We start from the raw sequence: 54,178 nt of genomic DNA on the forward strand, positions 1-54,178 counted from the left end.
ATGGACAAGCAGGGCACGCCCGGCGTGAAGTTCGACGTCGAAGGCTCCGGCTACGGCTTCCGCGTCGTGAAGACCATTCCCGCCAGCCGCGCCGAAATGCCCAGCAGTTGCCAGATGCAGCGCCCCTGAACCCCAAGGAAAAAGTCCGATGCGTGAAGCCATCCACAACCTCGAAGCCTCCAAGATCCGAGAAGTCGCCAACGCCGGCCTGGGCCGAAGCGACGTTCTCGCCTTCTGGTTCGGCGAGAGCGACGAAGTCACCCCCGAAGTCATCCGCCATGCAGCCATCGAATCGTTGCAGCGCGGCGAAACCTTCTATGCGCACAACCTGGGCCTGCCCGAACTGCGCGAGGCCGTCGCTGCCTACATGAGCGGCCTGCACCCGAAGATCGAGTCGTCGCGGATCGCCATCACCTCCGGCGGTGTCAGTGCGCTGATGCTGGCCGTGCAGGCGCTCGTCGATGCGGGAGACGAGGTCGTGGCCATCACCCCGGTGTGGCCCAACCTCACCGCTCAGCCGGCAATCCTCGGCGCAAAAGTGCGCTGTGTGCCCCTGGTGCCCAAGGCAGGGCAGTGGACGCTCGACCTTGCAGCGCTGCGCGCCGCAGTCACGCCATCGACCAAGCTGCTCATCGTCAACGCGCCGAACAACCCGACGGGCTGGACGATGACACGGGCCGAGCAGCAAGCGATCCTCGACCATTGCCGCGCCACCGGCACCTGGATCCTTGCCGACGAGGTCTACGAGCGCCTGTACTTCGAGCCGACCCCCAACCGCTGCGCGCCCAGCTTCCTCGACGTCGCGGCGCCCGAGGATCGCCTGGTGGTCGCCCACAGCTTCTCCAAGAGCTTCCTGATGACCGGCTGGCGCCTGGGCTGGCTGGTGGTGCCTCCAGCGCTGATGGACGGCATGGGCAAGCTGATCGAGTTCAACACCTCGTGCGCCAGCGTCTTCACCCAGCGTGCCGGCGTCGCCGCACTGGCCCACACCGAGGAAATCACCCCCAAGATCGTCGCGCACCTGAAGTCCTGCCGCGACACCCTGGTTCCCTTGCTGGCCGACATCCCCGGCGTCGAGGTTGCCCCCGCCCGCGGCGGCATGTACGCCTTCTTCAAGCTGGACGGCTTCGATGATGCCCTCGACGTCGCCAAGCGCCTGGTGGCCGAAGCCGGCCTCGGCCTGGCCCCTGGCAACGCCTTCGCGCCAGAGGCGCAGGGCTGGCTCCGCTGGTGCTTCGCATCCAAGGACAAACAGCGCCTGGTGGACGGCGTCGACCGCCTGAAGCGCTGGCTGGCCGCGCAGCAGAAGTCGTGAAACACCGCTGATCCGGCTCCGCCGGTCCGGCGTTGTTGCCCCCGGCAGGAGTGGTGCGAAGCGACACGAAGTGCGCGCAGGCTGGGCGCGAGCTATAATCCCAAGGCTTTGCATGCCGCAAGGCGCACGGTGCGCGCAGTTCCAGCACACACCGCAAGTCAAACATCCCGGAACAAGGAAAATCAAATGATCGCAGCCTCCATCAAGGCCGAAGTTGTCAAGGACAACGCCCGTGCCGCCAACGATACCGGTAGTCCCGAAGTGCAAGTCGCACTGCTGACCGCCCGCATCAACGAACTCACCCCGCACTTCAAGACGCACGCCAAGGACCATCATGGTCGTCGCGGCCTGCTGCGCATGGTGAGCCGCCGCCGCAAGCTGCTGGACTACCTCAAGTCCAAGGACGCCGACCGCTACACCGCGCTGATCGCCAAGCTGGGTCTGCGCAAGTAAGCCGAATCGCATGCAAGAACGCCTGGGTTAGTCCGCTAGCTCAGGCGTTTTTTACTTCGGAGCCGCCAAACAGAGCGAAGCTGTGTCATTCCAACGAGGTTCCCTTCGAGCTTCTCTGGAATGGCATCGTGTTCTGAAAAGCGCTCCGGCCCCGCGGGGCCTGTGACACCACAGGTCGAGCCGCTATCAAAAAACAGGAGCTGAACATGAGCCTCTTCAACAAAGTCACGAAGTCCTTCCAGTGGGGCGACAAGACCGTCGTCCTGGAAACCGGCGAAATCGCGCGCCAGGCGACCGGCGCCGTCAAGGTGGACATCGAGGGCACCGTGGTGCTGGCGACCGTCGTCGCTTCCAAGTCCGCCAAGCCTGGACAGGATTTCTTCCCCCTGACCGTCGACTACATCGAGAAGACCTACGCCGCGGGCAAGATCCCTGGCAGTTTCTTCAAGCGTGAAGCCAAGCCCAGCGAGCACGAAACGCTGACCAGCCGCCTGATCGACCGTCCGATCCGCCCGCTGTTCCCCGAAGGCTTCCTGAATGAAGTGCACGTGGTCATCCACACGCTGTCGCTCAACCCCGAAGTCGACGCCGACATCGCCGCGATGATCGGCACGAGCGCTGCCCTGTCGATCTCCGGCATTCCGTTCAGCGGTCCGATCGGTGCCGCTCGCGTCGGCTACATCAATGGCCAGTACGTGCTGAACCCAGGCCAGACGGCACGCAAGGATTCGCAGATGGATCTGGTCGTGGCCGGCACCGAAGCCGCCGTGCTGATGGTCGAATCCGAAGCCCTGCAACTGAGCGAAGAAATCATGCTCGGCGGCGTGGTGTTCGGCCATGAGCAAGCCAACATCGCGATCAACGCGATCCACGAACTCGTGCGCGACGCCGGCAAGCCGGTGTGGGACTGGCAGCCGCCCGCCGAAGACGAAGCCTTCGTCGCCAAGGTCAAGGGCCTGGCCGAGGAAAAATTGCGCGCGGTCTACCAGATCCGCAGCAAGCAGGCGCGCACGCAAGCCCTGCGCGAAGCCAATGCCAGCGTGATGGAAGCGCTGAAGGAAAGCGGCGAGCCCTTCGATGCCGGCAAGGTCAACGACCTGCTGTTCTCGATCGAATCGAAGATTGTCCGCGGCCAGATCCTGTCGGGCGAGCCCCGTATCGACGGCCGCGACACGCGAACCGTGCGCCCGATCGAGATCCGCAACAGCGTTCTGCCGCGCACCCACGGCTCGGCCCTGTTCACGCGCGGTGAAACCCAGGCGCTGGTCGTGACCACGCTGGGCACCGAACGCGATGCGCAGCGCATCGACGCACTGGCCGGCGAATACGAAGATCGCTTCCTGTTCCACTACAACATGCCTCCCTTCGCCACCGGCGAAGTCGGCCGCATGGGTTCCACCAAGCGTCGTGAAGTCGGCCATGGCCGCCTCGCCAAGCGCGCGCTGGTCGCTTGCCTGCCGAGCAAGGAAGAGTTCCCGTACACGATTCGCGTCGTGTCGGAAATCACCGAGTCGAACGGCTCCTCGTCGATGGCTTCGGTCTGCGGCGGCTGCCTCTCGATGATGGACGCCGGCGTGCCGATGAAGGCCCATGTGGCCGGCATCGCCATGGGCCTGATCAAGGAAGACAACCGCTTCGCGGTGCTGACCGACATCCTGGGCGACGAAGATCACCTCGGCGACATGGACTTCAAGGTGGCTGGCACGACCAACGGCATCACAGCGCTGCAGATGGACATCAAGATCCAGGGCATCACCAAGGAAATCATGCAAGTCGCCCTGGCGCAAGCCAAGGAAGCCCGCATGCACATCCTCGGCAAGATGCAGGAAGCAATGGGCGAGGCCAAGGCCGAAGTCTCCAGCTTCGCACCGCGCCTTTTCACGATGAAGATCAACCCCGAGAAGATCCGCGACGTGATCGGCAAGGGTGGGTCGGTGATCCGCGCGCTGACCGAAGAAACCGGCACGCAGATCAACATCGACGAAGACGGCACCATCACCATCGCATCGACCGATCCGGCCAAGGCCGAAGAGGCCAAGAAGCGCATCGAGCAGATCACCGCTGAAGTGGAGATCGGCAAGGTCTACGAAGGCCCCGTCACCAAGATCCTCGATTTCGGCGCCCTGATCAACCTGCTGCCCGGCAAGGACGGCCTGCTGCACATCAGCCAGATCGCGCACGAGCGCGTCGAGAAAGTCACCGACTACCTGAGCGAAGGCCAGATCGTGAAGGTCAAGGTGCTCGAGACCGACGAGAAGGGCCGCGTCAAGCTGTCCATGAAGGCCCTGGCCGAGCGTCCGGCCGGCATGGAGTTCAACGAGCGTCCTCCGCGTGAGGACCGTGGCGATCGTGGCGACCGCCGTGAACGCTCTGACCGCGGTGACCGTGGCGATCGTCCGCCGCGCCCTGAACGTGCACCGCGCTTCGAGAACAACGAGCGTGGCGGCGAGCAGGCCGAGCAACTGGCCGAGCAATTGCCGCTGCAAGAGTCGAACCGCGGCGACCATCAGGCCTGAAGACGAGCGGCGGCGGAGACGCTGCCGCACTTGTGGATCGAGCAATGCCCGCCTGACCGCGGGCATTGCAGCCTAGAGAAGAGCATGAAAGCCATTGAGATCACATCGTTCGGTGCCCCCGAGGTGCTGCGCATGGTGGAGCGTTCCGCCCCTGTGGCGGGCGAGGGTGAACTGCTGATTCGCGTGGCCGCCAGCGGTGTGAATCGGCCGGACGTGCTTCAGCGGATGGGCCACTATCCGGTGCCACCGGGCGCGTCGGATTTGCCTGGCCTCGAAGTGGCGGGCGAGATAGTGTCAGGCGACGCGAAGGCGCTGGCCGACGCCGGTTTCAAGATCGGCGATCACGTCTGCGCGCTGGTTGCGGGTGGCGGCTATGCCGAGCTGTGCGTGGCGCCTGTCGCGCAATGCCTGCCGGTTCCCAAGGGGTGGAGCGACGTCGAGGCGGCCACGCTGCCCGAGACCTTCTTCACCGTGTGGAGCAATGTGTTCGAGCGGGGCCGCCTGCAGAAGGGTGAAACCTTGCTGATCCAGGGCGGTTCGAGCGGCATCGGCGTCACGGCCATCCAGCTCGGCAAGGCGCTCGGTGCCACCGTGATCGTGACGGCGGGCAGCGACGACAAGTGCGAAGCGTGCCTGAAGCTCGGTGCCGACCACGCGATCAACTACAAGACCGCCGATTTCGTCGAAGAGGCCAAGCGCCTCACCGGCGGAAAGGGCGTCGACGTGGTGCTCGACATGGTGGCCGGCGCCTATGTGGCGCGGGAGGTCGAATGCCTGGCCGAAGACGGCCGGCTCGTGATCATCGCGGTGCAGGGCGGCGTCAAGAGCGAGATCAATGCGGGACTGGTGCTGCGCAGGCGGCTCACCATCACCGGATCGACCTTGCGTCCGCGGCCGATCGCCTTCAAGGGCGCGATTGCGAACGCACTGCGCGAGAAGGTTTGGCCGCTGCTGGAGAGCGGTGCGGTCAAGCCGGTCATTCACAGCAGCTTCGCTGCAGGGGGTGATCCGAGCGGTGCGACCCAGGCGCACGTCCTGATGGAATCGAATCAGCACATCGGCAAGATCGTGCTGACCTGGTGAACGAGACAGACATGACGAAGAAAATGCTGATCGCAGGCAACTGGAAGATGAACGGCAGCCTCGCTGCCAACGAGGCGCTGGTGAAGGCCTTGGTGGCGGGGGCGGCCGCGCCGGCTTGCGAAATCGCCGTGTGCGTGCCGGCGCCTTATTTGGCGCAGGTGCAATCGCTGGTTGCCGGGTCGCCGATCGCATTGGGTGCGCAGGATGTATCGACGCAGGCGCAAGGCGCTTTCACGGGCGAGCAATCGGCGGTGATGCTGAGGGAATTCGGCGTGCGCTACGCCATCGTGGGGCACTCGGAACGGCGTCAGTACCACGGCGAGACCGACGAGGTCGTGGCCGCGAAGACAGCGGCTGCGCTCGCCAATGGCATCACGCCGATCGTCTGCGTCGGCGAAACGCTGGCGCAGCGCGAAGCAGGGGCGACCGAGGAAGTCGTCAAGCGCCAACTCGCAGCAGTCATCCACGTCAATGGCCACTGCATCAGCGAGATCGTCGTGGCCTACGAGCCCGTCTGGGCCATCGGCACCGGCAAGACCGCAACGCCCGAGCAGGCGCAGGCCGTGCATGCGGTGCTTCGCGCGCAACTGCATCACGCCGCGAGCGACCATGCCGCGGGCATCCGGATTCTTTACGGCGGCAGCATGAACGCTGCGAACGCGGCAGAACTGCTCGCGCAAGCCGATATCGACGGCGGGTTGATCGGCGGCGCGTCCCTCAAGGCGGCCGACTTCCTGCAAATCATCGCCGCGGCCCGCTGAGACAGCGCGGCTGCCAACAATTTAGGAGTTAGAACGAATGAACGTGGTCCTCAATATCCTCGTGGGCGTGCAGATGCTCACCGCACTCGCGATGATCGGTCTCATCCTGGTCCAGCACGGGAAGGGTGCCGACATGGGCGCCGCCTTCGGCAGCGGCAGCGCCGGCAGCCTGTTCGGTGCCAGCGGCAGTGCGAACTTCCTTTCGCGCACGACGGCGGTTCTTGCCGCAGTTTTCTTCGCCTGCACGCTGCTGCTGGCCTACTTCGGCCACTCGCGGCCCGCGGGCGGCGGGAGCCTGCTCGAACGAGCCGCGGTCGGCACGCCTGCGCCGGCACCGGCGCCTGCCACTTCGGGGTCCGCAGCGGAGATTCCGTCGGGTCCGGCCCCCGCTGCCCCTGCGCCGAATGCACCGGCTTCCGCCCCGGCCGCACCCGCTTCGGGCGCCGCGCAGATCCCGGCCAAGTAATCGTGTCATCTTCTCTACAGTCGTCAATGAAAACGGCTGTTTTTCAGGGTAAACTCTAAAGCTGTTCCGGAAAGCCAAAACCTCTCGTAGGTTCCTCATGCCATCCGGGCAGCAAAAACCGCGGTCGTGGTGAAATTGGTAGACACGCTATCTTGAGGGGGTAGTGGCGAAAGCTGTGCGAGTTCGAGTCTCGCCGACCGCACCAAATCTCACCGGCAGGAATCAATGCTTCCTGCCGGTGGCAAGCGGTGATAGAACCCCCTGATGAACCTCGATTCCTACCTCCCCGTCCTGTTGTTCATCCTGGTCGGTGTCGGAGTCGGCGTCGCACCCCAGGTTCTGGGTTACATCCTCGGTCCCAACCGGCCCGACGCTCAAAAGAATTCCCCTTACGAATGCGGCTTCGAGGCCTTCGAAGACGCGCGCATGAAGTTCGACGTCCGGTACTACCTCGTCGCGATTCTCTTCATCCTGTTCGATCTCGAAATTGCTTTTCTCTTTCCGTGGGCCATCGCGCTCAAGGAAATCGGCCCTGTCGGCTTCTGGGCAATGATGATTTTTCTCGCCATCCTCGTCGTGGGCTTCGTCTACGAGTGGAAAAAGGGCGCCCTCGACTGGGAATGACAAGGAATCCGAAAAATGGCCATTGAAGGCGTCATGAAGGAAGGCTTCGTCACCACGACCTACGATTCGGTGGTGAACTGGGCCAAGACCGGATCACTGTGGCCCATGACCTTTGGTCTGGCCTGCTGTGCGGTGGAGATGATGCATGCGGGTGCCGCACGCTACGACATCGACCGCTTCGGCATGTTGTTCCGACCCAGCCCGCGCCAGTCCGACCTGATGATCGTTGCCGGTACGCTGTGCAACAAGATGGCGCCGGCGCTGCGCAAGGTCTACGACCAGATGCCCGAGCCTCGCTGGGTGCTCTCGATGGGCTCCTGCGCCAATGGCGGTGGCTACTACCACTACAGCTATTCGGTCGTGCGCGGATGCGATCGCATCGTGCCGGTCGACGTCTACGTGCCGGGCTGCCCGCCGACCGCCGAGGCGCTTTTGTACGGGGTGATCCAGCTCCAGCAGAAGATTCGCCGTACCAACACGATTGCGCGCGCCTGACGAGCACGAGACGATGACCGACTTTGCCATTTCTCCCGAGGCGCTGAAGACCCAGATCACCGAAACGCTTGGCACCAAGGCGAAGAGCGTCACGCTCGCGTTGGGCGAGGTGACGGTGGTGGTGAGTGCTGCCGACTATCTGGCGGCTGCGACCTTGTTGCGCGATGCGCCGGGCTGCCGCTTCGAGCAGCTCATCGATCTGTGCGGCATGGACTATTCCGGCTACCGCGAAGGCGAGTGGGAGGGCGAGCGTTTCTGCGTCGTGTCCCATCTGCTTTCCGTGAGCCTCAATCAGCGTGTCCGCCTCAAGGTGTTCGTGCCGAACGAAGACCTCCCGGTTGTCGATTCGCTGACCGGCGTCTGGAATGCCGCGGGGTGGTTCGAGCGCGAAGCCTTCGACCTTTACGGCATCGTGTTCGAAGGTCATGACGACCTGCGTCGCATCCTGACGGACTACGGCTTCATCGGGCATCCTTTCCGCAAGGACTTCCCTGTGTCCGGTCACGTCGAGATGCGCTATGACCCGGACCAGAAGCGTGTGATCTATCAGCCGGTCTCGATCGAGCCGCGCGAGATCACGCCACGCGTGATCCGCGAAGACAACTACGGCGGGCTCCACTGATCATGTGCCCCCACGTTCATCACTTTGTGTATTCACTGCCCCCCATGGGGGCGCAGCCCTCCCTTGGGATGGCCCGGCGGGAGGTCTGATGGCCGAAATCAAGAACTACACGCTGAATTTCGGGCCTCAGCACCCGGCAGCGCACGGTGTGCTGCGCCTCGTGCTTGAGTTGGACGGCGAGGTCATCCAGCGCGCCGACCCGCATATCGGCCTGCTGCACCGCGCAACCGAAAAGCTCGCCGAGTCGCGCACCTATATCCAATCGCTGCCGTACATGGACCGTCTCGACTACGTGTCGATGATGAGCAACGAGCACGCCTACTGCCTCGCGATCGAGCGGCTCATGGGCCTCGACGTGCCGATCCGTGCGCAATACATCCGGGTGATGTTCGCCGAGATCACGCGTCTGCTGAACCACCTGCTGTGGCTTGGCGCGCACGGCCTCGACTGCGGCGCGATGAACATGCTCATCTACTGCTTCCGCGAACGTGAAGACCTGTTCGACATGTACGAAGCGGTTTCCGGTGCGCGCATGCACGCGGCTTATTTCCGTCCGGGCGGCGTCTACCGCGACCTGCCCGACGCGATGCCGCAGTACAAGGCCAGCAAGATCAAGAACGCCAAGGCGATCGAGCGGCTCAACGAAAACCGCCAGGGTTCGCTGCTCGATTTCGTCGACGATTTCTGCAAGCGCTTTCCGAAGATGGTCGACGAGTACGAAACGCTGCTCACTGACAACCGGATCTGGAAGCAGCGCACCGTCGGCATCGGTGTGGTGACGCCCGAGCGCGCCCTCAACCTCGGCTTCACCGGCCCGATGCTGCGTGGCTCCGGCGTCGAATGGGATCTGCGCAAGAAGCAGCCCTACGACGTCTACGACCGCATGGACTTCGACGTGCCCGTCGGGAAGACCGGCGACTGCTACGACCGCTATCTGGTCCGTGTCGAGGAAATGCGCCAGGCCAATCGAATCATCCAGCAATGCTCCGCATGGTTGCGTGCGAATCCGGGTCCGGTCATCACCGACAACCACAAGGTGGCTGCCCCTGCGCGCGAGTCGATGAAGGCGAACATGGAGGAGTTGATCCACCATTTCAAGCTCTTCACCGAAGGTTTTCACGTGCCCGAAGGCGAGGCGTATGCCGCCGTCGAGCACCCGAAGGGCGAATTCGGTATCTATCTGGTGAGCGACGGTGCCAACAAGCCCTATCGTCTGAAGATCCGCGCACCCGGCTTCCCGCATCTGGCTGCGCTCGACGAAATGGCCCGCGGACACATGATTGCCGATGCGGTGGCCGTGATCGGCACGATGGACATCGTGTTCGGCGAGATTGACAGGTAAGAGAGCCCCATGAATTCCGAGACCACCCACAGCCCTCAGGCGTCGCTGTCGGCCGCGACGCTCGAGCGCTTTGCGCGAGAGGTTGCCAAGTACCCGCCGGCAGGAAAGCAGTCCGCCGTGATGGCCTGCCTCGCGATCGTGCAACAGGATGAAGGCTTCGTCAGCGAGCAACGCGAGCGCGAGATCGCCGCCTACCTGGGCATGGCGCCAATCGCGGTGCATGAGGTCACGACCTTCTACAACATGTACAACCAGCGGCCGGTGGGCAAGTTCAAGCTCAATGTCTGCACCAATCTGCCGTGCCAGTTGCGCGACGGTGCCGTGGCGCTGAAGCATCTCGAGAAGAAGCTGGGCATCACGATGGGCGAGACCACGCCGGACGGCATGTTCACGCTGCAGCAGAGCGAATGCCTGGGTGCCTGCGCCGATTCGCCTGTGATGCTGGTCAACGACCGCACGATGTGCAGCTTCATGAGCAACGAGAAGCTCGATCAGTTGATCGACGGCTTGAAGGGAGCGCAATGATGTCGCCCGAGCAAGTGCTTTCGCAGTTCCAGGCGACCGGTGTCCAGACCTGCTTTCACGACCGCCACATCGAGCCGCAGATCTACGCCGGCCTGAACGGCACAAACTGGCGGCTGGCCGACTACGAGGCGCGTGGTGGATACAAGGCCCTGCGCAAGATCCTGAGCGAAGGGCTGACGCCCGACCAGGTGATCGCCGAAGTCAAGTCGTCCGGCCTGAGGGGCCGCGGCGGCGCGGGCTTCCCGACGGGTCTCAAGTGGAGCTTCATGCCCCGCCAGTTCCCGGGCCAGAAGTACCTCGTTTGCAATTCGGACGAGGGCGAGCCGGGCACTTGCAAGGACCGGGACATCCTGCACTACAACCCGCACATCGTGATCGAGGGCATGGCCATCGCGGCCTACGCGATGGGCATCAGCGTGGGCTACAACTACATCCACGGCGAGATATTCCAGACCTACGATCGCTTCGAGGAAGCGTTGGAAGAGGCGCGCGCCGCAGGCTACCTGGGCGACGCCATCATGGGCAGCGGCTACAACTTCCAGTTGCACGCGGCCCATGGTTTCGGCGCCTACATCTGCGGCGAGGAAACAGCGCTGCTCGAATCACTTGAAGGCAAGAAGGGCCAGCCGCGCTTCAAACCGCCGTTCCCGGCCAGCTTCGGCCTCTACGGCAAGCCGACCACGATCAACAACACCGAGACCTTTGCCGCGGTGCCGTGGATCATCAACAACGGCGGAGTGGCCTACCTCGAGTGCGGCAAGCCGAACAATGGCGGCACCAAGATCTACTCGGTCAGCGGTGACGTCGAACTGCCGGGCAACTACGAAGTCCCGATGGGCACGCCGTTCTCCAAGCTGCTCGAACTCGCAGGCGGCGTGCGCAAGGGCCGCCAGTTGAAAGCGGTGATCCCCGGCGGCTCGTCGGCTCCAGTGTTGCCGGCGTCCATCATGATGGAATGCACGATGGATTACGACTCCATCGCCAAGGCGGGATCGATGCTGGGCTCCGGCGCCGTGATCGTCATGGACGACAGCCGTTCGATGGTCGAATCGCTCAAGCGCCTCTCGTACTTCTACATGCACGAATCGTGCGGCCAGTGCACGCCGTGCCGCGAAGGCACGGGCTGGCTGTGGCGCGTCGTGGATCGCATCCACAACGGCCACGGCAAGGCCACCGACATGGATCTGCTGAACTCTGTCGCCGACAACATCCAGGGTCGCACGATCTGTGCGCTCGGCGATGCGGCGGCGATGCCGGTGCGGGCCATGATCAAGCACTTCCGCCACGAGTTCGAGGCACTGATTCCGGGCTACGTCCCGAAGACGCCCGCCAAGGCCTGAGCGCAAGAAGAACACATATGGTTGAAATCGAACTCGACGGCAAGAAGGTCGACATCGTCGAAGGCAGCATGATCATGCATGCTGCCGACAAGGCGGGTACCTACATTCCGCACTTCTGCTATCACAAGAAGCTCAGCATCGCGGCCAACTGCCGCATGTGCCTGGTCGACGTGGAAAAGGCGCCCAAGCCGATGCCGGCCTGCGCCACGCCCGTGACGCAAGGCATGATCGTCCGCACCAAGAGCGACAAGGCCATCAAGGCGCAGCAGTCGGTGATGGAGTTCCTGCTGATCAACCATCCGCTCGACTGCCCGATCTGCGACCAGGGCGGCGAGTGCCAGTTGCAGGATCTGGCCGTGGGCTACGGCGGCTCGTCTTCGCGCTACGAAGAAGAGAAGCGTGTCGTGTTCCACAAGGACGTCGGGCCGCTCATCAGCATGGAAGAGATGAGCCGCTGCATCCATTGCACGCGCTGCGTCCGTTTCGGCCAGGAAGTGGCCGGCGTGATGGAACTCGGCATGTCGAACCGCGGCGAACACTCCGAGATCGAGACCTTCCTCGGCGATTCCGTCGATTCGGAGTTGTCGGGCAACATGATCGACATCTGCCCGGTGGGCGCGCTCACGAGCAAGCCGTTCCGCTATAGCGCTCGCACCTGGGAACTGTCGCGCCGCAAGTCGGTGAGCCCGCATGACTCGACCGGTGCCAATCTGATCGTCCAGGTCAAGAACAACCGCGTGATGCGCGTGGTGCCGCTCGAGAACGAAGAGGTCAACGAGTGCTGGATCGCCGACCGCGACCGCTTCTCGTACGAGGCACTGAACGGCCCCGAGCGCCTGACCCAGCCGATGCTGAAGCAGGGCGGTCAGTGGCAGCAGGTCGACTGGCAAACCGCACTGGAGTACGTTGCCAACGGCCTGAAGCAGATCAAGGCGGACCATGGCGCGCAAAGCATCGGCACGCTCGTCAGCCCGCACAGCACGCTCGAGGAACTGCATCTTGCCAAGTTGCTGACGCACGGCCTGGGCAGCAACAACATCGATTTCCGCCTGCGCAACGCCGAGTTCGCCGCGGTCGAAGGCGTCCGTTGGCTCGGTACGTCGGTCGCATCGCTGTCGCAACTGCAACGCACGTTCGTGATTGGCTCCAACCTGCGCAAGGACCATCCGCTGTTTGCGCAGCGCATTCGTCAATCGATACGCAAGGGTGGCGTGCTCAGCGCGCTGACTTCGCCGGAACTGCTGGCCGATGCCGACGCGTGGGCCATGCCTGTGGCGAACGCCGTCCGCGTTCCCGCTCAACAGTGGGTCGACTCGTTGGCCGATCTTGCTGCCGCAATCGCCGAAAGCAATGGCGCGACGGCCCCCATGAACAGGGATTCCGCCGCGAGCGACGCCGCGAAGGCCATAGCCGCATCGCTGCTCGGAGGCGAACGCAAGGCCATCCTGCTCGGCAATGCGGCGGCGCATCATGCAGAGGCCAGCACCTTGCTGGCACTGGCCAATTGGATCGGTGCACAAACCGGTGCCAGCGTCGGCTATCTGACCGAGGCAGCCAACACCGTCGGCGCTCAAGTCGTCGGCGCACTGCCGAAGGCCGGCGGTCTGAATGCGGGCCAGATGCTCGGCGGCGGGCTCAAGGCTGCATTGCTGCTCAACACCGAACCCGTGTTCGACTCGGCAGCCGGTGCTGCTGCCGTGGAAGGGCTCGCGCACGCACAAATGGTCGTGACGCTGAGCCCGTTCAAGTCCAATCTCGAATTCAGCGACGTGCTGCTGCCTATCGCGCCCTTCACCGAGACTCCCGGTACTTTCGTCAACGCGGAAGGTCGCGCGCAAAGTTTCCACGCCGTCGTGAAGCCGCTGGGCGAAACGCGGCCGGCCTGGAAGGTCCTGCGCGTGCTTGCCAATCTGCTTGGCCTCTCGGGTTTCGCGTTCGAATCGACGGCTGACGTGTTGGCTGACATCGGCTCGGCCGGAGAAGTGCTGGCCGACCGGCTGAGCAACGCCACGACTGCCGCGATCCAGCCGAGCAACGGCTCGAATGCGTCCCCGGTGGTCGCGAGCATCTACCAGCTCGACTCCATCGTTCGTCGTGCACCTTCCCTGCAACTCACCGCCGACGCCCGCCTGGCGCAGGCCTCCGTCGCTCAGGAGGCGTTCGCATGATCGACACGCTGCACGGTTTCGGCATGGGCCTGATCTCCGCGGGCTGGTGGACCGGCGTTGCCTGGCCGGTCATCTGGACGCTGATCAAGATCATCGTGGTGGTGCTGCCGCTGATGGGCGCCGTCGCCTACCTCACGCTATGGGAACGCAAGGCCATCGGCTTCACGCAGATTCGCATCGGCCCCAATCGCATCGGGCCGCTGGGCTTGCTGCAACCAATTGCCGACGCGCTCAAGCTGTTGACCAAGGAAATCATCCTGCCGACGGTCGCCAACAAGGGCTTGTTCCTTCTGGGGCCGATCATGACCATCATGCCGGCGCTGGCCGCCTGGGCGGTCATCCCCTTCGGACCCGAGGTCGCGCTGGCCAACATCAATGCCGGCCTGCTGTTCGTGATGGCCATCACCTCGCTCGAGGTGTACGGCGTGATCATTGCGGGCTGGGCGTCGAACTCCAAGTACGCCTTCCTCGGCGCATTGCGCGCTTCGGCGCAGATGGTCAGCTACGAAATCGCGATGGGCTTCTGCTTCGTCGTGGTGCTGATGGTGTCCGCCAGCCTGAACATGACCGACATCGTGATGGGGCAGGGCAAGGGCCACTTCGCGTCGATGGGCATCGGCTTCCTGTCATGGAACTGGCTGTCGCTGCTGCCGATCTTCGTCGTCTACTTCATCTCGGGCCTGGCCGAGACCAACCGCCATCCGTTCGACGTCGTCGAAGGCGAATCGGAAATCGTCGCCGGCCACATGATCGAGTACTCGGGCATGAGCTTCGCGATGTTCTTCCTGGCCGAGTACGCCAACATGTGGCTTGTCTCGATCCTGTGCGCGGTTCTGTTCCTCGGCGGCTGGCTGCCCCCGTTCGACTTCCTTGCATTCATTCCGGGCTGGATCTGGCTGGGCATCAAGACCTTCGTGGTCGTCACGATGTTCCTGTGGGTTCGTTCGACCTTCCCGCGCTTCCGCTATGACCAGATCATGCGGCTCGGCTGGAAGATCTTCATTCCGGTCACGCTGGTGTGGCTGGTGGTGGTCGGCGCCTGGATGCAGACCCCGTTCAACATCTGGAAATAACTGGAACCGCCATGTCTGCGTACTCCGCAACAGCGTCCGCGCCTTTCTCGCTCAAGGACTTCTTGCGCAGCTTCATGCTGTTCGAGTTGTTCAAGGGTCTGGCCATCACCGGCAAATACGCGTTCAGCCGGAAAATCACCATTCAGTTCCCCGAGGAAAAGACGCCGCTGTCGCCGCGCTTCCGTGGGCTGCATGCGCTGCGCCGCTATGAGAACGGTGAAGAGCGTTGCATTGCCTGCAAGCTCTGCGAGGCCGTCTGCCCGGCACTCGCCATCACCATCGAATCCGACGTGCGCGACGACGGCTCCCGCCGCACCACGCGCTACGACATCGACCTGACCAAGTGCATCTTCTGTGGGTTCTGCGAAGAGAGCTGTCCGGTCGATTCGATCGTCGAGACGCATATCTTCGAGTACCACGGTGAAAAGCGCGGCGACCTGTACTTCACGAAGGACATGCTGCTCGCCGTCGGCGACCGCTACGAAAAAGAAATTGCCGCCAACAAGGCGGCCGACGCCAAGTACCGCTGAGCGGGAAGAAAACAAACTCGATCCATGGACGTCAAGACCGGTCTGTTCTATCTGTTTGCCGCGGTGCTGCTGTTCGCAGCCTTCCGCGTCATCACCGCGCGCAACCCCGTGTATGCCGCGCTCTACCTGGTGCTGGCGTTCTTCCAGGCATCGGCCATCTGGCTGCTTCTGCGCGCCGAATTTCTCGCGATCGCGCTAGTCCTCGTTTACGTCGGGGCCGTGATGGTGCTCTTCCTCTTCGTGGTGATGATGCTGGACATCGACGTCGAAGGGCTTCGCGAAGGCTTCTGGAAGCACTTCCCGCTCGCTGCCGGCGTCGGTGCGCTGATCGCGCTCGAGATGGCCGCTGTGCTGATGGGCGGTTTCCGCCTGAGCGCGCCGAAGAGCCCGCTCGCATCCGGTCCTGACACGTCCAACACGCTGGAACTCGGCAAGCTGCTCTACACCGACTATCTCTATCCGCTCGAGATCGCCGCCGTGATCCTGCTGGTCGCCATGTTTGCCGCCATCGCCCTCACGCTGCGGGCCCGCAAGGACAGCAAGTACGTGAACCCGGCTGACCAGGTCCGCGTGAAGGCGCGGGACCGCGTGCGCATCGTGCAGATGCCTGTGACGCGCGCGGCCGAACCTGCGGCTGAACAACCCTCGGCAGCAGCGGAGAACAAGGCATGACGCTCACGCTCGGACACTTTCTTTCGCTCGGCGCGATGCTCTTTGCGCTCTCGGTCATCGGCATCTTCCTCAACCGGAAGAACCTGATCGTGCTGTTGATGTGCATCGAACTGATGCTGCTGGCCGTCAACATGAACTTCGTCGCCTTCTCGTACTTCCTCGGCGACATGCATGGGCAGATCTTCGTGTTCTTCATCCTGACGGTCGCGGCCGCCGAGTCGGCGATCGGGCTTGCGCTGCTGGTCCTCTTGTTCCGCAACAAGTCGAACATCAACGTCGACGAACTCAACGCGCTCAAGGGCTGAAGGTTTTCTCATGAGCGCAACACTTTCCGCATCCACACTCCTGGCCGTACCGCTGGCCCCTCTGGTCGGCGCTGTCGTGGCGGGCCTGTTCGGCACCAAACTGGGGGGCAACCTCATCGGTCGCCGCGCCACGCATTCGCTGACGATCCTCGGCGTGCTGATTTCCTTCATCATTTCGGCGATGACGCTGAACAGCGTGGTGTCCGATGGCGCCCGCTTCAATGCGACGGTCTACGAATGGATGACGGTCGGCGGCCTGAAGATGGAAATCGGCTTCCTGGTCGACGGCCTCACGGCCATGATGATGTGCGTCGTGACCTTCGTGTCGTTGATGGTGCACATCTACACCATCGGCTACATGGAAGAGGACGAGGGCTACAACCGCTTCTTCGCGTACATCTCGCTGTTCACCTTCTCGATGCTGATGCTCGTGATGAGCAACAACATGCTCCAGTTGTTCTTCGGCTGGGAAGCGGTGGGCGTGGTGTCCTATCTGCTGATCGGCTTCTGGTACAACCGGCCGACTGCGATCTTCGCCAACCTGAAGGCCTTCCTGGTGAACCGCGTGGGCGACTTCGGCTTCATCCTGGGTATCGGCCTGGTCGCGGCCTATGCCGGCACGCTGAACTACGGCGAAACATTTGCCAAGGCCAATGAGCTGGCGAAGCTGAGCTTCCCGGGTACCGAGTGGATGCTGATCACGGTCATCTGCATCTGCCTGTTCATCGGCGCGATGGGAAAGAGCGCGCAATTCCCGCTGCACGTCTGGCTGCCGGATTCGATGGAAGGCCCGACCCCGATCTCCGCGCTGATCCATGCCGCAACCATGGTCACGGCAGGCATCTTCATGGTGGCGCGCATGTCGCCGCTGTTCGAGTTGAGCGATACGGCCCTGAGCTTCGTGCTCGTGATCGGCGCAATCACCGCGCTCTTCATGGGCTTCCTGGGCATCATCCAGAACGACATCAAGCGGGTCGTCGCCTACTCGACGCTCTCGCAGCTCGGCTACATGACGGTGGCGCTCGGCGCATCGGCCTATTCGGTCGCGGTGTTTCACCTGATGACGCACGCGTTCTTCAAGGCGCTGCTTTTCCTCGGGGCCGGGTCGGTCATCATTGGCATGCACCACAACCAGGACATGCGATGGATGGGGGGCGTGCGCAAGTACATGCCCATCACCTGGATCACATCGCTGGTGGGTTCGCTCGCGCTGATCGGTACGCCGCTGTTCTCGGGCTTCTATTCGAAGGACAGCATCATCGAAGCGGTGCACGAGAGCCACTTGTGGGGATCCGGTTTTGCCTCCTTTGCGGTGCTGGCCAGCGTGTTCGTCACGGCGCTGTATTCGTTCCGCATGTACTTCATGGTCTTCCACGGCAAGGAACGCTACGACCAGAATCCGGACGCACATCATCACGGTGCCGACGATGGCCATGGTCATCATGACGACCACCACGAGCCGCACGAGTCGCCGTGGGTCGTGTGGTTCCCGCTGGTGATGCTGGCGATTCCGTCGGTCGTCATCGGGTACATCACCATTCAGCCGATGCTCTTCGGCGACTTCTTCAAGGATTCCATCTTCGTCGACTCGAGCAAACACGAAGCGATGAAGGAATTGGCCGAGGCCTTCCACGGCCCGATGGCCATGGCTTTGCACGGCCTCACCGCCGCACCGTTCTGGTTGGCGCTCGCGGGCGTGGTGGTGGCCTGGTACCTGTACTTGATCAATCCGGCGCTGCCTGCAGCGATCAAGCGCGCCTTCGGCCCGATCTACCGCCTTCTCGACAACAAGTACTACATGGACTGGTTCAACGAGAACGTGATCGCGCGGGCCACCCGTGCACTGGGCACCGGCCTTTGGAAGGGCGGGGACCAGGGGATCATCGACGGCGCGATCGTCAACGGTTCCTGGAAACTGGTGGGCCGCATTTCCGGCGTCGTGCGCTGGATGCAGTCCGGCTACATCTATCACTACGCTTTCGCGATGCTGTTGGGCATCTTTGTCCTCATGTCGTATTTCGTCTGGTTTAAACGGTAAGCGGCTCTCGCTGGAGAAAAACAAAAATGGGTTTGTTGAGCCTTGCCATCTGGATGCCGATCGCCTTCGGTGTCGTGTTGCTGGCGTTCGGTCGTGACGAGCACGCAAGGGGTGTGCGCTGGGTGGCGCTCGTCGGTTCGATCGCGAGCTTCCTGGTCACCTTGCCGCTGTACACGCGATTCCAGACCGGAACCGCTGCGATGCAGTTCGTCGAGAAGGAAAGCTGGATCGAACGCTTCAACATCAGCTATCACATCGGCCTCGACGGGATTTCGTTCTGGCTGGTGCTGCTCACGGCGTTCATCACGGTCATCGTGGTGATCTCGGCCTGGCAGGTGATCACCGAACGAGTGAACCAGTACATGGGCGCGTTCCTGATCCTGTCGGGCCTGATGATCGGATCGTTCTCGGCGCTCGATGGAGTGCTGTTCTACGTCTTCTTCGAGGCCACGCTGATCCCGATGTATCTCATCATCGGGATCTGGGGCGGTCCCAACAAGATCTACGCTGCTTTCAAGTTCTTCATCTACACGCTGCTCGGCTCGCTGTTGATGCTGGTTGCGTTGATCTATCTGTACAACAGGTCTGGCGGCAGCTTCGACATCCTCACCTGGCACAAGCTGTCGTTGAGCCGCAGCGAGCAGACTTTCCTGTTCTTCGCGTTCTTTGCAGCTTTCGCGGTGAAGGTTCCGATGTGGCCGGTCCACACGTGGTTGCCGGACGTGCACGTCGAGGCGCCCACCGGCGGCTCCGCGGTGCTGGCCGCGATCATGCTGAAGCTCGGCGCGTACGGCTTCCTGCGGTTCTCGATGCCCATCGCGCCCGATGCCTCGCACGAATGGGCATGGCTCATGATCGCGCTTTCCCTGATCGCGGTGATTTACGTCGGGCTGGTCGCACTGGTTCAGCAGGACATGAAGAAGCTCGTGGCCTACTCGTCGGTGGCCCATATGGGCTTCGTGACGCTCGGCTTCTTCATCTTCAACGACCTTGGCATTGCCGGTGGCATCGTGCAGATGATTGCGCACGGTTTCGTTTCGGGCGCGATGTTCCTTTGCATCGGCGTGCTGTATGACCGCGTGCATTCGCGCCAGATCGCGGACTACGGCGGCGTGGTCAACACGATGCCCAAGTTCGCTGCCTTCGCGCTGCTGTTCGCGATGGCCAACTGCGGTCTGCCCGCCACGGCCGGCTTCGTTGGCGAGTGGATGGTGATCCTGGGCGCGGTCAAGGCCAACTTCTGGCTCGGCCTGGGTGCCGCGACGGCGCTGATCTTCGGCGCGGCCTACACCCTGTGGATGTACAAGCGCGTGTACCTCGGTCCCGTGGGCAACGACCACGTCAAGGAACTGAGCGACATCGATGCACGCGAATTCCTCATGCTGGCACTCCTGGCGATCGCGGTGCTGTGGATGGGTCTCTATCCCAAGCCGTTCACCGACGTGATGAACGCGTCCGTGGCCGAGTTGCTGAACCACATGGCGATTTCCAAGCTGCCTTGAGTCCAGGCTGAACAAGAGAACGAGATGATTGACAAACTCAGCTGGATGACGATCTACCCCGAAGCGGTGCTGCTGGTCGCAACCTGCATCATCGCGCTGCTGGATCTGTCCACCACCAGCCCCCGCCGCACGGCGACCTACATATTGACCTTGATGACGCTCGCCGTCGTGGCGGTGTTGTGCGGCTTCAATGCCTCGACGGGCAAGACCATCTACGGTTTCGGCGGCATGGTGGTGAGCGACCCGATGGGCAATTGGCTCAAATGCTTTGCGACCGTCGCGTTGATGGTCACGTTGGTCTATGGCCGACCCTACGCGGCGGACCGCGGGATGCTTCGCGGCGGCGAGATGTTCACGATCAGCATGCTCTCCCTGCTCGGCATGTTCGTGATGATCTCCGGCAGCAATTTCCTGGTGATCTACCTGGGCCTGGAGTTGCTCACGCTCTCGAGCTATGCGCTGGTGGCGCTGCGCCGCGACAATGCGGTAGCGAGCGAGGCGGCGATGAAGTACTTCGTCCTCGGCGCGATGGCGAGCGGGTTCCTGCTGTACGGCCTGTCGATGATGTACGGCGCGACCGGTTCGCTCGACATCAATGAAGTGTTCAAGGCCATCGCGAGCCGCAAGGTGAACCACCAGGTGCTGGTGTTCGGCCTGGTCTTCATCGTGGCCGGTCTGGCATTCAAGGTCGGCGCAGCGCCGTTCCACATGTGGGTGCCTGACGTCTACCAGGGCGCGCCGACGGCCGTCACGCTGATGATCGGTGCAGCTCCGGAGCTCGCAGCCTTCGCCATCATCATCCGGCTGCTGGTCGAAGGACTGCTGCCGCTCGCGATCGATTGGCAGCAGATGCTTGCCTTGTTGGCGATAGCGTCGCTGCTGGTCGGCAACCTTGCAGCCATTGCGCAGACCAACCTCAAGCGCATGCTGGCCTATTCGACGATCGCGCAGATGGGCTTCATGCTGCTCGGTCTCGTGGCAGGCGTGGGCAACGACACCACCTACAACGCGCAGTTCGCGTACAGCGCCTCGATGTTCTACATCGTGACCTATGTGCTGACTACGCTGGCGAGCTTCGGCATCATCCTGCTGCTTGCCCGCGAAGGGTTCGAAAGCGAAGAGATCACCGACCTCGCAGGCCTGAACCAGCGCAGCCCGCTCTATGCCGGCGTGATGGCGGTCGCGATGTTCTCGCTGGCAGGCGTGCCGCCACTGGTCGGCTTCTACGCGAAGCTGGCCGTGCTGCAGGCGCTGATCGCCTCCGGCCAGGGCATGTACATTGCCTTGGCAGTGTTCGCCGTCGTGATGTCGCTGATCGGTGCTTTCTACTACCTGCGCGTGGTCAAGGTCATGTACTTCGACGCACCCGTGACCGCGACCACGGTGTCGGCGCCGCTCGACGTGCGCACGGTGCTGACGCTCAATGGCGCCCTGATCCTGATCCTCGGCATCCTGCCTGGCGGGCTCATGACGCTCTGTGCGCAGGCGATCGTGGCCACGCTGGCCACCTGACCACGCTCGTGTCGCAAAGCGCGTCGGTCTGGATGGTGTTGCTGGTCGCCCTGGTGGCCGCCAACCTGCCATTCGTCACCGATCGCCTGCTGGGTCTGGTGCCGCTGGCGACGCACACAAAGACGCTGGCCGTGCGACTGGGCGAACTGGTGTTCCTTTATTTCATCGCGGGTGGCGTCGGGCTGCTGTTCGAAAGCCGAGTCGGCCAGATATCCCCTCAAGGGTGGGAGTTCTATGCGGTCACCGGTGCCTTGTTCATCGTGCTCGCGTTTCCGGGATTCACCTGGCGCTACCTGCTCAAGCATCGGAGCTAGGCTGAAATGGACGACTTGCATCTGAAAGAAGAAGTCACCGCGAGCGAACTGCTCTTCAAGGGCAACTTCCTGCAGGCGAAGCGTGACACGGTCCGGTTGCCCGATGGACATACCGCGACCCGCGAATACATCATTCATCCCGGGGCGGTGGTCGTCGTGCCTCTCCTTGACGACGGCCGCGTGGTGCTCGAGCGTCAGTTTCGTTACCCCGTCGGCCATGTGATGACCGAGTTTCCGGCCGGAAAGCTGGATGCGGGCGAAGACCCCTTGCTCTGCGGCCAGCGCGAGCTGCTCGAGGAAACGGGCTACACCGCCACCGAGTGGGCGCATGCAGGCGCGATGCACCTCGCGGTGGCGTACTCGACGGAAATCATCCATATCTACTTTGCGCGCGGCCTTTCGCTCGGCGCCCGGCAACTCGACCATGGCGAGTTTCTCGACGTGATCACCGCCACGCCGGAAGACCTCGCGGGCTGGTGCCGGGACGGCACCGTGTCCGACGCCAAGACGCTGACTTGCACGCTTTGGCTGCAAAACGTCTTGTCGGGCGCATGGACGCTCGACTGGAAAAACGGCACATCGCCCGATCGCGCCGGATAATCCGTGCATGAAGGTCCTCAACCTCCAGTGCGGGCATGGGCACGGCTTCGAAGGGTGGTTTGCGTCGCACGACGCTTTCGACACCCAGTTGGCGGCCGGGCTGGTGGAATGCCCCATTTGCGGCGACACGGCGATCACCAAGATGTTGGCTGCGCCGCGGCTGAATCTGGGTGGGTCGAAGCCGTCGCCGTCAGCGCCTGCGGCGCCAGCTCCGGAGAACAATTCGCTCGAGGCGCGCTGGTTGCGCGCGGTGCGCGAAGTGATCGCGCAGACCGAAGACGTCGGTGAGCGCTTTGCCGACGAAGCCCGCAAGATGCACTACGGCGAAGCCGAGGAGCGCGGCATTCGTGGCCAGGCCACGCGCGAGGAAGCCCAGACCTTGATCGACGAAGGCATCTCGGTGTTTTCGCTGCCTCTGCCGGCGGCGCTCAAGGAAACGCTGCAATAGGCGCTGCTTGCAGCGGCGCCGCAAGCGGGCGCTTCCTCAGGCCGCGAATTGCAGGGCGGCCAATCGCGCGTACACGCCGTTCTGCGCGACCAACGCCGCATGTGTTCCCTGCTCGACGATGCCACCGTGATCCAGGACGACGATGCGATCGGCCTTCTGGACCGTCGCCAGCCGGTGAGCGATGACGATCGTCGTTCGGCCGGACATCGCGGATTCGAGCGCGGCCTGGACCATGCGCTCGCTCTCGGCGTCGAGGGCGCTCGTTGCTTCATCGAGCAACAACAAAGGGGGATTCTTGAGCATGGCGCGCGCGATCGCGATCCGCTGGCGTTGGCCCCCCGAAAGGCGTACGCCGCGTTCTCCCAGGAATGTGTCGTAGCCCTCCGGCAGCGCCCTCAGAAAACCGTCCGCGAATGCTGCCTTTGCGGCGGCATGGACTTCTTCGGCGCTGGCGTCGGGACGGCCGTAGCGGATGTTCTCGAAGGCGCTGGCCGAGAAGATGACGGCGTCCTGCGGCACCAGGCCGATGCGTGTGCGCAGTTCGTCCAGCGACAGCGCTGCGAGCGGCGTGCCGTCGAGACAAATGCGCCCTGATTGAGGATCGTAGTAGCGCAACAACAACTGAAAGACCGTGCTCTTGCCGGCACCGCTCGACCCCACGAGCGCCACTGTTTCTCCGGGCGCCACCGACAGGTTGAAGTCGCGCAGGGCAGGGATGCCCGGGCGCGAGGGATAGTGGAAACCCACCGATTCGAAACTGACGGCGCTCCCGGCCTCCGGGACGGGCGCCTTGACAGGTTGATCGGGCGACAGGATGACGGGCTTGGCGTGCAGCAATTCCATCAGCCTTTCGGTGGCACCCGCAGCGCGCAACAGATCGCCATAGACCTCGCCGAGCACGGCAGCCGCGCTTGCCAGGATGATCACGTACACAACCGTCTGGCCCAGGTGCCCAGCCGTGATGTCGCCGTGCAGCACTGCCTGCGTTCCCTGATAGAGCCCCCACAAAAGCGCCGCCGACGTCGCGATGATGATGAAGGCCACCAGGACCGAGCGCGCCTTCGTGCGGCGGACGGCGGTGCGGAATGCGCTGTCGGTCGACGCGTCGAAGCGGGCTGCCTCGCGGCTTTCCGCGGTGTAGCTCTGCACCACCGGAATGGCGTTCAGCACCTCGGCAGCGATGGCGCTCGAGTCGGCGACGCGGTCCTGGCTGGCGCGCGAGAGTTTGCGCACGCGCCGGCCGAACCACATGCTGGGCAGCACCACCAGCACCAGGATGCCGAGCACCTGGACCATCACGTAGGGATTCGTCCAGATGAGCATGGCCAGGGCGCCGACGCCCATCACGGCATTGCGCAACCCCATGCTGAGCGAGGATCCGACCACCGTCTGGACCAGGGTCGTGTCCGCCGTCAGGCGAGACAGCACTTCGCCGGTCTGCGTCGTTTCGAAGAAAACGGGGCTTTGACGCAGCACATGGGCGTAGACGGCATTGCGCAGATCGGCCGTGACCCGCTCGCCCAGCCAACTGACCGTATAGAAGCGCGCGGCGGAAAACACCCCCAGCGCAACGGCAACCGCAAACAGGGCCACAAAGTGCTCGCGCAGCGCCATCGTCTGTTCGCCCTTGTCGCCGGGCACCAGCCCGCCGTCGATCAGGCTGCGCAGCGCGACCGGGAACACCAGTGTGGTCGCCGCCGCGAGCACGAGGAAAACGGCTGCGAGGCCGATCTGGACGCGATAGGGCCGCAGGAACGGGGCCAGTCCGGACAGCGACTTGGGAGAGCCTTTGCCGGACGACGGGGAAGCAGGGGAAACCATGACCTGATTCTAGCTAACGCTTGCCCGCTCAAAGGTCGCCTTGACAGTAATTGTCGCGGCAACTATTATTGGCACATGTCCGATCCAAAGAACTCCGGGGGGCCGCCGGCTCCCGCGCCAGGAAAGCTGCCTGAGATCAAGGCCTTCTACAAGGCCGAGAACTATCGCGCGGAAGAAAGCATCGGTTACATGATGCGCCGCATCCTGACGGCGGTCGGCCAGTCCGTCGAGATCCACATGTGCGAGCCGGGCAGCCCGACCTATCCACAGTGGGTTCCCCTGCACAAGCTGCATATCGGGCAGGCCACCACAGTTGCCGAACTGGCCCGCGAATGCCAACTCGACACCGGCGCCATGACCCGCCTTCTCGATCGCCTGGAAGCCAAGGGCCTGTGCCGCCGGGTGCGCTCCGTGGCCGATCGGCGCGTGGTCAACATCGAGCTCACCGACGAAGGCCGGGCGGCAGCCGAAGAGGTGCCTCATGTGCTCAGCCGCGTGCAGAACGAGCACCTCGCCGGGTTCACGGACGAAGAGTGGCAACAGCTCAAGAGCTATCTGCGCCGCATTCTTGACAACGCACAGGCCCTGTCGGCCCGTGGAGAAAAAGATGACTCAGCTTCTTCCTGAAGGCGCTGTGCGCCGCACCACTGCAGTGGCAGCCGCGGCGCTTGCGCTGGTCCTTGCCGGCTGTGCCGACATGGGCAATATTGCTTCGCACGCGAAGCTTCGCGATGCGCAGTCGCTCGGCCTGACGGCTGCGCCGGCCACATCCACGGCGCCCGCCGTCAGCGCCGCGGCGCCGACCATCGACAGCCAGTGGTGGCTCGCGTTCGGCAATGCGCAGCTCGATTCGCTGATCGCCCGGGCGATCGAAGGCAATCCCAATCTGCAAGTTGCACGCGCCCGCCTTGCTCGCGCGCAAGCCGCCGTATCGGCCACCGAAGCTGCGGACAAGCCTCAGATCAATGGCGCGCTCGACCTGACCCGCCAGAAGTTCAGCGGCAACTACATCTATCCGGCGCCTCTGGGCGGGTCGATCCAGGAGACGGGTGCCCTTCAATTGAACGGCAGCTGGGAACTCGACTTCTTCGGCAAGAACCGCACCGCGATCGAAGCCGCCATCGGCTCTGCAAACGCCGCGAGCGCCGAAGCAGATGCGGCCCGCATCCTGTTGGCCAGCAACGTTGCCCGGAGCTACGTACAGTGGGCTCGCCTTCACGATCAGCTCGCAGTGGCCGAACGTACGCTGGCGCAGCGCGAAGAAGTCTTCAAGCTGGTGCGCGACCGCGTCTCCGCCGGCCTCGATACGCAACTCCAGTCCAAGCAGAGTGAAGGCGCCATTCCCCAGGCACGCCAGCAGATCGAGTCTTTCCGCGAGCAGATCGAGATCGCGCAGCATGCGCTGGACGCGCTTGTGGCGCAGCCGGGCGCGACGCAGGCGCTGGTTCCGCCGGCGCTCGATGGCCTGAAGACGATGGCGCTGCAGCCCACGATCCCGGCCGACCTGCTGGGTCGCCGCGCCGACATCGCTGCCGCGCGCTGGCGCGTCGAAGCAGCGACCAGCGACGTCGCTAACGCCAAGACCCAGTTCTATCCGAACATCAACCTCGTCGCCTTTGCCGGCTTCTCGAGCATCGGCATCGACAACCTGCTCAAGTCAGGCAGCCAGCAGTGGGGCGTCGGTCCCGCCATACGTTTGCCCATCTTCGAGGGCGGCAGGCTGCGCGCCAATCTGCGCGGAAAGGCCGCAGATCTCGACGCGGCGATCGAAAGCTACAACACGACCGTGCTCGACGCCGTGCGCGATGTGGCCGACCAGGTCACGAGCGTGCAATCGATCGCGCGCCAGCAAGTCCAGCAGCGCGAAGCGCAAGACGCCGCGGAGGCCGCCTACCAGATCGCCGTCCAGCGCTATAGCGCTGGCCTGGGAAACTTCCTCGACGTGCTGTCGGCCGAAACCACCGTTCTGCTGCAGCGCCGCGAGGGCGTGGACCTCGCCGCGCGTGCGCTCGACAGCCAGGTCGCCCTCGCGCGTGCGCTGGGCGGCGGCTGGCAGCCCGCCTCTGATACGACGGCTGCTGCTGCGTCCGTGCCCCAACACCCCTGAACATCGCTCTGAATCCGAAAGACATTGCCATGGAAAACAACAACGCCGCTCAAGCCGCTGCACCCGCTGTCGAGGCGCCGGCTCCCAACAACAAGCGCCGTCGTGCGCTGACGGCGCTCGCATCGGTCGTCGTCCTTGCCGGCGCAGGATGGGGCGTGTACGAATGGCTGGTCGCCAGCCACTATGAATCGACCGACAACGCCTACGTGCAGGGCAACGTGATCCAGATCACGCCGCAGATCGGCGGCACGGTCATGGCGATCATGGCGGACGACACCGACCTGGTGAAGGCCGGCCAGCCGCTGGTGCAACTCGATCCGTCGGACGCCAAGGTGGCGCTCGACCAGGCCGAGGCTGCGCTGGCGCAGGCCGTGCGCCAGGTTCGCACCCTGTACGTCAACAACGCCTCGCTCGCGGCACAGGTGTCGCTGCGTCAGGCCGACATCGTCAGGGCGCAGAGCGATATCGCTCGCGCGCAGGACGACCTGAAGCGTCGCCAGGCGCTGTCGGGCAACGGTGCGGTGTCGAAGGAAGAACTGAATCACTCCGAGACGGCGCTGGCCAACGCCAAGAGCGCCCTCGCGGCGGCTCAGGCCAGCGCGCTCGCCGCGCGCGAACAGCTCACCAGCAACCAGTCGCTGACCGAAGGCACGAGCGTCGAGCAGCACCCGAGCGTGCAGGCCGCCGCCGCCAAGGTGCGCGAGGCCTATCTCGCGACGCAGCGCGTCGCGATGCCGGCGCCGGTCGAAGGCTACGTCGCCAAGCGCACCGTGCAACTTGGGCAGCGCGTGGCTGCCGGCACGCCGATGATGTCGATCGTGCCGCTCAACCAACTGTGGGTCGATGCCAACTTCAAGGAAGTGCAGTTGCGCAACATCCGCATCGACCAGCCCGTGAAGCTCACGGCCGACCTGTACGGCAAGAAGGTCGAGTACAGCGGCCGCGTTGCCGGCCTCGGCGTCGGCACCGGCGCGGCTTTCGCGTTGCTGCCTGCGCAGAACGCGACCGGCAACTGGATCAAGGTGGTGCAGCGCGTGCCTGTGCGCATCGCGCTCAATCCCGAACAACTCAAGGCCAACCCGCTGCGCGTGGGCCTTTCGATGGATGCCGAGATCGACGTGAGCCAGAAGGCCGGCAAGATGCTCGCCGATGCACCGCGTGACAGCGCGCTGGTCCAGACCCAGGTCTACAGCAAGCTCGACCACGGCGCGGACGCCGAAGTCGAGCGCATCATCGCCGCGAACCTGGGCCGCGAAATGACGCGCAAGGTTCCCGCCGCGACGACCCCGAACCATCACGGCGCGCCCGCTGCCTCGCAGGCTCAACCCGGCTGATCGGCCGGGCCCGCGCGATGTCGAACGCCCCGGTTTCCCAACCGCTCCCGCCGCTCGAGGGCTCCGCCCGCGTGTGGGGGACGGTCGCGCTTTCTGCCGCGACCTTCATGAACGTGCTCGACACGTCGATTGCCAACGTCTCGCTGCCGGCCATTGCCGGCGACCTGGGCGTCAGCTCGACCCAGGGTACGTGGGTCATCACCAGCTTCGCGGTGGCCAATGCCATCGCCGTGCCGCTCACCGGCTGGCTGACCCAGCGCTTCGGCCAGGTGCGGCTGTTCATGACCAGCGTGCTGCTGTTCATCATCAGCTCGTGGCTGTGCGGACTCGCGCCCAACATGACGATGCTCATCGCATTCCGTGCGCTGCAGGGCTTCGTCGCCGGTCCGATGATTCCGTTGTCGCAGACGCTGCTGCTCTCGAGCTACCCGCGCGCCAAGGCCGGTCTTGCGATGGCGATGTGGTCGATGACCACGCTGGTCGCGCCGGTCATGGGGCCGCTGCTCGGCGGCTGGATCACCGACAACATCTCCTGGCCCTGGATCTTCTACATCAACATTCCGGTCGGCCTGCTCGCCGCGGCCATCACGTGGGGCATCTACCGCAAGCGCGAAAGCGGCACACGCAAGGTGCCGATCGATGGCATCGGCCTCGCGCTGCTCGTGCTGTGGGTGGGGTCGCTGCAGCTCATGCTGGACAAGGGCAAGGAACTCGACTGGTTCCATTCCGCCGAGATCGTCACGCTCGCGGTCCTGGCGGGCGTCGGCTTCGCCTTCTTCCTGGCCTGGGAACTCACCGACAAGCATCCGGTGGTTGACCTCTCGCTCTTCAAGCGGCGCAATTTCTGGTCCGGCGCGCTCGCGACGGCGGTGGCCTATGGGCTCTTCTTCGGCAACGTGGTGATCCTGCCGCTGTGGCTGCAGCAGTTCATGGGCTACACGGCCACGCAGGCCGGGATGATCATGGCGCCCGTGGGGCTGCTGGCGATCTTCTTCTCGCCTGTGGTCGGCCTCACGGTGGGGAAAATCGATCCGCGCCGCTACGCGACCTTCTCGTTCCTCGTGTTTGCGTTGGTCCTGTGGATGCGGTCGAACTTCAATACGCAGGCCGACTTCTGGACCATCATGATCCCGACGATCATCCAGGGCGTGGCGATGGCGTTCTTCTTCATCCCGCTGGTCACGATCACCTTGTCGGGCCTTTCGCCCGACCGGATTCCGGCGGCGTCGGGATTGTCCAACTTCCTGCGCATCACCGCAGGCGCCATCGGCACCTCGACCGCCACGACCCTGTGGGAGAACAGGGCGGCGCTGCACCATGCACAGCTGGTCGAATCGGTCAGCCAGGGCAGCGCAGCCGCCAGCAGCGCCATCGCGGGCCTGGGCGGCAGCGGCTTCAACACGGACCAGGTCCTGGGCCAGATCAACCGCCTCGTCGACCAGCAAGCCTTCATGCTGGCGTCCAACGACCTTTTCTACGGCTCAGCCATCCTGTTCCTCCTGCTGATCCCCTTGGTCTGGCTGGCCAAGCCCACCCGCAGCCCCGGCGCTGCCGATGCTGCCGCGGGAGCGCACTAGAGCCCACCCTAGGCTTCGCGCGCTTGGTGTCGATTCGTCCACCCCCCTTGGAGGAGACGCCACCAGCGGCCCGGCAAAGCCGGTTCCACGGCAGCGCTCGCGTAGTACGGGGGCAACAGCCCACGTCGCCGAGCAAGTCAGGGCGGGCGAAGCGAAGCCCGCTCGAAAAACACCGCGGAACCGGCTTTGTCGGGCCGCAGGTGTTGCCCCCGGCAGGGGCGAGGCGCTGCGACACGAAGTGCGCAAGCCTGGGGGCGGGCCCAGCTAGGCATTTGCCCCAGTAGGCAAGTTTTGGTGGCCCCGCAAACAATGCGGTCCGCGCAGCCATGGTGGTGCGCACAGATGGACCGCATGACTGATTTTTCCTGCCAGCACTCGGGTGACCGCGCGAGATGAGCGACATCATTCTCGAAACACGCCAGCTCACCAAGGAATTCAAGGGCTTCACCGCGGTCAGCAAGGTCAATCTCTCGGTCGTTCGGGGATCGATCCACGCGCTGATCGGGCCGAATGGCGCCGGCAAGACGACTTGCTTCAACTTGCTCACGAAGTTCCTCGAGCCGACCTCCGGCACCATCCTGTTCAATGGACAGGACATCACCAACGAGCGTCCGGCGCAGATCGCACGGCGCGGCATCATCCGCTCGTTCCAGATCTCCGCGGTGTTTCCGCACCTGACCCTGCTCGAAAACGTGCGCCTGGGCTTGCAGAGGGCGCTCGGCACTTCGTATCACTTCTGGAAGAGCGAGAAATCGCTCACGCCGCTCAACGATCGTGCGCGTGCGTTGCTGGCGGAGGTCGGCCTCGAGGACCTGGCGGACGAACTGACGGTGAACCTGCCCTATGGCCGCAAGCGGGCGCTGGAGATCGCGACCACGCTCGCGATGGAGCCTGAACTGATGCTGCTCGACGAACCCACGCAAGGCATGGGCCACGAGGACGTGCATCGCGTGGCCGAACTTATCAAACGCGTTTCCGCCGGGCGCACCATCCTGATGGTGGAACACAACATGAGCGTGGTGTCGACCATCGCCGACACCATCACGGTGCTGCAGCGCGGCGCCGTCCTGGCCGAAGGGCCATACGCCGAAGTCTCGAAGAATCCGCAGGTAATGGAAGCCTACATGGGCACCACCGACGGCCAACTGCAAGGGGCCCACTGATGGCGACCCCTGCACTCGAAATCAAGGGCCTGCAAGCCTGGTACGGCGAATCGCACGTGCTGCACGGTGTCGACATGGTCGTGCAGCCCGGCGAAGTGGTCACGCTGCTGGGCCGCAACGGCGCCGGCCGCACCACGACGATGCGCGCCATCCTCGGCCTCACGGGCGCCCGAAAGGGCAGCATCAAGGTCAACGGCACCGAAACCATCGGCATGGCCACGCACCGCATCGCCCACCAGGGCATCGGCTATTGCCCGGAAGAGCGCGGCATCTTCGCCAGCCTCTCGTGCGAAGAGAATCTGCTGCTACCGCCGGCGCTGAAAGGGGCGGGGCAGGGAATGTCGGTGGACGAGATCTACGCGATGTTCCCCAACCTGGCCGAGCGCCGCCACAGCCAGGGCACGCGCCTGTCGGGCGGTGAGCAGCAGATGCTGGCCGTCGCGCGCATCCTGCGCACGGGCGCCAAGCTGTTGCTGCTCGACGAGATTTCGGAAGGCCTGGCCCCGGTGATCGTGCAGGCGCTGGCCCGCATGATCCACACGCTGCGCGGCAAGGGCTACACGGTCGTGATGGTCGAGCAGAACTTCCGCTTCGCCGCGCCGCTGGCCGACCGCTTCTACGTCATGGAGCACGGCCGCATGGTCGAGGGCTTCAGCGCCGCCGAACTCGAGGCCAAGATGCCGGTGCTCAACGAGCTGCTAGGCGTTTGAACTTCTCAACCCTTTGATTGGATTGGAGATCCCATGAAGAACCAGCTCACCGCACTGACACTGGCCATCGCAGCCATGGCGCTCGCAGCGGGCGCAGCGCATGCGCAGGAAAAGGTGAAGATCGGCTTCGTCACCGACATGTCCAGCCTGTACGCCGACCTGGAAGGCAAGAACGGCGCGCTCGCGATCCAGATGGCGATCGACGACTTCGGCGGCAAGGTATTGGGCCAGCCTATCGAACTGCTGACGGCCGACCACCAGAACAAGGCAGACATCGCCGCCTCCAAGGCGCGCGAATGGATCGACACCGACGGCGTGACGATGGTTTTCGGCGGCACCAACTCCGGCACCGCCCTGGCGACTGCCAAGGTGGCGCAGGAAAAGAAGCGCGTGTACTTCAACAACGGCGCAGCATCGTCGGCGCTCACCAATGAGCAATGCAGCCCGTACACGGTGCACTACGCGTACGACACCGTCGCGCTAGCCAAGGGAACGGGCGCCGCGGTGGTCGATCGGGGAGGCAAGAGCTGGTTCTTCCTGACGGCCGACTACGCCTTCGGCCATGCCCTCGAGGCCGACACCACCGCCGTGGTCAAGGCCAAGGGCGGAACGGTGGTCGGCGCGGTGCGCCATCCCCTGAACGCATCGGATTTCTCGTCCTTCCTGCTGCAGGCGCAGAACTCGAAGGCACAGATCCTCGGCCTTGCGAACGCGGGTGGCGACACGATCAACTCGATCAAGGCCGCCAAGGAATTCGGCATCGGCAAGACCATGAAGACCGCGGGCCTGCTGATCTTCCTGAGCGACGTGCACAGCCTGGGCCTCAAGAACACGGAGGGCCTGCTGCACACCACAAGCTGGTACTGGGACCTGAACGACGACACGCGAAAGTTCGCCAAGCGCTTCTTCGACAAGACCAAGCGCATGCCGACCGACATCCAGGCGGCGGACTATTCGGCCACCATGACCTATCTGAAGGCCGTGGAGGCGGCCAAGACCACCGATTCGGACAAGGTCATGGCCCAGCTCAAGAGCATGAAGCTCGACGACTTCTACGGCAAGGGGCAGATCCGCGCCGATGGCCGCTACGTGCATGACATGTACCTGGTCGAGGTGAAGTCGCCTGCCGAGTCGAAGCAGCCGTGGGACTACCTCAAGGTGAACGCCAAACTGCCGGGTGAGCAGGTCTTCACCGCGAAGGCCGACTCCAAGTGCGCCCTCTGGAAGTAAAGCTCGCCCCCAGGGTGCGCGCACTGCGTGTCGCTCCGCCGGCTCCCTGCATGGGGCGGGCGGCCGGTCGCTCCGGGCGGCCGGATGCGGCGGCCCTCCTGAATCTCTTCTCCTTATCAACTGAACTGAACATGAAAAAGACCATTGCACTCACCGCCGTTTCCCTTGCCGTTGCATTTGCCACCGGCGCCGTGCAGGCCCAGGAGAAGGTCAAGATCGGTTTCATCACCGACATGTCGAGCCTGTACGCCGACGTCGAAGGCAAGAACGGCGCGACCGCGATCCAGATGGCGATCGATGACTTCGGCGGCAAGGTCAACGGCCTGCCGATCGAACTCGTCACGGCCGACCACCAGAACAAGGCCGACATCGCGGCATCGAAGGCGCGCGAGTGGATCGACACCGAGAACCTGACGATGCTGTTCGGCGGCACCAATTCGGGCACCGGCCTTGCCATGGCGAAGGTCGCGCAGGAAAAGAAGCGCGTCTTCATCGTCAACGGCGCGGGCACTTCGGCGCTCACCAATGAGCAATGCAGCCCCTACACGGTCCACTATGCCTACGACACCGTGGCGCTCGCGAAGGGCACCGGCGGGGCCGTGGTCGCCAATGGCGGCAAGAACTGGTTCTTCCTGACCGCTGACTATGCCTTCGGTGCAGCGCTCGAAAGCGACACCGCCAAGGTCGTCAAGGAGAAGGGCGGTACGGTGGTCGGCGGCGTCAAGCACCCGCTCAACGCGTCGGACTTCTCGTCTTTCCTCCTGCAGGCGCAGAACTCCAAGGCGCAGATCCTCGGATTGGCGAACGCGGGCGGCGACACGATCAACTCGATCAAGGCGGCCAAGGAATTCGGCATCACGAAGAACATGAAGATGGCCGGCCTGCTGGTGTTCATCACCGACATCCACAGCCTCGGGCTGAAGAACACCGAAGGCCTTCTGCTCACCACGAGCTGGGACTGGAACCTCAACGAGCAGACGCGCGCCTTCGGCAAGAAGTTCTTCGACAAGACCAAGCGCATGCCGACCGACATCCAGGCGGCCGACTACTCCGCCACCACGACGTACCTGAAGGCCGTGCAGGCCGCCAAGAGCACGGACGCCGACAAGGTGATGGCCGAACTCAAGAAGATGCCGATCAACGACTTCTACGCCAAGGGCAGCATCCGTCCCGACGGCCGGATGGTGCACGACATGTACCTGGTGCAAGTCAAGTCGCCGAGCGAGTCGACGCAGCCGTGGGACTACTACAAGGTGGTCGCGAAGCTGCCGGGTGAAGAAGTCTTCACGACCAAGGCCGAATCGAAGTGCGCACTCTGGAAGTAACCCCCAGGCTTTGCGCACTTCGGTCGCTTCGCCACCCCCCTTTTCGCAAGGGGGCGGGCCGGCCGCTTCGGGCGGCCGGACGCGGCGGCCCTCTGGTCAGAGCGCTTGACGCGGTAGTCTGAACTTTATGAACATTTCTCTTCCCGCCTTGTTGAGCCAGCTCCTTCTGGGGCTGGTCAACGGGTCGTTCTACGCGATCCTGAGCCTCGGGCTCGCAGTGATCTTCGGCCTGCTCAACGTCATCAACTTCGCGCACGGCGCGTTGTTCATGCTGGGCGCGGTGTTCACCTGGATGGCGATGAACTATTTCAACGTCAACTACTGGGTGATGCTGGTGGTGGCGCCGATCATCGTGGGGCTTTTCGGCGTGCTGATCGAGCGACTGCTGCTGCGCTGGATCTACAAGCTCGACCATCTGTATGGCCTGCTGCTCACGCTCGGGCTGACGCTGCTGATCGAGGGGGTGTTCCGCTCCATCTATGGTGTCTCGGGCCTCGCCTATGACACGCCGGACGCGCTGGCAAGCGCCACCGACCTCGGCTTCATGATGCTGCCCAACTACCGAGCCTGGGTGGTCGTCGCCTCGCTCGTCGTCTGCTTCGCGACCTGGTTCGTCATCGAAAAGACCCGGCTCGGCGCCTACCTGCGCGCCGGCACCGAGAACCCGCGGCTGGTGGAAGCCTTCGGCGTCAACGTACCGTTGATGATCACGCTCACCTATGGCTTCGGCGTCGCGCTCGCAGCCTTTGCCGGCGTCCTCGCCGCCCCGGTCATCCAGGTATCGCCGCTCATGGGGCAGAACCTCATCATCGTGGTGTTCGCGGTCGTCGTGATCGGCGGCATGGGTTCGATCATGGGTGCCATCCTCACCGGCCTCGGGCTTGGAGTGATCGAAGGGCTGACCAAGGTTTTCTATCCGGAGGCTTCCTCCACCGTGGTGTTCGTGATCATGGTCATCGTGCTGCTCATCCGCCCCGCCGGCCTGTTCGGCAAAGAAAAATAAGACGGCAGCCGCATGAAAAAGCTATCCACTGTCATCTATCTCCTCCTGCTCGCCGCATTGGTCGTGGCGCCGTTCGCCGGCGCCTACCCCGTGTTCGTGATGAAGCTCATGTGCTTCGCACTGTTCGCATCGGCATTCAATCTGCTGCTGGGCTACACGGGGCTTCTGTCCTTCGGCCACGCGGCCTTTCTCGGCGGCTCGGCCTATGTGGCGGGCCATGCGATGAAGGTGTGGGGCCTGACGCCCGAACTCGGCCTCATTGCCGGCACGGTCACCGGCGCGCTGCTGGGCTGGCTCTTCGGTGTACTGGCGATCCGCCGGCAGGGCATCTACTTCGCGATGATCACGCTGGCGCTCGCGCAGATGGTGTTCTTCGTCGCACTGCAGGCAAAGTTCACCGGCGGCGAGGACGGCCTGCAAGGCGTGCCGCGCGGCAAGCTCTTCGGCGTGGTCGATCTGCAGAGCGACCTCACCATGTACTACGTCACGCTCGTGATCGTTGTCGCCGCGTTCCTGCTGATCGTGCGCACCATCCATTCGCCTTTCGGGCAGGTGCTCAAGGGCATCAAGGAAAACGAGCCGCGCGCACTCTCGCTCGGCTACGACGTGAGCCGCTTCAAGCTGCTGGCCTTCGTGATCTCGGCGGCACTGTCGGGCCTCGCGGGATCGCTCAAGACGCTGGTGCTGGGCTTCGCCACTCTGTCCGATGTGCACTGGAGCGCTTCGGGCCAGGTCATCCTGATGACCCTGGTCGGCGGGCTGGGCACGCTTTCCGGCCCACTGGTCGGCTCGGCGGTGGTGGTGCTGCTGGAAAACAAGATCGGCGAGTTCGGCCACCTGCTGGCGCGCATCACGACCATCGACTGGTTCAACACGCTGGGTGAGTCGGTCACCATGGTCACGGGCCTGATTTTCGTGATCTGCGTGTTGGCCTTCCGACGCGGGATCATGGGCGAAATCATTGCCTTCATTGATCGCCGGCGCGGAGCGGCAAAGGGCTGAAGACAGCTTTTTGCCGCCGGGCCGAAGCGGAGTTCACCGGCTGGCTGCGCAGCCAATGGGTCTTCGACAGCAACGCTCAGAGGCGCAGCGGTTGCGCGTATCCCGTGAGTTCGAGGTAGCCCCGGCCTACGGGCTTTCCGCTTGCATCCAGCAAGTCGCTCAGGCCCTCCCAGTACACCGTGCCGGTTGATCCCTGGCTGTCGAGCTCCTGATCGTCCAGCAGGGCGCGCACCGCAAAAACGCCCGCAGGCGTCTGGATGCGCCATCGTGTCGGATAGACCGCCCGTGTGCGCGGACTGGTCCAGGTGCCCTCGGATTCAAAACGCAGCTCGTCGGGGCCGAACACTCGCTGGCGGCCCTCGGCGGTGCGCAGCGAACCGCCTGCCCAGAGCGATGCGCCGTCGCGGCCCCGGATGCGGAAAGCCATCAACGCGGAGCCATCGAAGAGATTCATGCCGATCCAGTCCCAGCCAGCCGCGGCCGGGTGCAGGTAGGCCTCGCTCCATTCGCGATCGAGCCAGGCGGTGCCCTGCACGTCGAAGCGCCTGCCTTGCAGGCTCAGGCTGCCCTCGGCCGCGAGTTGAGGCTCGCTGAAGTAGTAGCTGGCCTGTTCGACGTCCGGGCCTTTGCGCGAGAGGCCCGCATTGCCTTGCAGCATCACCGGCTGGGTCGGGTTGAACCGCAGGTCGAGCGCAAAACCGTTGGCGGGCAGGCGCGCCATGTAGCCCTGGCTATCGCGACGCAGTGTCCAGTCCCGCAGGCGGACGTCGGTATCGGCTTCCGAGGCAAATGCGATGCCGAAGCCTTCGCGCGCGATGCGCTGGTCGTGCCACAGCTTGCGACCTTCCAGGTCGGTGATGGCCGCATGCGCAAAGATCAACTGCCGTGCCGCAAAAGCGGATCGCATCGCCTGCGTCGCTTCGACGCGCGAGCGAAAGAAGGTGAGTTGGAATCCGAACTCACGCGCACCGGATTTTGCATGCCCCGTGATGTACCACCACTCGGTGCGCAGGTCCGGATGGCTGCCATAGTCGCGCGGGAACTGCATGGCACGCGGCGGCAATGCCCATGCCGCTGGCACCGCGAGCGCGGAGAACAACACGGCGCGACGCGAAAGGCCGAGCGCCCTCATGCTTGTTCGCCAAGTGCTGCGTCGATGCGCCGCTGCGCTTCGTCGATGTCGCCGAAGGCCTGCTGCACCCATGCGGCATCGTGATAACTCGGCAAGTAACGCTCGCCCGCGTCGCACAGCAGCGAAAGGATCGAGCCTTGCCTTCCGGCATCGCGCATCTCACGCGCCAACGCGAGCATGCCCACGAAGTTGGTGCCGGTCGAGGGCCCGACCTTGCGGCCGAGCAGCGTGGACAGCGCACGCATCGCGGCGATCGAATCGATGTTGGGCACTTCCACCATGCGGTCGACCAGCGTCCGTACGAAACTGGGCTCGACCCGCGGCCGCCCGATGCCTTCGATGCGCGATCCGGGCGCAGTCAATGAGGCATCGCCGCTCGCGTGGTAGGCCGCGAACACAGAGCCCTCCGGGTCGGTCACGCACACTTGCGTGTCGTGGCAGCGAAATCGCACATAGCGGCCGATGGTCGCGCTGGTGCCGCCCGTCCCTGCGCCCACCACGATCCACGCCGGCACGGGGTGCCGTTCGCGCGCCATCTGTTGGAACATGCTCTCGGCGATGTTGTTGTTGCCGCGCCAGTCGGTGGCGCGCTCGGCATAGGTGAACTGGTCCATGTAGTGGCCGCCGCAACGCTCGGCCAGTGCGCGCGCCTCTTCATACACCTGGCCCGCATGCTCGACGAAGTGGCAAGTGCCGCCGTGGAAGGCGATCTGCGCCAACTTCTCGGGCGAGGTGGTGCGCGGCATCACCGCGACGAAGGGAAGGCCGAGCAGCCGCGCGAAGTAGGCTTCGCTCACGGCGGTGGAGCCGCTCGAGGCTTCGACGACAGTCGTGCCTTCGCTGATCCAGCCGTTGCACAGCGCGTAGAGAAAGAGCGACCGCGCGAGCCGGTGCTTGAGGCTGCCGGTCGGATGGGTCGACTCGTCCTTCAGGTAGAGGTCGATGCCGGCTGACGCAAAGTTCGGCAGCCGAAGGGGGATCAGGTGTGTGTCGGCGCTGCGCAGGTAGTCGGCCTCGATGCGCAGGATCGCCGTGCCGAGCCAGCCGCTGCTGCAAGAGGAGGGAGGGTTCATTCGCACATTTTCAGCCATTCGCCTGAGAATGCGGGCATTGGAGCCCCCATGCAAAAGACCGCGCCCGCTTCAAGTCCCGATGCCTATGTGCTGGCTCTCGATGGCTGGCAGCGCCAGTGCGTCGAGGCGCTGCGCGCCGCGGTGCGCGCCGCGTCCGCGATGGAAGAGGTTGTGAAGTGGCGTCATCTCGTCTACCTGGCGAATGGCCCCGTGCTGCTCATTCGCGCGGAGGAGAGCCGTGTCCTGTTCGGTTTCTGGCGAGGACAGCGTCTGCGCGAGATCGAGTCGGATCTCAAGCCCGGCGGGAAATACGAGATGGCCACGCTGGAACTGCGCGAGGGAATGGCCGTCGATGCCGCGACGGTGCGGCGCCTGACCCGAAAGGCGGTCGAACTCAATCGAACCTTGGGCGACCCGACGCTCGCTGCGAAGCGGGACTGAGTCAACGGGTCGCCATTCTTCTGGAGCCTTGAGCATGGAGAACCTCGATCCGTTCTTTCGCGAAGTCGGCGCCGGCCCCGCCGTCGTGTGCTTGCATTCGAACGCGAGCAGTTCGAGCCAATGGCGAGGCCTCATGGACCGCCTGGCGCCGGAGTTCCACGTGTGGGCGGTTGACTCTCTTGGAGCGGGCAGGAGCCCCGCGTGGCCGACCGATCGCAAGGTCGCACTTCGCGACGAAGTCGCGCTGATCGAGCCTGTGCTTGCGCTCGCTGGAGAGCGCACGGTGCTGGTCGGGCATTCGTACGGCGCGGCCGTCGCGCTCATTGCTGCGATCGTTCGACCGCAGCGCGTTCGTGCATTGGTGTTGTACGAGCCGACCTTGTTCGCGCTGGTGGATGCCGAGAAGCCGCCGCCCAATGCAGCCGATGGAATCCGTTCGGCCGTTGCGGGCGCAGGAGCCGCGCTCGACCAAGGCGACTCGTCCGAAGCCGCCCGGTGCTTCATCGACTACTGGATGGGTGCTGGTGCCTGGAAGCACACCCCCGATGCCCGCAAGGGCCCGATAGAAAGCTCGATCGTCAACGTTCGCAACTGGGCACATGCATTGCTGACCGAGCCGACGCCCCTCTCGGCCTTCGCCTCGATGCGGTTTCCGGTGCTCTGCATGACCGGCAGGAAATCGCCCGATTCATCGCTCGCCGTCACGCGGTTGCTGGCGCGCACGCTGCCCAACGTCCAGGTCGTCGATTTCGATTCGCTCGGCCACATGGGCCCCGTGACGCATCCGGAGGTCGTCAACGATGAGATCTGCCGTTTCCTGACATCTCTTCCGAAAGAATGATGCACATGCAAACCGGCTGGAACCTCGTCCGCCATGGCGCAGGCCTGCGCCGAACTGGTAGGCGCGAAGGAGGTGGCGCCGACGCCGCCGTGCGGCAGATGACCGAGTGGTGTCGGAACCGTGCGCTGCCGAATCCGCAGCGCACCATCGAGGGCAGCCGGCCTTCGCCCTGAGCCGGCTTCAGTTCACCAGTCTTCCTTCACCGCCATGACCGCGTCGTGCCCCGCGGCCGCGCGGCCGGCCAGCCATGCCGTGACCGTGCCGGCCGCCAGCACGGCCGCGCAAAGCGCAAGGAGGCGTGCCCAGGGCACCAGCAGATCCATGGTCCAGTGGAAGCTTTGCGGGTTGACCACGTGTACCAGCACCACGGACACCGCCAGGCCGAGCACCAGCCCGGCGACGGCGCCGATTGCGGTCCAGGCCGCGCCTTCGCCGGCGACGATGGCGAGTACTTGCGCCCGGGTGAAGCCCAGGTGGGCAAGCAGCCCGAACTCCTTGCGACGCGCCAGCACCTGCGCGCTGAAGCTTGCGGCGATACCGAACAGGCCGATGCCGATCGCGACCGCCTGCAGCCAGTAGGTCACTGCAAAGCTGCGGTCGAAGATGCGAAGCGAGGTCGCGCGGATCTGGCCCACCGAGGCGATTTCGATGGGCTCGCCCGCGCCGAGTTCGCGCGAGGCAAGCGTGCGCACCGCCTGCTCGACCGTCCCGGTGTGGGTTCCTGGCGCAAGCCAGAGGGCGATGTCGCTCACGTTGCGCTCGCCGCTGAGCCGCTCGAAGTCCCGCGCGTCCATGGTGATCGCGCCGAACTGGCGGATGTAGTCCCGCCACACGCCAGCAACGAAGAAGACTGGCGGCGTCGACCGCTCGCCGGCCGTGCCCGTGGACCACGCACGTGCCAGCGGCTCGAAGACGGTGCCCGGCTCCGCGCCATAGAGCTCGACCATGGCCTCGCTCACGTAGATGCCGATCTGCCCTGCAGGCACCGGCAAGGCCGCACCCAGCAAGGGCAGCGATTGGCCGGCATGTTCTTCAAGGCTGCGTGAGATCAGCGTGACGTTCGGCCGCGAAGGGTCGAGCAGCAAAGCGCGTGTGCGCAGCGTGCCGGTGCGCGTCACGCCCGGCAACTGCGCCAGCGACTGGACAAATGTCGGCGAAAAGGCGGCCTGCTCGCTGGTCGAACTTCCGCCGGCCGCGCTGCGTACATAGAGATCGGCCGGCAAGACCACGTCGAGCCAGCGTGTGACCGAGTCGCGAAAGCTCGCCACCATGACCGTGAGCGCGACGGCGAGGCTGAGGCTCGCGACCACGCCACTGACCGCCACCGCGGCCGTTCCCCGCATGCGCCGCGCCCGCTCGATCGCCAGCAGGGGCAGCACGCGCCGCGCGAACAATGGCGCGAGGCGGTCATAGAGCACGGCGATGAGCCACGGCAGCGCCGCGATGCCGCCGACCAGCAGGAAGCCTACGGAGAGATAGGCCGCGATCGGAATGCCGAACACTGCGGGTGCCAGCGCCAGGGCCACGCCGGCCGCAATCAACAGCAGCGCAACGCCGTGGGCACTGCCGCGCGGCGGCGCCGAGCCCAGGCCCTTCAGCGTCTGGGCTTCGGGCAGGGCCTGGGCCGCCCGCGCGGGCCACCAGCCGCCGACGCCCGCGGCGAGAACGCCGAGCGCGCCATAGAGCACTGCCGCCCCCGTGCTCCATCGCAGAGTGGGCGCCACGCCTTCGAAGTACCCGCCGCCCAGATCCCCGCCCAGCACCTGCAACGCAAACTGCGCCAGGGCAGTGCCCAACGCGATGCCGGCAGCGCTGCCGATCACTCCGAGCACGATGGATTCCGCCAGCACCAGCCGCAGTCTTTCGCGCGGCGTGACGCCGAGCACGCCCAGAAGCGCGAATTGCTGCGCGCGCTTGGCCACGCTGAGCGCCAGAACGGAGAACACCAGGAAAGCACCGGTGAACAAGGCGACCAGTGCGAGCACTGTCAGGTTGACGCGGTAGGCCCGCGACAGGTTGCTCACGCGCTGCGCTGCGTCGCCCGGCTCGGCGATCTGGATGCCCGCAGGCCAGCCCGGCGACTGCCGCAGCGATCGGATGAAGACCGCGCGATCGGCGCCCGGCGCCAGCCGCAGATCGATGCGTGTGAGCTGGCCGCCGCGCTCGAACAGGTCTTGCGCCGCGCCGATGTCCATCACGGCGAGGGCGGCACCGCCGGCCGCGACCTGGCCGGCGACGTTGAGCGTTTGCCATTGGGTGCCGACGCGCAACTGCACGTTGGTCGCGGATTCGCCCAACGACTTGCGCGCGGCCGCGTTGAGAAACACGTGGCCCGGCGCCAGCAGCGCCAGCCTGTCGCTGCCCTCGGCGGGCCGCGGCATCAGTGCCGGTGCGATCGACGGCAACACCAGCGCATCGACGCCAACCACGCGCAGCGGCAAGCGTCGCTCGCCTGCCATGGCCAGGGTAGGGACTTCCAGCACGGGGCTCGCCAGCGTCACTTGCGCTTGCCGAGCCACCCGCGCAAACACGGCCTCGTCGAAGCTGCCCTGCGTGGCGCGCAGCTCAAGATCAGGCTGACCGTTGACCGAGCGCACCGCGCTGGAGAACTCATCGAGTGCAGAGGCGTTGATGAGTTGCACCGAAAAGGCCAGCGCCACGCCCAGCATCACGGCGACGACCGCTGCTGCGTTGCGCCACGGATGGTGGCGCAACTCCTGCCAGGAAAAGGAGCGCAAGAGGGAAATCATGGGAAAATCAGTACAACTCCATGGAGCGTTTTCATTGGAGAGATCACGTTTCTTTGTCTACCGATTTTTACTGAGTTTCCTACGGGCTCCCCGTACTTTCCCCGTACATCGCTCATTGTTTAAGCATACCCCCGTACAAGGCCAACCATGAACACGCGCAGCATCGCCACGCCCAAGGACCGCAAGAATTTGGCTACGCGCCGGGAGCCATACTGGCATAGCCTTGGCACTAATCGCGCCATCGGCTTCCGCCGCATGAGCGAAAAGACGGACGGGACTTGGGTTGGAAGATGGACGCCGCCGGGCGGCAAACCTGTATCGAAGCCGCTGCCCGATGTGCTGACCTTGCCCGATGCCCAACGCTTTGCCGCCGCCTGCGAAGCCGCCCAAAAGTGGTTTGTACATTTGGGAGCCGGCGGTCCCGTGAGGCCCGCTACGGTGCGCGAGATATGCGCAAACTACGTCGAGCACTTGCGCACCAAGCGGGGCGCCAAAGCGGCGGATGATGCCGACGCGCGTTTCCCGAGGTACGTGTTGGATCGGCAGGGTTTCGCAGATGCCGAGGTTATGAGCCTGACCGCCGCTGACTTCAAAGCGTGGCGCAAGCACCTAACCCATCTGAGCACGCATGCGCACCACACCAAGGGCAAGGCGAGATCGGGCGCCACCGTCGCAAGAGATATGACGCCGTTTCGCGCGGCGCTGAATCTGGCGTTTAAGGAAGGGCTCGTGACGAACAAGCATGCGTGGCAGGGCCCGCTCGATCCGCCGGAACCGGCCGCAAATCGACGCGAGGTTTACTTCTCCGCTGATGAGCGCCGCGCGCTGCTGTCGAAGGTTCGCGAGGAGGATGCGCGCCAATTTTTCAGCGCTCTGGCGATGCTGCCGCTGAGGCCGGGGGCGCTCGCATCCTTGACCGTGAGGGACTACGACAAGCAGACCGGAGTTGTGACGATCCGGAAGGGCGTCGATAAGGGGCACCCAGAGCGCAGCTTTACGCTGCCCCCGCAAGCCGCCGCGCTGTTCGCGCACCAGGCCGCAGGAAAGACGCCCGCCGCGTTTCTCTTCAGCCGCACCGATGGCCGGCAATGGATCGCGGCGCATTGGAAGGGCCCGTTGAAAGAAGGCGCTCTGATGGCGGGCTTGCCTCGCGAGAGCGTGACCTACGGACTTCGGCATAGCGCGATTTCCGACATGGCGGCCGGCGGCGTCGATGTCGCGACCATCGCGGCGCTAGCCGGGTGCAGCCTGAAAATGATTCAGCAGCACTATTTTCACAGTACGCCCGAGCGCGATATCAAGGCGCTCGCGGTACTCGCGCTGTAACGAGGCGGCGCACAATGACGCGGGGCCCGGACGCCTTCCCAAGCGCCGGGCCCGCTGACCTTGATCAACCTGAGCGGAGGTGATCCATGGCTACCCGCAATCGTACCGAAGCGGCCGAGCCCCGGCAGCGGCGCCGCCCGCCGCCTCGGTTAAAGCCGCTCGGGAAAGACGACCAGATCGTCACTAAGGCCGAGCTAATTCGCCTGCTCGGCCCATGCTGGCCCACGGTCGCCGCCGACCTGAGCCACCCGTCGCGCAATGGCCTGCGCGTGGCCGCTGGCGCTTTGACAATGGGAACCTACTGGGCCGGCCGGGCGCAGCATTGGGCGCAGTCGAATGGGCGGTGGAAGGAGCGCACGGCGCCAGTGTCTTTCGTGTTCGCGCAGCACATTGCGTGAGGCCGTTTGAGGCGCTTTTTCCGATTTTTGGCGCAGCTTTTGGGATTCCTTCGCTCATCTCCGCCAAGCCGAAATATGGGGAAAACTCTTGTCAGCCCGTGCCCTTCGGCCGGATCTGATGAGGGCTCCATCGTGATGACATTTGACAAGGCGCTACCGGCGGCGGATCAGCGCCGTCCGAAGCCGGCGAAGGTAGCGCTCCTGCATCCCAATCAGCCGGCAGACGCGAAGCGCCGCGCCTTGCGCGGCACCCATATGGGCCCTCCCTACGATGACGGCATGCGAATGCGCGTCGTGCGGAGGCAGCCATGAAAGCGCCGCAAGAACTGCCCCCGGCCGAGCCGCTCGCCGAGAACCTTACGGCGCCGCCGCAGCGGTACGGGCTGACCGTCGCCGAGTTCTGCGTGCGATATCGCGCGTCGAGATCCGGTTACGCCAAGGCGCAGCGGGCCGGCCATGGGCCGGAAGAACTGAACATTTTCGGCAAGCGGATCATCACGCCGCAGGCCGAGGCCGCATGGCTGGAGCAGCAGCGCCAGCGCAGCCGCGAACTTGCTGCGGATCGCTTTGGCGGGGCGCCTACCGGCGCTCCACGGCCCCCGGCGCGCAGTAGTGGCGGCAAGCGCCTCGGTCGCCCGCCGGCCGGAGGCTGGCCCGCTGATCCGCCGCTGCGAGCGCAGAAGAAATTGGGCAGGCCTACCCGCGCGATGGTTGCGGCCCGCAGCGCGAACCTCGCAGGCTGATCCGGCGCAGAAAGAAGAACGGCTCGGAACGAAACCGAGCCGCCTTCAAAGCAAGCGAAGCATCCCACGCGGCGCTGCCCTCAGCACCGCGCCGACCGAAGGAGACGAGCAGATGTCCCATCCAGCCGACGCGCCTACTGTACGCCGCCTGCGCGCGCGGCGCCAACAGGAGGCGAGCGCCTCGCCTGCGGCGTCGGCGATCGTGATTCCTTTCGAGAGGCGCTCGCGCTCCTTCGCGCTCGGTCGCTTTCGGCTGGACGTAGCCGATTTGGGCCCGGCTCGCGAGTATCTCGGCTGCACCTTGAAGCCTCGCGCTTTCACGACCATCTGGTCGCCCCGGCCGCCGACGCGCGCCGAGCGCGAGGCGCTGCATGCGGAAATCGAGCAGGCTGTGCATGAGGCCTTGTCTGAATTTTCGCGGGCGCTCGGGCACCGGGGCCGGCCGATGCTGCTCGGGAGCGTGCCGTGAAGGGCAACGGCGCGGACACCCCCGTTGAGATCGACGAGCGATGGGAGACGGCGCTCATCCTGCGCGGCGCATTGCGCGGAATCCGGATCTCGCGGGCTGGCGGCTGCGACGGCCGGCCGTGCTGGCTCGCCACGCGATGGGGGCTCGTGAAGCAGTTGAACTCCTTGATCGAGCTAGCCCACTGGCTCGACCGCGTAGGAGGCACGAAATCATGAGCGCCGCCGTGCTCGATACGGTACGGCGCAGGCCGGACGTAGGGGACGACGAATCGGCGCCAGGGCTGCGCGTGCCGCCGCATTCCATCGAGGCCGAGTCTGGAGTTCTCTCCGCCCTGCTGCTGGATGCCTCATCGGCGTGGCCGCAGGCGGCCGGCAAGTTGCAGGCGGGCCACTTCTTTCGCCATGCCCACGGGCTGATCTTCGCGGCCGTGGCCGCCATGACGGCCGCCGGCCATGCAGTGGATGTGCTGACGGTCTTCGCGCACTTGCAGGCCGCCGGGATTGCCGAAGAGACCGGCGGGCTGGAATACCTCAATCGGCTCGCGCAGTACGCGCCTGCCAATGCGAATGTGGCGCGCTACGTCGAAATCGTGCTGAAGCGCGCTCGCCATCGGGAGATCATCGCGCTGCTCGATCGCGCCATCGCGGGGCACTTTGCGCTCGATCCGATCAGCTTGCGCGATGCGGCCGAGGCGACGCAGCGGGCGGCACAACTGGAGGGCGAGGACACAGACGCGGCGAGCGATTCCGAGCGGCTGCGCGCGCTCACGGTCGATCTCGCGCACCTCGCCGGCCAGCGCGTCTCGCCTCCTGCTTTCGTCATCGCGGATTGGATTCCCGAGGGATACGTGACGCTGCTTGCTTCCCATGGGGCAGGCGGAAAATCGATGCTCGGCCTCTATGTCGCCATCGGGATCGCCGCCGGCCTGCCCCTTTTCGGAAAGCCCGCGAGCCCTCCGCGTCGCGTGCTCGTGTATAGCTGCGAGGATCGCGCGCCCGTGCTGCATTGGCGCGTGCAGCAATACTGCGCCGCGCTTGCCATCTCCCCGGCCAGCTTGGACGGCTGGCTGTTCCTGATCGATGCCGGCGAACTCCCGGAGCCTGAACTCTTCGTGGCGCAGCGCGGCTCCCCGGGGACTTCCACCGCCGCCTTTGCCGCGCTCCAGCGATTTGTGGACGAGCGAGCGATCGATATCCTGAATCATCGACAACGCTTCGGACACCTACGCCGCGAGCGAAATCGAGCGCGCTTCGGTGCGTGCCTTCATCCGGGTGCTACAGCGGCTGCTTCCCGCGAGGCATACCGGCGCGGTGCTCCTGCTCGCGCATGTCAACCGCGCCGCGAGCACGACGAATGTCACGGGGGCGCAATACAGCGGCTCGACCGGTTGGCATAACTCCGTGCGCTCGCGGCTCGAACTCACGCGCGGCAAAGCGGCTGACGCCGACGAAGATCTCGATGAGTCGGGCCCGCCCGCGCCCTACATCCTGAGGCGAGCGAAGGGCAATCACGCTGCGCCCGGTAGCGCCGGGCTGCACTTCCACTGGAACTTTCTGCACGGGGTCATCCTGCCCGAAGAGCAGGCCGGCCCGGTGGTGCACGCCATCGAGCAGCGCAACGACGAGCGCGCAGTCCTGGCCGCGTTCGCCGAGGCGCGAGCAACGGGGCAGCGGATCTCGCCGAACGTCACCGCCAACAACAGCGCGGCGAAGATCTTCACGAGCATGGGCATCGCCCTGCCGCAGCGGCTGCGTGCCATGAAGGCGCTGTCGCCGTTGCTGCGCGGGCTCAAGTACCGGGGATTGCTGACGATCGAGCCGTACACCGACGAGCAGCGCAAGAAGCGCGAGTGCTGGGTGCTCACAGACAAGGGCAGCGCGGAAGCCCGCGAATGAGAGTCAGGCGCTCATGCTAGAACGGAAGCCAGTCCAGCTTTTGGCAGGCCCTCATCCTTTGCGTCGGGCCGGAGTCCTTCAGGCATCGTTGCGTGCAATCGGAGGCGCGATTGCACGCCTCCATGCACTGCTTCGTGTCTCTGATCCCTACCATGTAGTCGCCATTGCCGCGCTCCCGCGCCAAATCGAGCGCCTTCTTGTCCGCCTTGCTCGCGTTGACTTTGAGGTAGTCCTTGAGCCTGCTGATGTTGTCTTGAAGTCGATTTCGGTACAGTTCACCGGCCCCTGCGGATTTGCTGTCTTCAAACAGGCGCTCGGCCTCTTGCATCTCCTTGGATGGCGCAGGCGAGTCCGCAAGCGTCGCCTCGTTGCTGCCGAGGCAATAAGCGGCTCGCACTGTGTCCTGGCCAGCGTGCGCGGACACCACAGTGAGCGCGACAGCGAGCGCCGCCAACCAGCGGACGAGCCGAAGGTTCCATTTCTCCATCTTCCCTCTCCATTGCTGCGAAGCGACGAGTATCGCCGGCCGCTGCGCAGTCAATTCTTCCCGTCGGAGCCAAAGCGCAGCGCCCGCATCGCACATTACCGCGCGCTTCGTGACGCCCAATGCGAGCGCACGGCAAGTGCGCGCTCAGCGGCTGATAGCCGCCTCGGCGTGCGCGCGCGCTCGCATTCCCCCTTATACCCCCTGCGCATGCGGGCGCACGCGCTTCGCTGGGGCTCAGAGCGTGCGCTTGCATGGGATTGCGGCCTCAAGAAATGCGGGCGCAATGCGGGCGCAAACCGCCGATGCGGGCGCAGGCCACGACCACCGTCACCATCGACGCGCGTCCGTGCCGAGGTGCTGCGCTCCTGCGCCCTACTTCAGCGGAGGATTAGGGCGGGCCCCGACCTTGCAGCAGGGCCGGGCTCGCATTGAAGCAACTTACCGGAGACGGCCATGGAAGAAGATCCGAAGAAGCCCCGCATCCTTGCCGAGATCGCCGGGCCGCGCCATTGCATCGCCGCGCAGGCCGCTACGATTTTTGTAGGCTGGTATGACCGGCTGGCGCAGGCGCTTGAGAGATCAGGGATGGAATCCGGCGAGGCCGCGAGGCTCGCCGATCAGATCACTCACAGCTTTCTGCAAACGCTCGATGCCGGCGGCTACGCATTCCACGAACGCGTGGCGGGCGCCGCCGCCGAGGCAGCCCGCGCAACGCGGCATTAGGGGCGGGCTTCGAGGGGCTAGTACTGCGAGCGCAGGGCAGCGCCGATACGCTCAATCGCCGGATTGCCGACGGCCACTGCGGTGTTGAAAGCGTTGTCCGCCTGAGCCTCTGTCTCCGCCAACTTGAACTCCGCCAGCACGGCAAGGAGCGTCTTCAGGTCGCCTCGCAGGGCTTCATCATCCACCCGTTCGACCAGCTTTTTAACCTCGATCGTTTTCTCAAACTCGCTATTGCTGAGGTCATCCGGCAGCAGTTCAGCGCCCCATTGGCTGGTCCTGCGAAAAGATTCCTTGTCCGCTATTTGCATTCTCGCGGTAAGCCGAAGTAGCGCATGCAACTCATCTTGAAGCTTGAGCAGCGTTTCGCGCTGGAAAACTCGGCGCTGCTCCTCTCGCGCCAGTTTGGAAGCCGTACTCTGCAAGGCGGCAGCGTTGCGGCTCGTGACAATGTTGGTGCCGATACTGGCAAGCGCACCGATCAAGGTGCCAATGAATCCCCAGATTGCAGACTCCATGCGCTCCTTTTTTGGCCGGCGCATGGCGGCGCGCCGTTGGAGGCGCATTCTGCACGAGCCGGAGGCGCGAACAGCGGCCGGGCGATAGCGAGGGAGCGGCGAGGCGCGAACGACGCGCCACGGGCCGTTATTCGGATCTCTTGAGGCGCGGCTTGTGCATGCCGAGATCCGCCCGGCCATCGCCGAGCAGACCCTCGGCGTCGTAACCCCGGCGCGCCAGTTCAGCGCGCAGCTTCGAGAGCGCCGAGATCTCGATCAGCCGTACGCCCTCGCGGGAGCAATGCAGGAGCCGCGCGACCTCGCTCAAGCTCATCGGCTCGCTCGCATGCAGGCGCGCGCAGGGCTCGGCGGCTTGGCGCTGAGCGGCCTTGGTGAGCCTCATGGCCCGGCCTTCTTCTGCGCCTCAAGCGCCCTTAACGTCGCCTGCGCCGCTTGGAGCCTCCCGCTCGCGCGCTGGACGGCCGCGAGCCTTTCCGGATCGGGGCCGCACGGGCTCGGCTGCTGCTGCCGCTCGGCGCGGCCGGGGCGATTGCGGGTTCCCATGATCGGCGCTCTCCTGTGCCAATGGGCCGGGGGCACCGTCGCCGCTGCTGCTGGATGATGGTTCGGGGATCGCCTCAATTTTCAGGCGATCTTTCGGTTGCGAAGGCTGCGATCCGTGCCAGCCTTCGACAAACGGCAGCAAGCCGCGCGCCGCGAAGAGATCGCACGCCTTGCCCTCGGCGATCAGTTGCCGCGCGAGCGCGCTCTCGACGGCCAGATAGCCGAGCGCATTCGCTACGCGCGCGTCTCGCCGATGAATCCACAGCGTGAGGGTGCTCGCCGGCATCGCGCTCGCCTTTACTTCGTGATGTAGCCCTGCGAGGAGCCCGGCTGCAATACCGCCTCATGCTTGAGGCCGTCGAGCGGGCCGCTCCGGGATATCGGCGCCGGATTCGAGTGGCGCTGCCGCTCAGACAATTCGGCACGCAGGAGGGCGCACGCGGCCTCCAAGCCGACGCGGCGGGCATGGCGGAGAAGCTCTTTCTCCTCGGCCGAAAGCGAGGCTCTGAGCATCACGAGCGCACCAGATGGATCGAGGCGCGGAGCCGCCGCGCCTGCGCCTTTCTCATGCAGGCATCAAGCCTGAGCTTGGTCGCCTCGATCGCTGCGCGCCTCTCGCGCGCATCCGCCCTCGCAAGGAGCAGCCTCCCTATTGCTTCGGGCTGGCTTTCCGCGCTGGCTGAGCGCGGGCTCATCGCAGCGCCTCCGCCGCACGACGCACGGCGGCCCGGGCGCGCGCCTGTACGGCTCGCGGATCTGAGGCGAGGGCGCGCGCCTCCAATGCCCTGATGCGCGCATCCCGGCTCGCCAGTTCGCGCCCGAGCACGCTGCCCACGGATGCGAGGAGATCGCAGGCGGGCAGGCGATCCACGACGCGGCGCTGAGCGGCCGATAGCTCGCCGCGCGGCGCATTCCGCCCGAGCGCGGCATCGGCCTTCGCTACCGCTTCCCTCGCGCGATCGAGCGCGCGGGCATGGGAAGGCGGGCCGAACAGCCGGCGCAGCGCGGGCTCGCCCATGCCGAGGCTCTTGGCGATGAGCAATGCGCGCGGATTCGCCGGGATCGGCGTCAGGCTGCATTCGAGTAATTCGGCCGCCTTGTAGATGCGCCCGGGGCCATCGCGCCGGGGCTCGGAGGCGAGCGGCAGGAAGCCCACGGAGCAGGCATTGAGCAGCCGCTGCTCGATGAGGGCGCGGACGGTATCGACCACGGCGGAGGTACCGGCCTTCGCCAATTCGAGCACGCCGAGGAGGCGGCTGCCTTCCACGCGAACGCGGGTCCAGCGCCCGACGATGCTTTCCGCGCGCGATCCATCGTGCCCGAATAACGCGGGCGCGCCGGCCGCCTTGAAAGCCTCAAGCTTCCAGCCGGCGGCGAGGATCTGATCGCCGACGCGATCCACGCTCTCATCGCTGAGCACGAACTCCAGCGGATCGCTTGCGGATTGATGGCCCGATTTCGTGCGGTACGTCATGGCTGCGGCCTCCCATGGCCGAAGACGATCGTGCTTCGCGAGGAGATCGCCACGGCGGCGGCCGGGCGCTCGGGCTCGGCGACGAGCGCATCGAGCAGGGCCTGCACGGTATCGCCTCGCGAGGAGCCAGCGAGCACGGCGGCGCGAACGGCGCTGGCGCATCTTTCGGCCAGTTCCGCGAGCCGGCCCTGCTGCTGTTGCCCGAGAGCGTGGGCATGCATCGCCCTGTGCAGCGCATGCTCTCCCGCCTCGGTCTCGCCCCAAAGGACGCCGCTCAGCATCGTCGTCGTTACCGTATCGGTCATGGCTGCATCCTTCGCGAAGTGACACCGGGAAAGCAGGCGCGGGCCAGCAGACGTAGCGCAGCGGCGATCCGCTGCCGGCGGCTGCGCTCGGGCAGCGGCTCAGCGGTCAGCGCGCACATGACGGCGGCTGGCGAGACGAGGCGATCGATCAGCGCATCGCGTACGAGCGCGGCGAGATCCTCCGCGTCCTGGCGGCGCCGCTGCTCGGCGTTCCATGCCGCCGTGTGCTCCGCGATGGCTGCCGCCGCTTCTTCGTCGGCCGCGCGCCCTGTGCCCCAGACGGCGACTCTTACTTGCGCGGGCTCGTACATGGTGGGGCTCTCCAATGATGGGCCGATGCGCGATGATCGCGCAAAGACATACCGCGCGGTAGCTTTTTCTCAGCCGCCTATCTCGCCGAGCCCGCGCCCAATCATTTGCAGTTGCTCGTCCTGCGTCGGCAAGCGATAGCGATATACGGCGCGCCCCGGGTCCATGCTCTCCAAGATGAGGATGGCATTAATCCCGATCACGGCGATGACGAAGCCGCCCATCTCGCCGAGCCCGATCTCCATGCCGCTCGCTCCGTTTTCTCGCGCCGCCTCCAGCGCAGAGAGCGCCGCGATTGCGCGGTCCGCCTCGCTCAATGACGCCCAGATGGTGCCGGGCCACACAAGCAGGCGCTGGCCTCCGGGCAAGAGCGTCATTGCAGAAGATCCTGCCAATCGGTGTGGCGATGCGCGACGAGCCCGAAGGCTTCGGCCTCGGCCTTCTTGCCGGGCTGCGGATCGGATGGCGGGGCGGTGGCTTCGATCCAGCCCGCGCGGCATTTCAACCAAGCCAATGCCGCGCGCCAATCGGTAGCCGTCGCGCGGAAAAGCCGCTGCGCCGCTTCTGCGTTGGCCCTCGTGGCGCCGAGATCAAGCTCCGGCCGGTAAAGCCGCCGCAAAGTTGGCGGGCTCATCGATTCCAGTTCGGCTATGTCGTCGATGCGAACGCCGCAGGCGGCCCAGCTTTGCACGCGCCGGGCTACGCTTTCCGAGCGCTCCAGCGCAGGCCTGCCGCGCCCGCGCTTGAGGGCCGGATCAGGCTCGGCGGATCGCGATGCTTTCGGCATGGTGGCGGATGCTCCCCCAGTGGGCGGCGGTTGCGGCAGATCAGAGGAGATCGCCCGGGCCCGCGCCAGCGCCGATTTTGCGCCGGCCTCGCGCGCGCGTGGGGCCGAAAAAAAATCTGCGGTCGGGAGGAGCGCTTGATGGCCCGGGCCCCGCGCAAGCTAGAAGCCCGCCCCCCCTGCGGAGGGCCATCCCCCATGCGTGGTGCCCCCGGGCGCACCGATCGGTCATTAGGGCGTCAGGAAGATCCCTTCTCGTGGATATCCTTCGCGCGCCGATGGGGCTGCTTGTCGGGAGTGGTGATTGTCTTTCCGATAGCGCTGCGCCATCCGCCTTTCACATCGAGGATCTCGATGGGCGATGCATCGATGCCCCTGCGCGCATCGCACTTCGAGAAGCCCGCGCTCTCTGCAATCGCAGCGGCACGCCATCTCTCATTGGCAAGCTGAGGCCCGGGCCCGTCGGGATCGATGCCCTCCGGATTGGCCTCGCTCCAGATCTTGGCGCCCGGGGCTCGCAGCGAAAGCTCGGCGCAGCCGCGATCCTGCCCGGGCTTGACGGGCGCGGGCAGCGCATCGAGCAGCTTGCCCTCCAGCCCACGCAGCAGGGCGCGGGTAGCCTCCGCGCCTTCTGCCGGATTTGCGTAGTACGCAGCGCGCAGGCCATGCGGCCCGTTAAAGAGCGCGTCGCCGGTAGCGGGGAGCCGGACCGAAAATACCGGCCGGTAGAACTGCGGGGGAACAGCGCCTTCGCCATCCTCCCATCGCACGAAGCGGCACTCGGCCTCCTGCGCGGCGGCCTCCAGCAAGGCCGCGAAGCTGCCGAAGCGGGCGAGATCCGCCTGCCGCTCAGGGCTCACGTTTCGGTAGGGCCATGCATCGAGGCTCATGCGGCCGATTGTCGTGGCCGATCGGAGGCGCCGGAGGAGGCCTTGACCAAGGGGCGGCTACTTCGGCGCCCCGTACTTGCCCCGTACTTTCTGGCCGCCTTTAAGTGGATCTCCAATGAAGAAAGCCTCAAAAAAGCCCCGTTTTCCTGCCAGGAAAAGGTGGAAAGCAGCGAACGCATGCCGTCCCATTCTGCGCGATGCGCGCGCCGGTCAAAGCCGGCTCGAAGCGAAGGCGAGATGGGCTCGTACGGCCGGGCTGGTGCTGAGACCCGCCGCGCGGGCGTAGGCCTGCCGGGCGGCGACAGGGTCGCCGGTTCGAGCCAGCAGGTGGGCGCGCGCGGCCCAATAGGGCTGGTAGTTGGCGATTTCGTCGGGTGCGAAGGTGTCGAGCGCACTCAGGCCTTCGGCCGGCCCATGGGCCGTTGCGAGCGCGCACGCGCGGCCGACTCTCGCGCCGATGCTCGGGCGCAGCGCGATCAAGCCGTCGTAGAGCGCGACCACCGCCTGCGGGGGCACTTGCGCACCGAGGCGCCGCGCGCAGTGGGCGGACTGGATGGCCGCTTCCAACTGGTAGGCGCCGACGGCATTCATGTCCGCGGCGTGTTGCAGCGCGTGCTCGGCTTCTTCGCGCATGTGCGCGTTCCAGTGCAGGATCTCTTGCTCATCGAGCGGCACGTAGGCCCCCGTGTCGCTGCGCCGGGCTGCTGCGCGGCTTTCGCAGAACAGCATCAGCGCGAGCAGGCCCAGCGGCTCCGGTTCGCCCGGCATCAGCCCGCAAAGGATGCGGCACAGGTCAATGGCCTCGGCCGTGAGGCCGCGCTGCGTGGCATCTGCACCGTCGACCTCGTCCCAGCCGGTGCCGTAGGCGGCGTAGATGCCGTCGAGCACGTCCTGCAGGCGCTGCGGCAGATCGCCGGCGCGTGGGAATTCGAAAGGGATGCCCGCCGCGCGGATGCGCGCCTTGGCCCGGACCAGCCGCTGCCCGAGCGTGGCCGGCGCAATGAGAAACGCACCGGCCATGCGGGTGGCATCCAGCCCCAACACCGTCTGCAGCATCAGGGGTGCGCGCGCCGCCGCATCGATGGCCGGGTGCGCGCAGACGAA

At 65.0% G+C, this 54,178-nt stretch carries 58 protein-coding genes, 1 tRNA gene and 1 pseudogene (1 of these 60 cut by a window edge); 45 read left to right on the forward strand and 15 right to left on the reverse strand.

The genetic code is table 11. The features are described from left to right. The 25 genes and pseudogenes from QTH97_RS22585 to QTH97_RS22705 form a co-directional block, all read left to right on the forward strand. Positions 1-129 (forward strand): annotated as a pseudogene (locus QTH97_RS22585) (branched-chain amino acid ABC transporter substrate-binding protein); the annotation flags it as partial. Positions 130-148: 19 nt separating this feature from the next. Beyond that, entirely contained in the window at positions 149-1,315 is a 1,167-nt protein-coding gene (locus QTH97_RS22590) for a pyridoxal phosphate-dependent aminotransferase (protein WP_286570710.1), read from the forward strand. Positions 1,316-1,501: 186 nt separating this feature from the next. Beyond that, positions 1,502-1,768, forward strand: a complete 267-nt coding sequence (rpsO, locus tag QTH97_RS22595) for a 30S ribosomal protein S15 (protein WP_007837783.1) — start codon at positions 1,502-1,504, stop codon at positions 1,766-1,768. A gap of 206 nt (positions 1,769-1,974) precedes the next feature. Then, the gene (pnp, locus tag QTH97_RS22600; protein WP_286570711.1) at positions 1,975-4,284 is read left to right on the forward strand and encodes a polyribonucleotide nucleotidyltransferase; all 2,310 of its coding nucleotides are present in this window, start codon (positions 1,975-1,977) and stop codon (positions 4,282-4,284) included. A gap of 84 nt (positions 4,285-4,368) precedes the next feature. After that, positions 4,369-5,367: an NAD(P)H-quinone oxidoreductase gene (locus tag QTH97_RS22605; RefSeq protein WP_286570712.1), complete on the forward strand. Its 999-nt coding sequence runs from the start codon at positions 4,369-4,371 to the stop codon at positions 5,365-5,367. A gap of 11 nt (positions 5,368-5,378) precedes the next feature. Continuing rightward, positions 5,379-6,128: a triose-phosphate isomerase gene (gene tpiA, locus QTH97_RS22610; protein ID WP_286570713.1), complete on the forward strand. Its 750-nt coding sequence runs from the start codon at positions 5,379-5,381 to the stop codon at positions 6,126-6,128. A 37-nt stretch (positions 6,129-6,165) separates the two neighbouring features. Then, positions 6,166-6,594 carry a preprotein translocase subunit SecG gene (gene secG / locus QTH97_RS22615; RefSeq protein WP_286570714.1) on the forward strand — a complete coding sequence of 143 codons (429 nt, stop codon included), beginning with the start codon at positions 6,166-6,168 and terminating at the stop codon, positions 6,592-6,594. Positions 6,595-6,714: 120 nt separating this feature from the next. Then, positions 6,715-6,799 (forward strand) — tRNA-Leu (locus QTH97_RS22620). 59 nt (positions 6,800-6,858) lie between these two features. Next, positions 6,859-7,218, forward strand: coding sequence for an NADH-quinone oxidoreductase subunit A (locus tag QTH97_RS22625; protein WP_028248911.1), 360 nt, complete (start codon positions 6,859-6,861; stop codon positions 7,216-7,218). A 15-nt stretch (positions 7,219-7,233) separates the two neighbouring features. Further along, positions 7,234-7,713 (forward strand): NuoB/complex I 20 kDa subunit family protein, encoded by a 480-nt coding sequence (locus QTH97_RS22630; RefSeq protein WP_012748606.1) that lies wholly within the window; start codon positions 7,234-7,236, stop codon positions 7,711-7,713. 13 nt (positions 7,714-7,726) lie between these two features. Further along, positions 7,727-8,335, forward strand: coding sequence for an NADH-quinone oxidoreductase subunit C (locus tag QTH97_RS22635; protein WP_286570715.1), 609 nt, complete (start codon positions 7,727-7,729; stop codon positions 8,333-8,335). A gap of 88 nt (positions 8,336-8,423) precedes the next feature. Beyond that, positions 8,424-9,677: an NADH-quinone oxidoreductase subunit D gene (locus tag QTH97_RS22640; protein WP_286570716.1), complete on the forward strand. Its 1,254-nt coding sequence runs from the start codon at positions 8,424-8,426 to the stop codon at positions 9,675-9,677. Between the two features lie 9 nt (positions 9,678-9,686). Continuing rightward, complete coding sequence (locus QTH97_RS22645) at positions 9,687-10,202, forward strand: NADH-quinone oxidoreductase subunit NuoE family protein (RefSeq protein ID WP_286570717.1); 516 nt, start codon at positions 9,687-9,689, stop codon at positions 10,200-10,202. After that, positions 10,202-11,542: an NADH-quinone oxidoreductase subunit NuoF gene (gene nuoF / locus QTH97_RS22650; protein WP_286570848.1), complete on the forward strand. Its 1,341-nt coding sequence runs from the start codon at positions 10,202-10,204 to the stop codon at positions 11,540-11,542. The genes QTH97_RS22645 and nuoF overlap by 1 nt, the downstream gene beginning before the upstream one ends. Positions 11,543-11,559: 17 nt before the next feature. Beyond that, positions 11,560-13,710, forward strand: a complete 2,151-nt coding sequence (nuoG, locus tag QTH97_RS22655; RefSeq protein ID WP_286570718.1) for an NADH-quinone oxidoreductase subunit NuoG — start codon at positions 11,560-11,562, stop codon at positions 13,708-13,710. Next, the gene (gene nuoH, locus QTH97_RS22660) at positions 13,707-14,783 is read left to right on the forward strand and encodes an NADH-quinone oxidoreductase subunit NuoH (protein ID WP_286570719.1); all 1,077 of its coding nucleotides are present in this window, start codon (positions 13,707-13,709) and stop codon (positions 14,781-14,783) included. The genes nuoG and nuoH overlap by 4 nt, the downstream gene beginning before the upstream one ends. Before the next feature lie 11 nt (positions 14,784-14,794). Next, positions 14,795-15,313 (forward strand): NADH-quinone oxidoreductase subunit NuoI, encoded by a 519-nt coding sequence (gene nuoI, locus QTH97_RS22665; RefSeq protein ID WP_286570720.1) that lies wholly within the window; start codon positions 14,795-14,797, stop codon positions 15,311-15,313. A gap of 24 nt (positions 15,314-15,337) precedes the next feature. After that, entirely contained in the window at positions 15,338-15,985 is a 648-nt protein-coding gene (locus tag QTH97_RS22670; RefSeq protein WP_286570721.1) for an NADH-quinone oxidoreductase subunit J, read from the forward strand. Further along, a complete protein-coding gene (nuoK, locus tag QTH97_RS22675; protein WP_028248920.1) occupies positions 15,982-16,290 on the forward strand; it encodes an NADH-quinone oxidoreductase subunit NuoK in 309 nt (102 codons plus the stop codon). The genes QTH97_RS22670 and nuoK overlap by 4 nt, the downstream gene beginning before the upstream one ends. A gap of 10 nt (positions 16,291-16,300) precedes the next feature. Continuing rightward, positions 16,301-18,328, forward strand: a complete 2,028-nt coding sequence (nuoL, locus tag QTH97_RS22680) for an NADH-quinone oxidoreductase subunit L (protein WP_286570722.1) — start codon at positions 16,301-16,303, stop codon at positions 18,326-18,328. A 26-nt stretch (positions 18,329-18,354) separates the two neighbouring features. Then, positions 18,355-19,830: an NADH-quinone oxidoreductase subunit M gene (locus QTH97_RS22685; protein WP_286570723.1), complete on the forward strand. Its 1,476-nt coding sequence runs from the start codon at positions 18,355-18,357 to the stop codon at positions 19,828-19,830. Positions 19,831-19,854: 24 nt separating this feature from the next. Next, complete coding sequence (gene nuoN / locus QTH97_RS22690; protein ID WP_286570724.1) at positions 19,855-21,342, forward strand: NADH-quinone oxidoreductase subunit NuoN; 1,488 nt, start codon at positions 19,855-19,857, stop codon at positions 21,340-21,342. 8 nt (positions 21,343-21,350) lie between these two features. Next, on the forward strand, positions 21,351-21,656 hold the full coding sequence (locus tag QTH97_RS22695) for a DUF2818 family protein (protein WP_286570725.1): 306 nt from the start codon (positions 21,351-21,353) through the stop codon (positions 21,654-21,656). A 6-nt stretch (positions 21,657-21,662) separates the two neighbouring features. Continuing rightward, complete coding sequence (locus tag QTH97_RS22700) at positions 21,663-22,256, forward strand: NUDIX domain-containing protein (protein ID WP_286570726.1); 594 nt, start codon at positions 21,663-21,665, stop codon at positions 22,254-22,256. 7 nt (positions 22,257-22,263) lie between these two features. Further along, a complete protein-coding gene (locus QTH97_RS22705) occupies positions 22,264-22,704 on the forward strand; it encodes a DUF1178 family protein (RefSeq protein WP_286570727.1) in 441 nt (146 codons plus the stop codon). A gap of 36 nt (positions 22,705-22,740) precedes the next feature. On the opposite strand, the gene QTH97_RS22710 is transcribed toward QTH97_RS22705, so the two are convergent. Further along, positions 22,741-24,525, reverse strand: a complete 1,785-nt coding sequence (locus tag QTH97_RS22710) for an ABC transporter transmembrane domain-containing protein (protein WP_286570728.1) — start codon at positions 24,523-24,525, stop codon at positions 22,741-22,743. Positions 24,526-24,600: 75 nt separating this feature from the next. On the opposite strand from QTH97_RS22710, the gene QTH97_RS22715 reads away from it, so the two are divergent. From QTH97_RS22715 to QTH97_RS22760, 10 genes are all read left to right on the forward strand, one after another. Further along, a complete protein-coding gene (locus QTH97_RS22715) occupies positions 24,601-25,152 on the forward strand; it encodes a MarR family winged helix-turn-helix transcriptional regulator (RefSeq protein ID WP_286570729.1) in 552 nt (183 codons plus the stop codon). Continuing rightward, positions 25,133-26,632, forward strand: coding sequence for an efflux transporter outer membrane subunit (locus QTH97_RS22720; RefSeq protein WP_286570730.1), 1,500 nt, complete (start codon positions 25,133-25,135; stop codon positions 26,630-26,632). Before QTH97_RS22715 ends, QTH97_RS22720 begins: the two co-directional genes overlap by 20 nt. 29 nt (positions 26,633-26,661) lie before the next feature. Beyond that, the gene (locus QTH97_RS22725) at positions 26,662-27,966 is read left to right on the forward strand and encodes an HlyD family secretion protein (RefSeq protein ID WP_286570731.1); all 1,305 of its coding nucleotides are present in this window, start codon (positions 26,662-26,664) and stop codon (positions 27,964-27,966) included. A 17-nt stretch (positions 27,967-27,983) separates the two neighbouring features. After that, on the forward strand, positions 27,984-29,543 hold the full coding sequence (locus QTH97_RS22730) for a DHA2 family efflux MFS transporter permease subunit (RefSeq protein ID WP_286570732.1): 1,560 nt from the start codon (positions 27,984-27,986) through the stop codon (positions 29,541-29,543). 392 nt (positions 29,544-29,935) lie between these two features. Next, complete coding sequence (locus QTH97_RS22735) at positions 29,936-30,706, forward strand: ABC transporter ATP-binding protein (RefSeq protein WP_286570733.1); 771 nt, start codon at positions 29,936-29,938, stop codon at positions 30,704-30,706. Beyond that, positions 30,706-31,416, forward strand: a complete 711-nt coding sequence (locus QTH97_RS22740) for an ABC transporter ATP-binding protein (RefSeq protein ID WP_286570734.1) — start codon at positions 30,706-30,708, stop codon at positions 31,414-31,416. Before QTH97_RS22735 ends, QTH97_RS22740 begins: the two co-directional genes overlap by 1 nt. A gap of 33 nt (positions 31,417-31,449) precedes the next feature. Further along, positions 31,450-32,646 carry an ABC transporter substrate-binding protein gene (locus tag QTH97_RS22745; protein ID WP_286570735.1) on the forward strand — a complete coding sequence of 399 codons (1,197 nt, stop codon included), beginning with the start codon at positions 31,450-31,452 and terminating at the stop codon, positions 32,644-32,646. A 131-nt stretch (positions 32,647-32,777) separates the two neighbouring features. Then, complete coding sequence (locus QTH97_RS22750) at positions 32,778-33,971, forward strand: ABC transporter substrate-binding protein (RefSeq protein ID WP_286570736.1); 1,194 nt, start codon at positions 32,778-32,780, stop codon at positions 33,969-33,971. Between the two features lie 127 nt (positions 33,972-34,098). Continuing rightward, positions 34,099-34,974, forward strand: a complete 876-nt coding sequence (locus tag QTH97_RS22755; RefSeq protein WP_286570737.1) for a branched-chain amino acid ABC transporter permease — start codon at positions 34,099-34,101, stop codon at positions 34,972-34,974. Positions 34,975-34,986: 12 nt separating this feature from the next. Then, a complete protein-coding gene (locus QTH97_RS22760; RefSeq protein WP_286570738.1) occupies positions 34,987-35,976 on the forward strand; it encodes a branched-chain amino acid ABC transporter permease in 990 nt (329 codons plus the stop codon). 76 nt (positions 35,977-36,052) lie between these two features. Here the strand turns inward: QTH97_RS22760 and QTH97_RS22765 are convergent, their stop codons facing one another. Together QTH97_RS22765 and QTH97_RS22770 are read right to left on the reverse strand one after the other, a co-directional pair. Then, positions 36,053-37,108, reverse strand: coding sequence for a lipocalin-like domain-containing protein (locus QTH97_RS22765; protein ID WP_286570739.1), 1,056 nt, complete (start codon positions 37,106-37,108; stop codon positions 36,053-36,055). Further along, on the reverse strand, positions 37,105-38,181 hold the full coding sequence (locus tag QTH97_RS22770) for a PLP-dependent cysteine synthase family protein (protein ID WP_286570740.1): 1,077 nt from the start codon (positions 38,179-38,181) through the stop codon (positions 37,105-37,107). Before QTH97_RS22770 ends, QTH97_RS22765 begins: the two co-directional genes overlap by 4 nt. Positions 38,182-38,229: 48 nt before the next feature. Between QTH97_RS22770 and QTH97_RS22775 the strand changes: the two genes are divergently transcribed. Both QTH97_RS22775 and QTH97_RS22780 read left to right on the forward strand, forming a co-directional pair. Further along, the gene (locus QTH97_RS22775) at positions 38,230-38,622 is read left to right on the forward strand and encodes a DUF1801 domain-containing protein (RefSeq protein ID WP_286570741.1); all 393 of its coding nucleotides are present in this window, start codon (positions 38,230-38,232) and stop codon (positions 38,620-38,622) included. 34 nt (positions 38,623-38,656) lie between these two features. After that, positions 38,657-39,463, forward strand: a complete 807-nt coding sequence (locus tag QTH97_RS22780) for an alpha/beta fold hydrolase (RefSeq protein ID WP_286570742.1) — start codon at positions 38,657-38,659, stop codon at positions 39,461-39,463. Positions 39,464-39,648: 185 nt separating this feature from the next. Here QTH97_RS22780 and QTH97_RS22785 read toward each other — a convergent pair whose 3' ends face one another. Then, positions 39,649-42,213, reverse strand: a complete 2,565-nt coding sequence (locus QTH97_RS22785; RefSeq protein WP_286570743.1) for an FtsX-like permease family protein — start codon at positions 42,211-42,213, stop codon at positions 39,649-39,651. Positions 42,214-42,360: 147 nt separating this feature from the next. Here QTH97_RS22785 and QTH97_RS22790 point away from each other — a divergent pair, with 147 nt between their 5' ends. From QTH97_RS22790 to QTH97_RS22820, 7 genes are all read left to right on the forward strand, one after another. Continuing rightward, positions 42,361-43,539 (forward strand): tyrosine-type recombinase/integrase, encoded by a 1,179-nt coding sequence (locus tag QTH97_RS22790; RefSeq protein ID WP_286570744.1) that lies wholly within the window; start codon positions 42,361-42,363, stop codon positions 43,537-43,539. Positions 43,540-43,625: 86 nt separating this feature from the next. Continuing rightward, the gene (locus tag QTH97_RS22795; RefSeq protein ID WP_286570745.1) at positions 43,626-43,937 is read left to right on the forward strand and encodes a hypothetical protein; all 312 of its coding nucleotides are present in this window, start codon (positions 43,626-43,628) and stop codon (positions 43,935-43,937) included. A gap of 308 nt (positions 43,938-44,245) precedes the next feature. Then, the gene (locus QTH97_RS22800) at positions 44,246-44,680 is read left to right on the forward strand and encodes a hypothetical protein (protein WP_286570746.1); all 435 of its coding nucleotides are present in this window, start codon (positions 44,246-44,248) and stop codon (positions 44,678-44,680) included. 112 nt (positions 44,681-44,792) lie between these two features. Continuing rightward, positions 44,793-45,149, forward strand: a complete 357-nt coding sequence (locus tag QTH97_RS22805) for a hypothetical protein (RefSeq protein WP_286570747.1) — start codon at positions 44,793-44,795, stop codon at positions 45,147-45,149. Then, positions 45,146-45,364 carry a hypothetical protein gene (locus QTH97_RS22810; protein ID WP_286570748.1) on the forward strand — a complete coding sequence of 73 codons (219 nt, stop codon included), beginning with the start codon at positions 45,146-45,148 and terminating at the stop codon, positions 45,362-45,364. The genes QTH97_RS22805 and QTH97_RS22810 overlap by 4 nt, the downstream gene beginning before the upstream one ends. Continuing rightward, positions 45,361-46,545, forward strand: coding sequence for a DnaB-like helicase N-terminal domain-containing protein (locus QTH97_RS22815; RefSeq protein WP_286570749.1), 1,185 nt, complete (start codon positions 45,361-45,363; stop codon positions 46,543-46,545). Before QTH97_RS22810 ends, QTH97_RS22815 begins: the two co-directional genes overlap by 4 nt. 4 nt (positions 46,546-46,549) lie before the next feature. Further along, positions 46,550-47,044 (forward strand): hypothetical protein, encoded by a 495-nt coding sequence (locus QTH97_RS22820; protein WP_286570750.1) that lies wholly within the window; start codon positions 46,550-46,552, stop codon positions 47,042-47,044. 16 nt (positions 47,045-47,060) lie between these two features. Here the strand turns inward: QTH97_RS22820 and QTH97_RS22825 are convergent, their stop codons facing one another. Beyond that, positions 47,061-47,531: a hypothetical protein gene (locus QTH97_RS22825; protein WP_286570751.1), complete on the reverse strand. Its 471-nt coding sequence runs from the start codon at positions 47,529-47,531 to the stop codon at positions 47,061-47,063. Positions 47,532-47,984: 453 nt separating this feature from the next. On the opposite strand from QTH97_RS22825, the gene QTH97_RS22830 reads away from it, so the two are divergent. Then, positions 47,985-48,254 carry a hypothetical protein gene (locus tag QTH97_RS22830; protein ID WP_286570752.1) on the forward strand — a complete coding sequence of 90 codons (270 nt, stop codon included), beginning with the start codon at positions 47,985-47,987 and terminating at the stop codon, positions 48,252-48,254. A gap of 17 nt (positions 48,255-48,271) precedes the next feature. On the opposite strand, the gene QTH97_RS22835 is transcribed toward QTH97_RS22830, so the two are convergent. From QTH97_RS22835 to QTH97_RS22880, 10 genes are all read right to left on the reverse strand, one after another. After that, positions 48,272-48,769, reverse strand: coding sequence for a hypothetical protein (locus QTH97_RS22835; RefSeq protein WP_286570753.1), 498 nt, complete (start codon positions 48,767-48,769; stop codon positions 48,272-48,274). A 127-nt stretch (positions 48,770-48,896) separates the two neighbouring features. Further along, positions 48,897-49,151 (reverse strand): sigma factor-like helix-turn-helix DNA-binding protein, encoded by a 255-nt coding sequence (locus tag QTH97_RS22840; protein WP_286570754.1) that lies wholly within the window; start codon positions 49,149-49,151, stop codon positions 48,897-48,899. Between the two features lie 21 nt (positions 49,152-49,172). Continuing rightward, complete coding sequence (locus QTH97_RS22845; protein WP_286570755.1) at positions 49,173-49,598, reverse strand: hypothetical protein; 426 nt, start codon at positions 49,596-49,598, stop codon at positions 49,173-49,175. A 405-nt stretch (positions 49,599-50,003) separates the two neighbouring features. After that, positions 50,004-50,786: an HK97 family phage prohead protease gene (locus tag QTH97_RS22850; protein ID WP_286570756.1), complete on the reverse strand. Its 783-nt coding sequence runs from the start codon at positions 50,784-50,786 to the stop codon at positions 50,004-50,006. Further along, on the reverse strand, positions 50,783-51,091 hold the full coding sequence (locus tag QTH97_RS22855) for a hypothetical protein (RefSeq protein WP_286570757.1): 309 nt from the start codon (positions 51,089-51,091) through the stop codon (positions 50,783-50,785). The genes QTH97_RS22850 and QTH97_RS22855 overlap by 4 nt, the downstream gene beginning before the upstream one ends. Continuing rightward, complete coding sequence (locus QTH97_RS22860; protein WP_286570758.1) at positions 51,088-51,402, reverse strand: hypothetical protein; 315 nt, start codon at positions 51,400-51,402, stop codon at positions 51,088-51,090. Before QTH97_RS22860 ends, QTH97_RS22855 begins: the two co-directional genes overlap by 4 nt. 69 nt (positions 51,403-51,471) lie before the next feature. Beyond that, entirely contained in the window at positions 51,472-51,777 is a 306-nt protein-coding gene (locus QTH97_RS22865) for a hypothetical protein (RefSeq protein WP_286570759.1), read from the reverse strand. Next, a complete protein-coding gene (locus tag QTH97_RS22870) occupies positions 51,774-52,187 on the reverse strand; it encodes a hypothetical protein (protein ID WP_286570760.1) in 414 nt (137 codons plus the stop codon). Before QTH97_RS22870 ends, QTH97_RS22865 begins: the two co-directional genes overlap by 4 nt. Before the next feature lie 236 nt (positions 52,188-52,423). Further along, positions 52,424-53,074, reverse strand: coding sequence for a hypothetical protein (locus tag QTH97_RS22875; protein WP_286570761.1), 651 nt, complete (start codon positions 53,072-53,074; stop codon positions 52,424-52,426). Between the two features lie 210 nt (positions 53,075-53,284). Then, a protein-coding gene (locus tag QTH97_RS22880) for an RNA polymerase sigma factor (RefSeq protein WP_286570762.1) crosses the window boundary here: on the reverse strand, positions 53,285-54,178 show its 3' portion. Its footprint extends 351 nt past the window's final position; 894 of the gene's 1,245 nt are visible here — the last part of the coding sequence; the start codon falls outside the window, past its right edge; the stop codon is at positions 53,285-53,287.

The sequence above is a fragment of the Variovorax gracilis genome, assembly GCF_030317115.1.
Classification (GTDB): domain Bacteria; phylum Pseudomonadota; class Gammaproteobacteria; order Burkholderiales; family Burkholderiaceae_C; genus Variovorax; species Variovorax gracilis.

Excerpts from the sequence above, each read along its gene's own strand:
- QTH97_RS22590 (WP_286570710.1), top strand. The coding sequence starts at position 149 with ATGCGTGAAGCCATCCACAACCTCGAAGCCTCCAAGATCCGAGAAGTC.
- rpsO (WP_007837783.1), top strand. The coding sequence starts at position 1,502 with ATGATCGCAGCCTCCATCAAGGCCGAAGTTGTCAAGGACAACGCCCGT.
- pnp (WP_286570711.1), top strand. The coding sequence starts at position 1,975 with ATGAGCCTCTTCAACAAAGTCACGAAGTCCTTCCAGTGGGGCGACAAG.
- QTH97_RS22605 (WP_286570712.1), top strand. The coding sequence starts at position 4,369 with ATGAAAGCCATTGAGATCACATCGTTCGGTGCCCCCGAGGTGCTGCGC.
- tpiA (WP_286570713.1), top strand. The coding sequence starts at position 5,379 with ATGACGAAGAAAATGCTGATCGCAGGCAACTGGAAGATGAACGGCAGC.
- secG (WP_286570714.1), top strand. The coding sequence starts at position 6,166 with ATGAACGTGGTCCTCAATATCCTCGTGGGCGTGCAGATGCTCACCGCA.
- QTH97_RS22625 (WP_028248911.1), top strand. The coding sequence starts at position 6,859 with ATGAACCTCGATTCCTACCTCCCCGTCCTGTTGTTCATCCTGGTCGGT.
- QTH97_RS22630 (WP_012748606.1), top strand. The coding sequence starts at position 7,234 with ATGGCCATTGAAGGCGTCATGAAGGAAGGCTTCGTCACCACGACCTAC.
- QTH97_RS22635 (WP_286570715.1), top strand. The coding sequence starts at position 7,727 with ATGACCGACTTTGCCATTTCTCCCGAGGCGCTGAAGACCCAGATCACC.
- QTH97_RS22640 (WP_286570716.1), top strand. The coding sequence starts at position 8,424 with ATGGCCGAAATCAAGAACTACACGCTGAATTTCGGGCCTCAGCACCCG.
- QTH97_RS22645 (WP_286570717.1), top strand. The coding sequence starts at position 9,687 with ATGAATTCCGAGACCACCCACAGCCCTCAGGCGTCGCTGTCGGCCGCG.
- nuoF (WP_286570848.1), top strand. The coding sequence starts at position 10,202 with ATGTCGCCCGAGCAAGTGCTTTCGCAGTTCCAGGCGACCGGTGTCCAG.
- nuoG (WP_286570718.1), top strand. The coding sequence starts at position 11,560 with ATGGTTGAAATCGAACTCGACGGCAAGAAGGTCGACATCGTCGAAGGC.
- nuoH (WP_286570719.1), top strand. The coding sequence starts at position 13,707 with ATGATCGACACGCTGCACGGTTTCGGCATGGGCCTGATCTCCGCGGGC.
- nuoI (WP_286570720.1), top strand. The coding sequence starts at position 14,795 with ATGTCTGCGTACTCCGCAACAGCGTCCGCGCCTTTCTCGCTCAAGGAC.
- QTH97_RS22670 (WP_286570721.1), top strand. The coding sequence starts at position 15,338 with ATGGACGTCAAGACCGGTCTGTTCTATCTGTTTGCCGCGGTGCTGCTG.
- nuoK (WP_028248920.1), top strand. The coding sequence starts at position 15,982 with ATGACGCTCACGCTCGGACACTTTCTTTCGCTCGGCGCGATGCTCTTT.
- nuoL (WP_286570722.1), top strand. The coding sequence starts at position 16,301 with ATGAGCGCAACACTTTCCGCATCCACACTCCTGGCCGTACCGCTGGCC.
- QTH97_RS22685 (WP_286570723.1), top strand. The coding sequence starts at position 18,355 with ATGGGTTTGTTGAGCCTTGCCATCTGGATGCCGATCGCCTTCGGTGTC.
- nuoN (WP_286570724.1), top strand. The coding sequence starts at position 19,855 with ATGATTGACAAACTCAGCTGGATGACGATCTACCCCGAAGCGGTGCTG.
- QTH97_RS22700 (WP_286570726.1), top strand. The coding sequence starts at position 21,663 with ATGGACGACTTGCATCTGAAAGAAGAAGTCACCGCGAGCGAACTGCTC.
- QTH97_RS22705 (WP_286570727.1), top strand. The coding sequence starts at position 22,264 with ATGAAGGTCCTCAACCTCCAGTGCGGGCATGGGCACGGCTTCGAAGGG.
- QTH97_RS22710 (WP_286570728.1), bottom strand. The coding sequence starts at position 24,525 with ATGGTTTCCCCTGCTTCCCCGTCGTCCGGCAAAGGCTCTCCCAAGTCG.
- QTH97_RS22715 (WP_286570729.1), top strand. The coding sequence starts at position 24,601 with ATGTCCGATCCAAAGAACTCCGGGGGGCCGCCGGCTCCCGCGCCAGGA.
- QTH97_RS22720 (WP_286570730.1), top strand. The coding sequence starts at position 25,133 with ATGACTCAGCTTCTTCCTGAAGGCGCTGTGCGCCGCACCACTGCAGTG.
- QTH97_RS22725 (WP_286570731.1), top strand. The coding sequence starts at position 26,662 with ATGGAAAACAACAACGCCGCTCAAGCCGCTGCACCCGCTGTCGAGGCG.
- QTH97_RS22730 (WP_286570732.1), top strand. The coding sequence starts at position 27,984 with ATGTCGAACGCCCCGGTTTCCCAACCGCTCCCGCCGCTCGAGGGCTCC.
- QTH97_RS22735 (WP_286570733.1), top strand. The coding sequence starts at position 29,936 with ATGAGCGACATCATTCTCGAAACACGCCAGCTCACCAAGGAATTCAAG.
- QTH97_RS22740 (WP_286570734.1), top strand. The coding sequence starts at position 30,706 with ATGGCGACCCCTGCACTCGAAATCAAGGGCCTGCAAGCCTGGTACGGC.
- QTH97_RS22745 (WP_286570735.1), top strand. The coding sequence starts at position 31,450 with ATGAAGAACCAGCTCACCGCACTGACACTGGCCATCGCAGCCATGGCG.
- QTH97_RS22750 (WP_286570736.1), top strand. The coding sequence starts at position 32,778 with ATGAAAAAGACCATTGCACTCACCGCCGTTTCCCTTGCCGTTGCATTT.
- QTH97_RS22755 (WP_286570737.1), top strand. The coding sequence starts at position 34,099 with ATGAACATTTCTCTTCCCGCCTTGTTGAGCCAGCTCCTTCTGGGGCTG.
- QTH97_RS22760 (WP_286570738.1), top strand. The coding sequence starts at position 34,987 with ATGAAAAAGCTATCCACTGTCATCTATCTCCTCCTGCTCGCCGCATTG.
- QTH97_RS22765 (WP_286570739.1), bottom strand. The coding sequence starts at position 37,108 with ATGAGGGCGCTCGGCCTTTCGCGTCGCGCCGTGTTGTTCTCCGCGCTC.
- QTH97_RS22770 (WP_286570740.1), bottom strand. The coding sequence starts at position 38,181 with ATGAACCCTCCCTCCTCTTGCAGCAGCGGCTGGCTCGGCACGGCGATC.
- QTH97_RS22775 (WP_286570741.1), top strand. The coding sequence starts at position 38,230 with ATGCAAAAGACCGCGCCCGCTTCAAGTCCCGATGCCTATGTGCTGGCT.
- QTH97_RS22780 (WP_286570742.1), top strand. The coding sequence starts at position 38,657 with ATGGAGAACCTCGATCCGTTCTTTCGCGAAGTCGGCGCCGGCCCCGCC.
- QTH97_RS22785 (WP_286570743.1), bottom strand. The coding sequence starts at position 42,213 with ATGATTTCCCTCTTGCGCTCCTTTTCCTGGCAGGAGTTGCGCCACCAT.
- QTH97_RS22790 (WP_286570744.1), top strand. The coding sequence starts at position 42,361 with ATGAACACGCGCAGCATCGCCACGCCCAAGGACCGCAAGAATTTGGCT.
- QTH97_RS22795 (WP_286570745.1), top strand. The coding sequence starts at position 43,626 with ATGGCTACCCGCAATCGTACCGAAGCGGCCGAGCCCCGGCAGCGGCGC.
- QTH97_RS22800 (WP_286570746.1), top strand. The coding sequence starts at position 44,246 with ATGAAAGCGCCGCAAGAACTGCCCCCGGCCGAGCCGCTCGCCGAGAAC.
- QTH97_RS22805 (WP_286570747.1), top strand. The coding sequence starts at position 44,793 with ATGTCCCATCCAGCCGACGCGCCTACTGTACGCCGCCTGCGCGCGCGG.
- QTH97_RS22815 (WP_286570749.1), top strand. The coding sequence starts at position 45,361 with ATGAGCGCCGCCGTGCTCGATACGGTACGGCGCAGGCCGGACGTAGGG.
- QTH97_RS22825 (WP_286570751.1), bottom strand. The coding sequence starts at position 47,531 with ATGGAGAAATGGAACCTTCGGCTCGTCCGCTGGTTGGCGGCGCTCGCT.
- QTH97_RS22830 (WP_286570752.1), top strand. The coding sequence starts at position 47,985 with ATGGAAGAAGATCCGAAGAAGCCCCGCATCCTTGCCGAGATCGCCGGG.
- QTH97_RS22835 (WP_286570753.1), bottom strand. The coding sequence starts at position 48,769 with ATGGAGTCTGCAATCTGGGGATTCATTGGCACCTTGATCGGTGCGCTT.
- QTH97_RS22840 (WP_286570754.1), bottom strand. The coding sequence starts at position 49,151 with ATGAGGCTCACCAAGGCCGCTCAGCGCCAAGCCGCCGAGCCCTGCGCG.
- QTH97_RS22845 (WP_286570755.1), bottom strand. The coding sequence starts at position 49,598 with ATGCCGGCGAGCACCCTCACGCTGTGGATTCATCGGCGAGACGCGCGC.
- QTH97_RS22850 (WP_286570756.1), bottom strand. The coding sequence starts at position 50,786 with ATGACGTACCGCACGAAATCGGGCCATCAATCCGCAAGCGATCCGCTG.
- QTH97_RS22855 (WP_286570757.1), bottom strand. The coding sequence starts at position 51,091 with ATGACCGATACGGTAACGACGACGATGCTGAGCGGCGTCCTTTGGGGC.
- QTH97_RS22860 (WP_286570758.1), bottom strand. The coding sequence starts at position 51,402 with ATGTACGAGCCCGCGCAAGTAAGAGTCGCCGTCTGGGGCACAGGGCGC.
- QTH97_RS22865 (WP_286570759.1), bottom strand. The coding sequence starts at position 51,777 with ATGACGCTCTTGCCCGGAGGCCAGCGCCTGCTTGTGTGGCCCGGCACC.
- QTH97_RS22870 (WP_286570760.1), bottom strand. The coding sequence starts at position 52,187 with ATGCCGAAAGCATCGCGATCCGCCGAGCCTGATCCGGCCCTCAAGCGC.
- QTH97_RS22875 (WP_286570761.1), bottom strand. The coding sequence starts at position 53,074 with ATGAGCCTCGATGCATGGCCCTACCGAAACGTGAGCCCTGAGCGGCAG.